Annotated in this window: 46 protein-coding genes; 29 read left to right on the top strand and 17 right to left on the bottom strand. The window is 72.3% G+C overall.

The window, feature by feature from the left end:
• Positions 1–143: 143 nt before the first annotated feature.
• Positions 144–788: a bifunctional DNA primase/polymerase gene (locus tag ACPA54_RS11630; protein WP_345677034.1), complete on the bottom strand. Its 645-nt coding sequence runs from the start codon at positions 786–788 to the stop codon at positions 144–146.
• Between the two features lie 317 nt (positions 789–1105).
• On the opposite strand from ACPA54_RS11630, the gene ACPA54_RS11625 reads away from it, so the two are divergent.
• A complete protein-coding gene (locus ACPA54_RS11625; protein ID WP_423528677.1) occupies positions 1106–2512 on the top strand; it encodes an NsdA family TPR-like regulatory protein in 1407 nt (468 codons plus the stop codon).
• A gap of 618 nt (positions 2513–3130) precedes the next feature.
• Positions 3131–4321, top strand: coding sequence for a hypothetical protein (locus tag ACPA54_RS11620; RefSeq protein WP_423528676.1), 1191 nt, complete (start codon positions 3131–3133; stop codon positions 4319–4321).
• 58 nt (positions 4322–4379) lie between these two features.
• On the opposite strand, the gene nirD is transcribed toward ACPA54_RS11620, so the two are convergent.
• From nirD to ACPA54_RS11600, 4 genes are read right to left on the bottom strand one after another with little or no spacing between them, the layout of a single operon-like run.
• Positions 4380–4769 (bottom strand): nitrite reductase small subunit NirD, encoded by a 390-nt coding sequence (nirD, locus tag ACPA54_RS11615; RefSeq protein ID WP_423528675.1) that lies wholly within the window; start codon positions 4767–4769, stop codon positions 4380–4382.
• The gene (gene nirB, locus ACPA54_RS11610) at positions 4766–7366 is read right to left on the bottom strand and encodes a nitrite reductase large subunit NirB (protein WP_423528673.1); all 2601 of its coding nucleotides are present in this window, start codon (positions 7364–7366) and stop codon (positions 4766–4768) included. Before nirB ends, nirD begins: the two co-directional genes overlap by 4 nt.
• 17 nt (positions 7367–7383) lie before the next feature.
• Positions 7384–8568: an NAD(P)/FAD-dependent oxidoreductase gene (locus tag ACPA54_RS11605; protein ID WP_423529001.1), complete on the bottom strand. Its 1185-nt coding sequence runs from the start codon at positions 8566–8568 to the stop codon at positions 7384–7386.
• Positions 8569–8600: 32 nt separating this feature from the next.
• Positions 8601–10751: a molybdopterin oxidoreductase family protein gene (locus ACPA54_RS11600; protein WP_423528671.1), complete on the bottom strand. Its 2151-nt coding sequence runs from the start codon at positions 10749–10751 to the stop codon at positions 8601–8603.
• 191 nt (positions 10752–10942) lie between these two features.
• On the opposite strand from ACPA54_RS11600, the gene ACPA54_RS11595 reads away from it, so the two are divergent.
• The 5 genes from ACPA54_RS11595 to purU all read left to right on the top strand — a co-directional run bounded on the left by ACPA54_RS11595 (position 10943) and on the right by purU (position 14887).
• Positions 10943–12070, top strand: a complete 1128-nt coding sequence (locus ACPA54_RS11595) for a uroporphyrinogen-III synthase (protein WP_423528669.1) — start codon at positions 10943–10945, stop codon at positions 12068–12070.
• Positions 12067–12858: a sirohydrochlorin chelatase gene (locus tag ACPA54_RS11590; RefSeq protein ID WP_423528667.1), complete on the top strand. Its 792-nt coding sequence runs from the start codon at positions 12067–12069 to the stop codon at positions 12856–12858. Before ACPA54_RS11595 ends, ACPA54_RS11590 begins: the two co-directional genes overlap by 4 nt.
• Before the next feature lie 12 nt (positions 12859–12870).
• Complete coding sequence (locus tag ACPA54_RS11585; protein ID WP_423528666.1) at positions 12871–13266, top strand: PIN domain-containing protein; 396 nt, start codon at positions 12871–12873, stop codon at positions 13264–13266.
• A gap of 120 nt (positions 13267–13386) precedes the next feature.
• Positions 13387–13833: an SCO4402 family protein gene (locus tag ACPA54_RS11580; protein WP_423528664.1), complete on the top strand. Its 447-nt coding sequence runs from the start codon at positions 13387–13389 to the stop codon at positions 13831–13833.
• A 139-nt stretch (positions 13834–13972) separates the two neighbouring features.
• A complete protein-coding gene (gene purU, locus ACPA54_RS11575) occupies positions 13973–14887 on the top strand; it encodes a formyltetrahydrofolate deformylase (RefSeq protein WP_345677024.1) in 915 nt (304 codons plus the stop codon).
• Positions 14888–14951: 64 nt separating this feature from the next.
• On the opposite strand, the gene ACPA54_RS11570 is transcribed toward purU, so the two are convergent.
• On the bottom strand, positions 14952–15770 hold the full coding sequence (locus tag ACPA54_RS11570) for a hypothetical protein (RefSeq protein ID WP_423528662.1): 819 nt from the start codon (positions 15768–15770) through the stop codon (positions 14952–14954).
• A gap of 564 nt (positions 15771–16334) precedes the next feature.
• Between ACPA54_RS11570 and ACPA54_RS11565 the strand changes: the two genes are divergently transcribed.
• The gene (locus ACPA54_RS11565; RefSeq protein ID WP_423528660.1) at positions 16335–17531 is read left to right on the top strand and encodes an RtcB family protein; all 1197 of its coding nucleotides are present in this window, start codon (positions 16335–16337) and stop codon (positions 17529–17531) included.
• Positions 17532–17576: 45 nt separating this feature from the next.
• On the opposite strand, the gene ACPA54_RS11560 is transcribed toward ACPA54_RS11565, so the two are convergent.
• The 4 genes from ACPA54_RS11560 to ACPA54_RS11545 all read right to left on the bottom strand — a co-directional run bounded on the left by ACPA54_RS11560 (position 17577) and on the right by ACPA54_RS11545 (position 22519).
• Positions 17577–18383 (bottom strand): hypothetical protein, encoded by an 807-nt coding sequence (locus ACPA54_RS11560; RefSeq protein WP_423528658.1) that lies wholly within the window; start codon positions 18381–18383, stop codon positions 17577–17579.
• Between the two features lie 83 nt (positions 18384–18466).
• On the bottom strand, positions 18467–20197 hold the full coding sequence (locus ACPA54_RS11555; protein WP_423528656.1) for a serine/threonine-protein kinase: 1731 nt from the start codon (positions 20195–20197) through the stop codon (positions 18467–18469).
• Positions 20198–20645: 448 nt separating this feature from the next.
• A complete protein-coding gene (locus tag ACPA54_RS11550; protein WP_423528654.1) occupies positions 20646–21821 on the bottom strand; it encodes a cytochrome P450 in 1176 nt (391 codons plus the stop codon).
• A 98-nt stretch (positions 21822–21919) separates the two neighbouring features.
• A complete protein-coding gene (locus tag ACPA54_RS11545; RefSeq protein WP_423528652.1) occupies positions 21920–22519 on the bottom strand; it encodes a TetR/AcrR family transcriptional regulator in 600 nt (199 codons plus the stop codon).
• 117 nt (positions 22520–22636) lie between these two features.
• On the opposite strand from ACPA54_RS11545, the gene ACPA54_RS11540 reads away from it, so the two are divergent.
• The 4 genes from ACPA54_RS11540 to ACPA54_RS11525 all read left to right on the top strand — a co-directional run bounded on the left by ACPA54_RS11540 (position 22637) and on the right by ACPA54_RS11525 (position 27104).
• Entirely contained in the window at positions 22637–23854 is a 1218-nt protein-coding gene (locus ACPA54_RS11540) for a CaiB/BaiF CoA transferase family protein (RefSeq protein WP_423528650.1), read from the top strand.
• 129 nt (positions 23855–23983) lie between these two features.
• Entirely contained in the window at positions 23984–24673 is a 690-nt protein-coding gene (locus ACPA54_RS11535; RefSeq protein WP_423528648.1) for a nitroreductase family protein, read from the top strand.
• Positions 24670–25518: an SDR family oxidoreductase gene (locus tag ACPA54_RS11530; RefSeq protein WP_423528646.1), complete on the top strand. Its 849-nt coding sequence runs from the start codon at positions 24670–24672 to the stop codon at positions 25516–25518. The genes ACPA54_RS11535 and ACPA54_RS11530 overlap by 4 nt, the downstream gene beginning before the upstream one ends.
• Positions 25519–25520: 2 nt before the next feature.
• On the top strand, positions 25521–27104 hold the full coding sequence (locus tag ACPA54_RS11525; protein WP_423528644.1) for an acyl-CoA synthetase: 1584 nt from the start codon (positions 25521–25523) through the stop codon (positions 27102–27104).
• Positions 27105–27271: 167 nt separating this feature from the next.
• Here the strand turns inward: ACPA54_RS11525 and ACPA54_RS11520 are convergent, their stop codons facing one another.
• The 5 genes from ACPA54_RS11520 to ACPA54_RS11500 all read right to left on the bottom strand — a co-directional run bounded on the left by ACPA54_RS11520 (position 27272) and on the right by ACPA54_RS11500 (position 32038).
• Positions 27272–28417, bottom strand: coding sequence for a low temperature requirement protein A (locus ACPA54_RS11520; RefSeq protein WP_423528642.1), 1146 nt, complete (start codon positions 28415–28417; stop codon positions 27272–27274).
• Positions 28418–28549: 132 nt separating this feature from the next.
• On the bottom strand, positions 28550–29467 hold the full coding sequence (locus ACPA54_RS11515) for a TauD/TfdA dioxygenase family protein (RefSeq protein WP_423528640.1): 918 nt from the start codon (positions 29465–29467) through the stop codon (positions 28550–28552).
• Positions 29464–30204 (bottom strand): TetR/AcrR family transcriptional regulator, encoded by a 741-nt coding sequence (locus tag ACPA54_RS11510; protein WP_423528638.1) that lies wholly within the window; start codon positions 30202–30204, stop codon positions 29464–29466. The genes ACPA54_RS11515 and ACPA54_RS11510 overlap by 4 nt, the downstream gene beginning before the upstream one ends.
• A gap of 117 nt (positions 30205–30321) precedes the next feature.
• Positions 30322–30762, bottom strand: coding sequence for a hypothetical protein (locus ACPA54_RS11505; protein WP_345677010.1), 441 nt, complete (start codon positions 30760–30762; stop codon positions 30322–30324).
• Positions 30763–31015: 253 nt separating this feature from the next.
• Positions 31016–32038, bottom strand: coding sequence for a hypothetical protein (locus tag ACPA54_RS11500; protein ID WP_423528636.1), 1023 nt, complete (start codon positions 32036–32038; stop codon positions 31016–31018).
• A gap of 300 nt (positions 32039–32338) precedes the next feature.
• On the opposite strand from ACPA54_RS11500, the gene hemL reads away from it, so the two are divergent.
• From hemL to ccsB, 6 genes are all read left to right on the top strand, one after another.
• Positions 32339–33676, top strand: a complete 1338-nt coding sequence (gene hemL / locus ACPA54_RS11495) for a glutamate-1-semialdehyde 2,1-aminomutase (protein WP_423528634.1) — start codon at positions 32339–32341, stop codon at positions 33674–33676.
• A 2-nt stretch (positions 33677–33678) separates the two neighbouring features.
• Positions 33679–34347, top strand: coding sequence for a histidine phosphatase family protein (locus ACPA54_RS11490; protein ID WP_345677007.1), 669 nt, complete (start codon positions 33679–33681; stop codon positions 34345–34347).
• Between the two features lie 57 nt (positions 34348–34404).
• On the top strand, positions 34405–35004 hold the full coding sequence (locus ACPA54_RS11485) for a TlpA family protein disulfide reductase (protein WP_423528632.1): 600 nt from the start codon (positions 34405–34407) through the stop codon (positions 35002–35004).
• A gap of 37 nt (positions 35005–35041) precedes the next feature.
• Entirely contained in the window at positions 35042–35761 is a 720-nt protein-coding gene (locus ACPA54_RS11480) for a cytochrome c biogenesis CcdA family protein (RefSeq protein WP_423528999.1), read from the top strand.
• A 4-nt stretch (positions 35762–35765) separates the two neighbouring features.
• Positions 35766–37511 (top strand): cytochrome c biogenesis protein ResB, encoded by a 1746-nt coding sequence (gene resB / locus ACPA54_RS11475; RefSeq protein WP_423528630.1) that lies wholly within the window; start codon positions 35766–35768, stop codon positions 37509–37511.
• A gap of 71 nt (positions 37512–37582) precedes the next feature.
• On the top strand, positions 37583–38623 hold the full coding sequence (ccsB, locus tag ACPA54_RS11470; protein WP_423528997.1) for a c-type cytochrome biogenesis protein CcsB: 1041 nt from the start codon (positions 37583–37585) through the stop codon (positions 38621–38623).
• 55 nt (positions 38624–38678) lie between these two features.
• Here the strand turns inward: ccsB and ACPA54_RS11465 are convergent, their stop codons facing one another.
• A complete protein-coding gene (locus ACPA54_RS11465) occupies positions 38679–39206 on the bottom strand; it encodes a hypothetical protein (RefSeq protein ID WP_423528628.1) in 528 nt (175 codons plus the stop codon).
• 172 nt (positions 39207–39378) lie between these two features.
• On the opposite strand from ACPA54_RS11465, the gene ACPA54_RS11460 reads away from it, so the two are divergent.
• From ACPA54_RS11460 to ACPA54_RS11445, 4 genes are all read left to right on the top strand, one after another.
• Positions 39379–40650: a sensor histidine kinase gene (locus tag ACPA54_RS11460; RefSeq protein ID WP_423528626.1), complete on the top strand. Its 1272-nt coding sequence runs from the start codon at positions 39379–39381 to the stop codon at positions 40648–40650.
• Positions 40638–41288 (top strand): response regulator, encoded by a 651-nt coding sequence (locus ACPA54_RS11455; RefSeq protein ID WP_423528624.1) that lies wholly within the window; start codon positions 40638–40640, stop codon positions 41286–41288. Before ACPA54_RS11460 ends, ACPA54_RS11455 begins: the two co-directional genes overlap by 13 nt.
• 60 nt (positions 41289–41348) lie before the next feature.
• Positions 41349–42005, top strand: a complete 657-nt coding sequence (locus ACPA54_RS11450) for an HAD family hydrolase (RefSeq protein ID WP_423528622.1) — start codon at positions 41349–41351, stop codon at positions 42003–42005.
• Positions 42006–42084: 79 nt separating this feature from the next.
• Entirely contained in the window at positions 42085–42702 is a 618-nt protein-coding gene (locus ACPA54_RS11445; protein WP_423528620.1) for a hypothetical protein, read from the top strand.
• 224 nt (positions 42703–42926) lie between these two features.
• Here ACPA54_RS11445 and ACPA54_RS11440 read toward each other — a convergent pair whose 3' ends face one another.
• Positions 42927–44723 carry an N-acyl-D-amino-acid deacylase family protein gene (locus ACPA54_RS11440; RefSeq protein ID WP_423528618.1) on the bottom strand — a complete coding sequence of 599 codons (1797 nt, stop codon included), beginning with the start codon at positions 44721–44723 and terminating at the stop codon, positions 42927–42929.
• Positions 44724–44857: 134 nt separating this feature from the next.
• Here ACPA54_RS11440 and ACPA54_RS11435 point away from each other — a divergent pair, with 134 nt between their 5' ends.
• The 7 genes from ACPA54_RS11435 (at position 44858) to ACPA54_RS11405 (ending at position 52220) form a co-directional block, all read left to right on the top strand.
• Positions 44858–45751, top strand: a complete 894-nt coding sequence (locus ACPA54_RS11435; RefSeq protein ID WP_423528616.1) for an IclR family transcriptional regulator — start codon at positions 44858–44860, stop codon at positions 45749–45751.
• Positions 45752–45823: 72 nt separating this feature from the next.
• Entirely contained in the window at positions 45824–46411 is a 588-nt protein-coding gene (locus ACPA54_RS11430; protein ID WP_423528615.1) for a SigE family RNA polymerase sigma factor, read from the top strand.
• Positions 46408–47289, top strand: coding sequence for a hypothetical protein (locus tag ACPA54_RS11425; protein WP_423528613.1), 882 nt, complete (start codon positions 46408–46410; stop codon positions 47287–47289). Before ACPA54_RS11430 ends, ACPA54_RS11425 begins: the two co-directional genes overlap by 4 nt.
• A gap of 104 nt (positions 47290–47393) precedes the next feature.
• Positions 47394–48401, top strand: coding sequence for a hypothetical protein (locus ACPA54_RS11420; RefSeq protein ID WP_423528612.1), 1008 nt, complete (start codon positions 47394–47396; stop codon positions 48399–48401).
• Entirely contained in the window at positions 48398–49978 is a 1581-nt protein-coding gene (locus ACPA54_RS11415; protein ID WP_423528610.1) for a Tat pathway signal protein, read from the top strand. Before ACPA54_RS11420 ends, ACPA54_RS11415 begins: the two co-directional genes overlap by 4 nt.
• 359 nt (positions 49979–50337) lie before the next feature.
• Entirely contained in the window at positions 50338–50994 is a 657-nt protein-coding gene (locus tag ACPA54_RS11410) for an ABC transporter ATP-binding protein (RefSeq protein WP_423528608.1), read from the top strand.
• Entirely contained in the window at positions 50991–52220 is a 1230-nt protein-coding gene (locus tag ACPA54_RS11405; RefSeq protein WP_423528606.1) for an ABC transporter permease, read from the top strand. The genes ACPA54_RS11410 and ACPA54_RS11405 overlap by 4 nt, the downstream gene beginning before the upstream one ends.
• The last annotated feature ends 52 nt before the right edge of the window (positions 52221–52272 follow it).

Genomic DNA, 52272 nt, shown 5'->3' with positions numbered 1-52272 from the left:
CGCTTTGGGGGCCGGCGGGGGCGGCTGGCCGGGGGGGGCGGGGGGGGGGGCGGGGGGGGGGCCGGGGGGGGGGGGGGGCCCCCCCCACGGGCGTTTTCCGGTCGTGCCGACGGGGGTGGAAAACGCCGGTCGGGGGGCCGCCGTCAGGCGTCCGCCATCGCCCGTCCGCACGCGTACGCGATCGGGCTGAGCAGCTCGCGCGCCTCGGGCAGCCAGCGGTTCGCCTCGGTGGGCTCGCGCGCCCACGTCGCGGCGCCGCTCACGCCCATCGGGGACGGGGGCGCCACCACGAAGTCGCCGTCGCCGCGGCACACCAGGTCGATCGCGCTCGACCCCCAGCCGATCCGGTGGAGCATGTCCGCCATCTTGTCCCGGGCGCCCGGCAGCACGAAGAACTGCACGCGCCGGGTCGGCGTCGCGATCACCGGGCCGAGCGGCAGGCCCATGCGCTCCAGCCGGGCCAGCGCCAGGCAGCCCGCCTGCTCCGGGACGTCGATCACCTCGAACGACCGGCCGGTCGGCAGCAGGATCGACGCGTCCGGCGTCTCGCTCCACCAGCGGCGGATGAGCGCGGGCCCGCCGCCCGCCTGCTTGGCCCAGTCGCGGTGCAGCGGATGCGCGCCGGGGGCGCTGCACGCCGGCTGCCCGCAGCCGCAGCGGCGGCCCTGCGGGGTGCCGTGCACGGACGTGCCGGGGACGACGTCCCAGTGGCGGTCCTCCGCGTACCGCACAGCGGTGTCTACAAGCGTTTCGCGGGCGACGGTGCGGGCCGCGGGGATCTCTTCCACGTCTTCACAACTGCGGTGCCGCACGTTGGTTACTGCGCGGGGGGGCGTTATCCGGACACCGGTCGGAAAGTCACCCGAACGGGATGCAGGGAAGCCTGCGCCGACCGGCGCAACGGGGGCGCACGGGTGCAGCGGCGGGGGCGCATGCCGCCAAATGCCTATCCGGGAGCGCGATCGACTGGCTACCGTCCGTCACAAGTGGCGTGTGAGGCGTACCGGGCTTCCGTACCAAGGGAGTTCGCCGCCCACGCGGTGGGGGAGCCGGCACACCGGGACTCCGGGGCGCTCCAGTGGGACTCCTGTGGGAGGGGACGCAGATGGCCGCACGGTCGCTCGCGACGCGCCAGCCCAACGAACGCCTCGCGTCGCTCATACAGGAAGCGGGCTGTTCGAACGCGGGGCTGGCACGCCGGGTGAACATGTGCGGCGCGGAGCAGGGCATGGACCTGCGCTACGACAAGACGTCGGTGGCGCGCTGGCTGCGCGGCCAGCAGCCGCGCGGCTCGGTGCCGAACCTGATCGCCGAGGCGCTGGGCCGCAAGCTCGGCCGCCCGGTGACCGTCGAGGAAGCCGGCATGGCCGACGGGCGCAGCCTGGCGACCAACGTCGGCCTGCAGTTCGCCGCGACGCCGACCGCGACCGTGGAGATCGTCACCGAGCTGTGGCGCAGCGACGTCAACAAGCGGGATTTCCTGCTGAACTCGTCGGTGGCGGTGGCCGCGCTCGTGGCACCCAGCCGGGACTGGCTGATCACCCGGCCGGACGCCGCGGTGGCGCGGATCGGCGGGCCGAAGGTCGGCGCGTCGGACGTCGAAGCGGTGCTGTGCACCACCGAGATGCTGTCGGTGCTCGACCACCGGTTCGGCGCCGGGCACATCCGGCCGGTCGTCGTGCACTACCTCGGGTCGGTGGTGTCGGGACTGTTGAACGGGACCTACAGCGACGAGACCGGCCGGGCACTGTTCGCCGCGGTGGCGCGGCTGACCGAACTCGCCGGGTACATGGCCGTGGACACCGGGCAGCCCGGGCTCGCGCAGCGCTACTACATCCAGGCGCTGCGGCTCGCCCAGGCCGCGGACGACCGGCCGTACGGCGGCTACGTCCTCGCCGCGGGCATGAGCCACCTCGCCGGAAGCCTGGGAAACCCGCGCGAGATAACGCAGCTGGCGCGGGCCGCGCAGGAAGGGTCGAAGTCCGGCGCGACCGGGGAGGGGGCGACCGCGACGACGATGGCCATGTTCCACGCGGCGGAAGCACGCGGGCACGCGCAGCTGGGCGACGTGCGGGCGTGCGAGAGCGCGCTGGGGCGGGCCGAGACCGCGATGGAGCAGTCCCGGCCGGCTGCGGACCCGGTGTGGATCGCGCACTTCGACCGGGCGTACCTGGCCGACGAGTTCGCGCACTGCTACCGCGACCTGGGCTTGCCGCGGCAGGCCGAGGAAGCGGCGCGGGCGGCCCTGGCGGGCCACGCCGAGACGCGGGTGCGGCGGCGGGCGGTCGACACGCTGCTGCTGGCCACCGCGCAGCTCCAGCAGAACCGGCTCGACGAGGCCTGCGCGGTCGCGACCGACGCGCTGGGGCTCGTCAGCCGCCTGCACTCGGCGCGCGGCCAGGAGTACCTCCGCGACTTCCGCCGCCGCTTGGCGGCGTTCGACGGCGAACCGATCGCCCGCGAGTTCCTGGACGCGGCACGGTCGGCAGGGGAGGAGGACATTCCGGCTTAGGGGGCTGGGGGCCGGCCCGCGGCGCTCACCGCGGACCGGCTCCCCGGACCCCGACCGGGGCGGTTCGCGCCGCCCCCACCGGACGGCCCGCGCCGCGTCCCGTGACGCCGCAACCGGGGCGCAGGCCAGCCGGGCCATGCGATACCCCCGGCGTCCTCGGGGCCGACGCCGGGGGTATCCGCATGCTCGGGGGCGGGCGGGGTGGGGCCACGAGGCGTCGGGTGGCGAGCAGGACGGGGTGCCGACGGCGTGGAGGGTGCGGAACTGTGCGGGCCGGTGGCGGCGGTAGTGGTTCGGGCCCGCGCGTGCGCGATGTCGGCGCGTGTGGGTGTCGCGGCCGACTGGTCCCCGGCCCGCCCGGCCGTCTGACGTGGTGTCAGGCGCGCATTCGGGCCTGCCGGTTGGGCTCTCCGGCCGAAACTGTTCGTGGCGGGACCGAACCGCTGTTCGTGTGTCGAGCGTCTCGGCTAGCGTCAAGGGCGACTCAACGGCGAAGACGCGAGCCGGCACGTCCGGCCCGAGGCACAGGGAGAACGAGATCGTGAGCGAGCGCGGCGAGCGGACCCGGCGCACGGGTGCGCTTCGCGAATGCGGCGCGTGGCGCGTGCGGGGTGCGGCGTGAGCCGCCCCGGCGGGCGCGGGGCGGATCCCGGCGAGCCGAGGGAAGAAGGCCTGTCCATCTTCGGCCCGCTGGAGCTGCCGCGCGACGAGACGGACTACCGGCAGCCGGCGTACGACCCGGACGACTACGGCGACGCGGGCGGAACCCGCGTGGCGACGCCGTCGATGCTGCTGCCGCCCCCGGGTGCGGGCGCGCCCGTCTACCCGGCGGGCCCGCCGCCCGGTTACCCGCCGCCCGTCGGCCCGCCTCCGGTCTACGGCCCGCCTCCGGTCTACGGTCCGCCCGCCGGGGCGGCGCAGCCCGGACCGCCGCCGCCCGGTTCTCCGGCGGGGGCGCCGCCGGACGACGACCCGTTCGGGAGCCTCTTCCGGCCCGGGACGTCGACGGGGCCCGCGCCGGCTCCCTACGCGTCCGGTCCGCCGCTCTCCGTCCCGCCGCCGCCGATGGGCGGCCCCGGCGGCCAGCCGCAGTACGCGCCGCCCGCGATGCCGCCACGCCAGGACGACTACCCCGGTGCGCCGTCCGGCGGCGGCCGGTCCGTGCCGCGCGGGGCGCTGGTGGCGGGCGGGATCGGCGCCGCGGTGGTGCTGCTGTTCGCGGGCCTGTTCGCGGCGGGGGTGTTCGACGGCGGGGATGGCAAGGCCGATGCGGCGAAGAACGCCGGGGCCGGCTCCGGCGCGCCCACGGCCTCGGGATCCGCGGGGGCGGCGCCGCCCCCGTCCGCGCCGGCGCCCAAGACCCAGGCGCAGGAACTCGACGAGCTGATGGGGTTGAGTGCGGGCGCGCGGGTCAAGGTCAACGGGGCGGTGACCGAGATCCAGAAGTGCGGCGACGTGCAGAACGCGGTGCAGACGCTCAACGACGCGGCCGCGCAGCGCGACAAGCAGATCGCCCGGCTCGGGAAGCTGAAGACCGATCAGATCGCCAGTGGTCCGGAGCTGGTCGACTGGCTGCGCAAGGCGTGGACGGCGTCCGCGAAGTCGGACCGGTCGCTGGCCGCGTGGGGCACCGAGAACGCGCAGGGCGAGTGCCGGGACGGCAAGCGCGCGAAGGACGAGGGCAAGAACAAGCGCGCCGCGGACGACGCGGGCAAGGAAGCCACCCAGGCGAAGAACAAGGCCGTGGCGCTGTGGAACCCGGTGGCGACCCAGTCGGGCCTGCCGACCCGGGCGGCGACGGAGATCTAGGCCGTGCGCCACCCGGGTGGCCGGGGGCCTCGCCTGCCGCCCCGGCCCGTCGCGGTGCTCAGGCGACCTGCGCGCCCGCGGCCTGCCGGATCCGGACCCCGTACACCGGCAGCGCGGTCGGTTCGTCGTCCGCGTCCAGGCACAGGCCCGTGCGCAGGTCGAACGCCTGCTTGTACATCGGCGACGCGACCACCGGCACGTCGCCGCGCGAGCCGAGGATGCCGCGCGAGATGACGTGCGCGCCGCTGCACGGGTCGTAATTGCCGACCGCGTACACCTCGCCGGTGCGGTCCAGGAACACGGCGACCTGGGCGCCGTCGACGAGCGCGGCGACGCCGCGGCCGGGGATCAGGTCGGCGATCCGGCACACCGGCGTCCAGTCGGTGCCGGCGGCGATCTCGACGAGGGCGTCCACGGGGTGGGCCGTGGTGTCCGCGAGGATGCTCACGAGGTGCGTACCTCCAAGGTCGGGCCCGCGACCAAGGCGGGCGAAGCGAGGACGGTGCCGTCCTCGCCGGGCTTGGCAGGGCGGATCTGGGCGCGTTCGGGGACGAACGTGACGGTCGGGTCGGGCGTGCCGGGCGCGTTGACGAACGACACGAACCGGCGCAGTCGCTCCGGGTCTTCGAGGGTTTCGCGCCATTCGTCCGCATACGTGGCGACGTGACGCTGCATCAGCTCGTCGAGGTCGTCGCAGATGCCGAGCGCGTCGTCCATGATCACCGCGCGCAGGTGGTCGAGGCCGCCTTCGAGGCGTTCCAGCCACGGCGCCGTGCGTTCCAGGCGGTCCGCGGTGCGGATGTAGAACATCAGGAACCGGTCGATGGTGCGGATCAGCGTGTCCCGGTCCAGGTCGGCGGCGAGCAGGTCGGCGTGCCGGGGCGTCATGCCGCCGTTGCCGCCGACGTACAGGTTCCAGCCCGCCGACGTGGCGATGACCCCGAAGTCCTTGCTCTGCGCTTCGGCGCATTCGCGGGCGCACCCGGACACCGCCGACTTGAGCTTGTGCGGCGACCGCAAGCCCCGGTAGCGCAGCTCGAGTTCGATGGCCATGCCGACCGAGTCCTGGACGCCGTAGCGGCACCAGGTCTCGCCCACGCACGACTTCACGGTGCGCAGTGCCTTGCCGTACGCGTGCCCGGACTCGAACCCGGCCTCGACCAACCGCTGCCAGATGACCGGAAGCTGGTCGACCGAAGCGCCGAACATGTCGATCCGCTGCCCGCCGGTGATCTTCGTGTAGAGCCCGAAGTCCCGGGCGATCTCCCCGATGGTGATGAGCCCTTCCGGGGTGATCTCCCCGCCGGGAATCCGCGGCACGACCGAGTAGGAGCCGTTGCGCTGGAGGTTCGCGAGGAAGTGGTCGTTGGTGTCCTGCAGCGACGCCTGCTCGCCGTCGAGGATGTGCCCGTTGGACAGCGACGCGAGGATCGACGCGACGGCCGGCTTGCACACGTCGCAGCCCTCGCCCGTACCGTGCTCGTCGACCAGCCGCGCGAACGAGGTGATGCCGCGGACCTGCACGATCTCGAACAGCTCGGCGCGGGTGTAGCCGAAGTGCTCGCACAGCCCCTTCGCGACCTCGACGCCTTGCGCGGCGAGTTCGTCGTTGACGAGGGTCGTCAGCATCTTCACGCACGAACCGCAGCCGGTGCCCGCCCGCGTGCACTTCTTCACCGCGGGCACGTCGGCGCAGCCCTGCTCGGCGACCGCCGCCCGGATCGCGCCCTTGCCGACGTTGTGGCACGAGCACACCAGCGCCTCGTCGGGCAGCGCCGACGCGCCGATCGCCACCGGCGCGCCCGCCGACGCGGGCAGCACGAGCTGCTCGGGCGGAGCGGGCAACGCGGCACCGGACAGGCACAGCGGGCGCAACAGGTCGTACGAGTCCGCGTCGCCGACCAGCACGCCGCCGAGCAGCGCCCCGTCCGCGCCGACCACGAGCTTCTTGTACACGCCTTCGCGGGTGTTGGAATACAGCACCTCCAGACACCCTTCGGCGGTGCCGTGCGCGTCGCCGAAGCTGGCCACGTCCACACCCAGCAGCTTGAGCTTGGTCGAGGTGTCCGCGCCGGTGAACGAGCCCGATCCGCCGCTGAGTTCCCGCGCGACGGTCTCGGCCATCTGGTAGCCGGGCGCGACCAGGCCGTAGACCCGGCCGTCGGACGCGAGCGCGCATTCGCCGATCGCCCAGATGTGCGGGTCGGACGTGCGGCAGGTCACATCGACCGCGATTCCGCCGCGCTCGCCGACGTCCAGGCCGCACGCGCGGGCAAGTTGGTCGCGCGGCCGGACCCCGGCGGAGAACACCACCAGGTCGACGCCGAGCGTCTCGCCGTTCGACAGCGCCATGCTGCGCACCCGGCCGCCGTCGTCCACACCGACCTCCTGGGTCCCCGCGCCGGTGTGCACGGCCACGCCGAGGTCTTCGATCTTGCGGCGCAGCGCGTCGCCGCCGCCCGCATCGACCTGGATCGCCATCAGACGCGGCGCGAACTCGACGACGTGCGTCTCCAAGCCCATCGCCTTCAGCGCGCCCGCGGCCTCCAAGCCCAGCAAGCCGCCGCCGACCACCGCGCCGACCCGCGACCCCGCGGCCCACGACTCGATCGCCTGCAGATCCTCGATCGTGCGGTACACGAAACAGCCCTCGGCGTCGTGCCCGGGCACCGGCGGCACGAACGGGTAAGAGCCGGTGGCCAGGACGAGCGCGTCGTACCCGAACACCGCCCCGCTGCGCGCGGTCACCGTGCGCGCCTCGCGGTCCACGGACACCGCCGGGTCGCCGATACGCAGGTCGATGCCGTGCTCGTCGAGGAACCCGGCCGGGACCATCGACAGGTCCTCGGCGCTGCTGCCGGAGAAGTACGACGTCAGGTGCACCCGGTCGTACGCAGCGCGGGGTTCCTCGCACAGCACCGTCACCTGCCAGCCGCCGCCTTCCGCGGCCAGCGCTTCGAGGAACCGCTGGCCGACCATGCCGTGGCCGACCAGCACCAGCCGCCCGCCACCGGCGGAACGGGCGCGGACAGAGGAAGAGGTCATCGGGGAGGAAGACTCGATCACTGGGGGGCTCCTTGCGCGATGAGCAGGTGCAGGGGGTCCTCGGGAACCGCTTCGTCCCGTTCGTAGGCGTGGGTCAGCGCGCCGACGGTCGCCAGGTCGCCGACGAGGATGCCGCCGACGAGCCGGTCGCCGTGCAGCACGAGCTTCTTGTACGAGCCGCGCGTCGGATCCGCGAGCCGGATCACGTCGTGCAGCCCCGGCACCGCGTCGACGTCGCCGAACGCGGCCACCTCCACCGGGCCCGCGGTCAGCCGCGCGAACGTCCGCGACCCGGGGTAGACGGCACCGCCGCCGCACAGCCGGTCCGCCAGCACGTCCGCCTGCTCCCACGCGGCACCCGCCAATCCGTGCACGCTGCCGCGGTGTTCGATGCAATCGCCGATCGCGAACACATCCGGCGCACTCGTCGCCAGACAGTCGTCCACGACGATCCCGGTGCCGACCTCGACACCGGCCGCCCGCGCCAGGCCGACCCGGGGACGAACCCCGCAGGCCAACACCACCAGGTCGGCGTCCAACCGGTACCCGTTCGCGAGCGCGACGCCTTCGGCGCGGTCGGTGCCGAACAGCGACTTGGCGCGGTTCTCCGCATACACCTCGACGCCCAGCGCCCCGAGCGCGCGCCGCAGCGCGTCCCCGGCCGCCCCGTCGAGATGACGTTCCATCAAATACGGCGCCTGGTGCACGACCTCGACCGGCAAGCCGCGGGCCGCCAACGCCCGCGCCGCGCTCACCCCGAGGACTCCGCCGCCGACCACCACCGCCCGCCGCGCCTCCGGCACCGCGGCCGCCAGCCGCGAACCGTCCGCAAGAGTGCGGAACGCGTGCACGCCCTGCTTCAGTTCGCCGCCCTCGCCGGTGTTCGACGTGCAGTGCAGATTGCGGATCGGCGGCAGCACCGGATTCGAACCGGTCGCGAACACCAACGTGTCGTAGCCCGCCGCCGTCCCGTCGGCCAAGCGCAGCGTGCGCGCGGCCACGTCCACGCCGACAACCTCGCAGCCCGTGCGGACGTGCGCCCCGCCGGTCGGCAGCCGGACCGCGTCCGGCGCGAACCGCCCGGTCAGCACATCCGCCAGCAGCGCCCGGTTGTACGGCGCCTGCGGCTCGTCCCCGAACAACGTGATCTCCGCACCCGCATCCCGGGCAAGCACCTGCGACGCCAGCCGCGCCGCGGCCATACCCGCCCCGACCACGGCGATCCGGCGGGCCGTCACAACGCGCCCCCGGCCGCCCCGGCCGCCACCGGCGCCCCGGCCTCCGCCTCCGCACGCTCCACCCGCACCGCACACACCTTGAACTCCGGCATCCGCGACGTCGGATCCAGCGCCGGGTTCGTCAGCGAATTCGCCCGGCCCTCACCGCCCCAGTGGAACGGCATGAACACCGTGTCCGGCCGAATCGCCTCCGTCACCCGCGCCGGCGCCACCGCCCGACCCCGCCGACTCGTCACCGCCAACGCATCCCCCTCCGCGACCCCCAGCCGCCGCGCCAGCAGCGGATGCACCTCCACGAACGGACCCGGCGCCGCCCGGTTCAGCTCCGCCACCCGCCGCGTCTGCGCACCCGACTGGTACTGCGCCGACACCCGGCCCGTCGTCAGATACAGCGGATACTCCGCATCCGGCAGCTCCGCCGCCGGACGGTGCGCCACCTCGGCGAACCGGGCCCGCCCGTCCGGCGTCGCGAACCGGTCCAGGAACAACCGCGGCGTCCCCGCGTGATCCTCCGCCGGACACGGCCAAAACACGCCGTCCTCAAGCCGGATCCGCTCGTACGAAATCCCCGCGTAGTCCGCCTGCGCCCCCGCCGTCGCCACCCGCAGCTCCGCGAACACCGCCTCCGGCTCCACCGGGAACCCCGCCGACCACCCCAGCCGGGCCGCCAAACCGTGCAGCACCTCCAGATCGGTGCGCACCCCCGGCGGCGGCGGCACCGCGGCCTGCCGCAGGATCACCCGCCCCTCCAGGTTCGTCGTCGTCCCGGTCTCCTCCGCCCACTGCGCACTCGGCAGCACCACATCGGCCAGCAACGCCGTCTCCGACAACACGACATCGCACACCGCCAGGAAATCCAGCGACTCCAGCCGCTCCGTCACATGCGCGGCACGCGGCGCCGACACCACCGGGTTCGACCCCACCACCAGCAGCCCCCGCACCTCCGAACCCAGCGCGTCCAACAACTCGTACGCACTCAGCCCCGGCCCCGGCAACTCCTCCGGATCGACACCCCACACCCCCGCCACATGCGCCCGGTCCGCCGGATCGACGAGCGAGCGGTAGCCCGGCAGCTGGTCGGCTTTCTGCCCGTGCTCCCGCCCGCCCTGCCCATTGCCCTGCCCCGTCAGGCAGCCGTACCCCGAAAACCGGCGCCCCGCCTTGCCCGTCGCCAGACACAGATTGATCCACGCCCCGACCGTGTCGGTGCCCTTGCTCTGCTGCTCCGGACCCCGCGCCGTCAGCACCATCCCCGACGCCGCACCCGCGAACAGCTCCACCGCACGCCGCATCAGCGGCACCGGCACCCCGGTGATCCGCTCCACCAGCTCCGGCCAGTGCGCCATCGCCGCCGCCCGCGCCGCCTCGAAACCCGACGTGCGCGCCGCGACGAACTCCTCGTCCACATAGCCGCCCGCGATCACCAAGTGCAGCAGCCCCAGCGCCAACGCCAGATCCGTGCCCGGCACCGGCTGCAAGTGCAGCGTCGCCTGCTCCGCCGTCCGCGTCCGCCGCGGATCGACCACCACCAGCGAACCGCCGTTGTCCACCAACTCCGTCAGATACCGCAGCGCCGGCGGCATCGTGTCCGCGAGATTGCTCCCCACCACAATCGCGCAACCCGTCCCGGCGACATCCGCCAACGGAAACGGCAGACCCCGATCGATCCCGAACGCCTTCCGATGCGCCGCCGCAGCCGACGACATACAAAAACGCCCGTTGTAGTCGATGTTCTTCGTCCGCAACGCAATCCGCGCCAACTTCCCCAGCAGATACACCTTCTCGTTCGTCAGCCCCCCGCCGCCGAACACCCCCGCCGCATCCCGACCGAACCGCGCCTGCACCCCGGACAACCCCGCGGCCACCCGATCCAGCGCCTCGTCCCACCCCGCCTCACGCAACACCCCGTCCGCACCCCGCACCAGCGGAGCCGACAACCGCACCCCCGCCCGCAGCACCTCCGCCGCCGTCCGGCCCTTGCCGCACAACGCCCCCCGGTTCACCGGAAACTCCGGACGCTCCACCACCCGCAGCCCCGCACCACCCGACGCCAACCCCATCCCGCACTGCAAAGCGCAGTACGGGCAATGCGTCTCGGTGACGGCTGCGCGCTGCTCCTGCGGCGCTGCCTCGACGGTCCGTGTCATGCACAAGAGCGTCTCCGCACGCCGTTACACGGCAACGACACCGGTGTTGCGGCCGAGGGACAGGCACCTCACACACCCCCCACCGACCCGTGAGCGCACCGACACCCCCCACCCCACCAGGCACGACACCCCTAACCGCGGCGTGACCGCCACGCAACAGCACCGAAACACACGTCCGTCAGCCTCACGGCATGGGTACAGCCACGGACGCGGCCGAGCCGCTGGTCGGATTCACCATCGGGGTGACGGCCGCCCGACGCCGCGACGAACTCGTCGCCCTCCTGCAACGCCGCGGCGCCAAAGTCGTCGAAGCACCGACCATGCGCATCGTCCCCATCGGCGACGACACCGTCCTGCGCCACGCCACCGAGACCTGCCTCGCCCAACCCCTCGACTACGTCGTCGCCACCACCGGCGTCGGCTGGCGCGGCTGGATCAGCGCCGCCGAAGGCTGGGGACACGGCACCGCCCTCGTCGCCGCCTGCCGCGCCGCCGTCGTCGTCAGCCGCGGCCCCAAAGCCACCGGCGCCATCCGCGCCGCCGGCCTCCGCGAGGTCTACTCGCCCGGCTCCGAAGCCAGCGACGAACTCCTCACCTGGCTCCTCGCCCGCGACCTCCGCGGCCGCCGCATCGCCGTCCAGGAACACGGCGCACCCCTCGAAGACTTCACCACCGCCCTCCGCGAACGCGGCGCCCACGTCATCCCCGTCCCCGTCTACCGCTGGGGCCCCCCGGAAGACCCCGCCGCCGTCCGCAAACTCGTCGACGCCACCGTGCGCCGCGAAATCCACGCCCTCACCTTCACCAGCTCACCCGCCATCGAGGCCTTCCTCGACACCGCCGACCACCTCGGCCGCCGCACCGAACTCCTCGACGCCCTCCGCGGCGACGTCCTCCCGATCTGCATCGGACCGGTGTGCGCCCGGCCCCTCCTCGACGAAGGCGTCGACACCGTCTGGCCGGAACGCGGCCGACTCGGCTCCCTCGTCCGCACCATCGCCGAAGAACTCCCGCGCCGCGCCCGCCGCGAACTCGACACCGGCACCGACCGGCTCGTCCTGCAAGGCAACGCCGTCCTCGTCGGCGGCCGCACCATCTGGCTCCCCCCGGTCCCCGGCGCCGTCCTGCGCGCCCTCGCCGAAAAACCCGGCTGGGTACTCAGCCGCGCCGAGCTGCTCAAGAAGGTCTGGTCCGGCGCCCGCGCCGACGAACACGCCGTCGAAGCCGCCGTCGCCCGCCTCCGCACCGCACTCGGCCCGCACTCCGGCCTCGTCCGCACCGTCACCAAACGCGGCTACCGGCTGGCGGTCGACCCGTGATCCCGCTCGTCGCCGCCGCACACGGCACCCGCGACCGCGCCGGACTCGCCGCCACCGCCGACCTGGTCGACCTGGTCCGCGGACTGCGGCCCGGGCTCCGCGTCGAGGTCGGCTATGTGGACGTCGCGGAACCGCTGCTCTCCGACACCCTCAACCGGCTGTCCGGGGACGTCGTCGTGGTGCCGCTGCTGCTCGGCGCCGGCTACCACGTCCGCCACGACATACCCGCGGCCCTCGCCGCCGCGCCACAGGTCAGCGCCCGGGTGGCCGCCGCACTCGGGCCCGACCCGAGGCTTGCGGACATCCTGCTCGACCGGCTGGCGGAAGTGGGAGCACTCCGTCCACAGCCTGTGGATAAAAAGGTGGAAATCGGAGGAAGTGTGGATAACCCGGTGTGCGACGCCATCGTGCTCGCCGCCGCCGGGTCCACGGACGCCTCCGCCAACGCGGACACCGCACGGATGGCCGAGCTGCTGGCCGAGCTGACCGGGCGGACGGTCGTGCCGTCCTACCTGTGCGCCGGAACGCCCACCCCGCGGGACGCGGTCGACGCGCTGCGCGCATCAGGCGCCGACCACATCGCGCTCGCCGGCTACCTCCTCGGCCCCGGCCACTTCGCCCGCAAGGCCGCGGCGGCCGGAGCCACGACCGCCGCCGAGCCGCTCGGCGCCCACCCGGCCCTCGCCGACCTCGTGCTCGCCCGCTACGACGAGGCGGTGGCCCTGCCCGCTCCGTACGGCACCCCGACTCGGGCAAATGGGGCAAATGAGGCAAAAGCACTGTCGTAGGGGCGGCACCTCGTGATCATCCTGGACACCGGCGCCGTCACCGCTCTGGCCCGCGGCCACAAGACCCTCAACCTGCTCGCCGCCATGGCACGAACCCCCGCCGACCGCTTGACGATTCCGGCCCCGTGCCTCATGCAGGCCGAAGCGCGGGAACAAGGCCTCTACCCCCGCATGCTCGCCTACTCGGCCGTCACCGTCGACGACCTCGGCAGCACCGCCGCCGCCACCGTCGGCACCATGATCCGCGACGGGCACGGCGCACCGGACACCTGCCACGCCCTCTACTGCGCCCTCCCGCACGCCGAGTTCGCCGGCATGTCCATCCTGCTCACCGACAACGAAGACGCGTACCCACCCGGCATCAACGCCGTCGACATCGACTCGCCCGGAATGCTCGGCTTTTCCTGACCTCCACTCGGCCCGCCGCGCCCGACTGCGGCATGATCCAGGGGTCGAACCCGAACCGCACATCACGGTCACGGGACAATCCGGTGAACCGGCAGCGGAAACAAGGAGGGGAACGCCACCATGGCACGCATGCGGCAGAACACCGTTCCGTGGTGGCGATGGCGGGCCCAGGTCCGCTCGGCACTCCACATGTTCGGCGACCCCGCCTTCCAGCAGGAATGCTGGCTCGCCGGTCGCGACGAATACGGCACCGTCACCGACGCCGTCTACCGCCTCGTCGGCGACACCTGGCTCGACCGCTGGTCGGCCGCCACCTACATCGGCCGGATCTTCGTCGACGGCGACGAAGCCGACGCCGTCGACCGCGCCGTCCTGGCCATCCTCGGCGTCCTCCACGAGATAGGCGAAGACGCCCCCGCCACCGCTTACCTCGGCCACCCCGCCTGGCCCGCCCTCGTGGACGCCGCCGGCGACGCCCACCGGCGCCTCGCCACCGCCGACGCCGACGACCCCGCCCGACGACCCGACACCCTCGAAGTCCTCCGCATCCGCACCGGCGGACGCTGACCACCCACATCCGCACCAGCGGGCACCCACCACCCGCATCCGCACCGGCGGGCGCCGACCACGCCCGACGGCATGCGATCCTGGAGGACTCCACCCCCGGGTGGAGCCCCCTGCCCCCAACCCGAGGAAAGGCGCGCGCATGTCCGACCAGCCCCTGCAGTCCGTACCGAAGACGGTCGACGCCGGAACGGTCGGCACGGGCGGAAACGGCGGCTACGTCCTCACCCTGTCCTGCCCGGACAAGCGCGGCATCGTGCACGCCGTCGCCAGCTTCCTCATGATGACCGGCTGCAACATCGTCGACAGCCAGCAATTCGGCGACCGCGACACCGGCCTCTTCTTCATGCGCGTGCACTTCACCGCCGAAGACAACGTCACCGTCGACGCCCTCCGCGCCGGATTCGCCGCCGTCGGCGCGTCCTTCCACATGGACTGGCAGATGCACGACGCCGACGCCAAGATGCGCATCGTCGTCATGGTCAGCAAGTTCGGCCACTGCCTCAACGACCTGCTCTTCCGCGCCAGCATCGGCGCCCTGCCCGTCGACATCGCGGCCGTCGTATCCAACCACCGCGACTTCGAGGAACTCTCCCGCACCTACGGCGTGCCGTTCCACCACATCCCGGTCACCCGCGACACCAAGCCCGAGGCCGAAGCCAAACTCCTCGACCTCGTCCGCGACCTCGACGTCGAACTCGTCGTCCTCGCCCGCTACATGCAGGTCCTCTCCGACAACCTGTGCAAGCAGCTCGAAGGCCGCGCCATCAACATCCACCACTCCTTCCTCCCGAGCTTCAAGGGCGCCAAGCCCTACCACCAAGCCCACGCGCGCGGCGTCAAACTCATCGGCGCCACCGCCCACTACGTCACCGCCGACCTCGACGAAGGCCCGATCATCGAGCAGGAAGTCGAACGCGTCGACCACGCCGTCACCCCCGAACAACTGGTCGCCGTCGGCCGCGACGTGGAATGCCAGGCCCTCGCCCGCGCCGTGAAGTGGCACTCGGAACACCGCGTCCTGCGGAACGGAAGCCGGACGGTCGTCTTCGCCTGACGGCTTTCGTGATCGGCGCTGCCTGATCGGTGCCGCACTGCCGGCGCTGCCCGGTCGGCGCCGCTCAGTGCCGCGTGCTCGCCAGCAGCGCAGCCACACCCGTCACCGCGGACAACACCCCGACCAACCACCCCACACGCAACCCGCGGCGCCCGCGGTCGCCCGTCGCGGCCCGTTCCGCCCCCCGCGACACCCGCCGCGCCGCCAACACCGGCGTGCCATCACGCTCGTGCCGGACCCGGCCGCTGATCACCACATGCTGCCCCGGCACCAGCACCGTCTCCGACCGCTCGTACCGCGACGACCGCCGCACCCGGTCCGCACCCGCACCGAAATCCACCGCGACCGCACCCGGCACCACCGTCCGCGCCACCGATTCCCGCACCGACACCGGCAGCCCCTCGGCGCGCAGCACCCGCGGATCCACCACCACCGACCCCGTCGCGTCCCGCATCACGAACCGGCGCTCCGACGAAGCCGCCTCGGTCCGCTTCCTCCCCCGCCGCGCCCGCCGCAACTCCCCGTGATGCAAAGGCCCGTCGCCGTCGAAATCCCGCACCCGCGGGCGCTCCGCCTCGACCCAGTGCTCCACCACCGTGCAGTGGAACCAGACGCAGGAACGACCCGACACAGGGGCAGTCACCAGACCTTTCGCAGCCGTGGCCGCCCGGCCTGTCCCGCCCGCCTCGCCTGCCTCTCGCGCCTCGCGCGGGAGCGGCTCCACAACCCCCGCCACCACCATCCGGCGCCCGCCGCGCACCGCGGCCTCCGCACACGTCGAAAACCCGCCCCGGAACGGCGTCTTGGCGCGTTGCGCGACCGCGACGACCGCAAGGGCGACCACCGCGGCGGCTGCCAGCGCGACGATCCCGAGCACGACCATGTGCTCCCAACATACGCGGCGCCCTGAGCGGTGTCACGGAGATCACCAGCCGGTCGAGGCACTCTCTCCGCTGGTCGCGGCACTGGTCGGGCGCTGGTCGGCCACTGGTCGGAGCCTTGCGGAAAACCCTTTGCGGGCAAGGCCGTCCGCATGGCTACATGGACCACGTCACCCCACGACGCGCGGCTCCGGACCACCTCCGTGGCAGCCGCGCCCAGGAGAGGAGCAGTCCGGTGCGGTTCCGCGAACAAGGCCGACCCGTTGCGCTTCGACGCGCCGCGGCGGCCCGTCGCAGGTAACCCCGAACCGCTCTTCTCCGGCGGCCGCGCCTTCCCGGGCGCAGCCGCCCCGAGGGGCCGCCCCGGCAGTAGCGCCGGGTGCACGGCCCGGCAGCACGCCGGGGACGGCCCTTCGGCGGGGGTGCCCGCCTTCTTTCCCTGCCTTGCATTTTTGCCGCCCTGCGCCGCGTTCGGCCGCGGGGTGCCGATCTTCGGGACGGCCACGGCCCTACCGCGCTTCCGCGGACGTGGCACACACTGGACTTACCGACGGAGTTGACTCTGTATGACGTACACCGAAGTAGCCGGCGCACGCGACGTGCCCATCCGCATGTGGACCGATCCCTCGCAGGTCGAGGGCCAGGCCATGCAGCAGCTGCGCAACATCACCACCCTTCCGTGGCTCCACGGCCTCGCGGTCATGCCCGACGTGCACTTCGGCCGCGGCGCGACGGTGGGCTCGGTCATCGCCATGAAGGACGCGGTGTGCCCGGCGGCGGTCGGGGTCGACATCGGCTGCGGCGTCTCCGCTGTGCGGACCTCGCTGACGGCGGCCGACCTGCCCGACGACCTTGGGCCGCTGCGGTCGAAGATGGAAGCCGCGGTGCCGGTGGGGCATCTGGGGCACCCGGACCGAGTCGACGTACGCAAGCTGCACGGCTTCGAAGTCGGTGCCTGGGATGCGCTGTGGGGGCAGTTCGATGAGCTGGCGCCGGAGGTGCATTTCCGGCGGGAGCGGGCGCAGTCGCAATTGGGGACACTTGGAGCCGGAAATCATTTTATCAGCTTGGATGAAGATGAATCTGGACATTTGTGGATCCAGCTTCACTCGGGTTCGCGGAACATCGGCAAGGAGCTTGCCGACCACCACATCGGGGTCGCGCAACTGCTGACGCACAACCGAGGTTTGGTGGACCGTGACTTGGCGGTGTTCCTGGCGAAGACATCGGAGATGGACGCGTACCGGCGTGACCTCTACTGGGCGCAGGAATACGCACGGTTGAATCGCGAGGTCATGCTCTCGCTGTTCGAGAACGTCTTCCGGGCGTACTTTGGCAAAAAGAAGGTGACCTTCGACGAGCGGATTTCCTGCCACCACAACTACGTCTCCGAGGAGACTTACGGGGGCGTGGACGTGCTGGTGACCCGCAAGGGCGCGATCCGTGCGGGTCGTGGGGACCTCGGCATCATTCCCGGGTCGATGGCCGCCGGCTCGTACATCGTGCGGGGGCTCGGGAACGCGGACGCGTTCAACTCGGCATCGCACGGCGCGGGGCGGAAGATGAGCCGCAATGCGGCGAAGAAGCACTTCACGGTGCGGGATCTGGTCATGCAGACCGAGGGCGTCGAGTGCCGCAAGGACGCCGGTGTCCTTGACGAGATCCCGGGTGCGTACAAGAACCTCAATCAAGTCATGCGGCAGCAGGACGACTTGGTGGAGATCGTGACGCATCTGAAGCCGCTGATCACGATCAAGGGGTGAATGCGGAGCGGGGGGCGACGGGCGAGTCCGTCGTCCCCCGCTTTGTCATGCGCCGGATGCGTGGGATTTTGCGGGACCGATGAGCCTCCATCGGCGAATCGTGCAGCTCTTCTCGGTGCGGCCCAGGAGCTCGGCCGCCTGGGCATTCGTGTTGGCCAGCAGAGCGGCGTCGTCCTCGGGGGTCCACCGCGTCGGTGTAGCCCGCGCGCGCATGGTGGGCGGGCGTTCCCACGCCTTGACGGCCAGGGCTTTCGTCGCCTTGCGTTCGAGTGCCAGTGCGCCCTCGTAGTAGATGTCCCGAACGATCGCCACCGCGGGATCGCTCGTATAGAGGATGTTGAAGACGTTGTCGCGTGCGTTCTTGCCCGGGTTTCGGGCCGTGCCGCCGACCGTCTTGCCGAACTCGCAGAAGTGCTGGGCGATGGCGTCGCTCGACGTCGTCAGGCTGATGAACGGGTATGACTTGGCGGTGAATCCGACTCCGCCGTCGGCGTCCACCAAGCCCCGGATGTAGTCGCGGGTGCTGAACTCGACTGTGGGCGGCCTGATCAGTGTGGACTTCTTCCCGTAGGGAAGCCCCAGTGCGCAGATGGTGGTGCGGCCCTCCAGCGAGCACATCGTCCACGTACTCGACGTGTGATTTGCCTTGAAGTTCGTGCTGCGCGTCCGATCGCTCACGGAACTGGGGTAGGGGCACAGCTTCTGGAATTTCAGGAGGAGTTCGCGGTCGACGCTGGACACCTCCAGCGACAGGCGCCCCTTGCGGCCGGGGCCGGCCGCCAAGTGTCCATCCGCCTGCAAGAAGCCGAACATGTAGGCGTATTCGGGCTGGGTGAGGTCCATGAATCTCATGGACCCGACGCTGCCTGTCGCACACCAGTTCGGTCAGGTGAACGTCGGATGATCACCCGATCGGCCCAGCGGCTGATGCGTGCTCAGGGGCCCGTGCGGCGGAGGACGCCCTTCGGGTTTCCGGAGCCGGTGGCCTGGAGTTCGCAGGTGAGGGTGCCGTCGGGGTTGAGGGTGAGGTGGGTTTGGCCGCCGGTGACGCAGATGGCGAGGCCGCCCGCGAGGGTGGGGGGCGGGGTGGGGATGTCCTGGAGGAGGATGCCGGCGTCGGTGGGGGCGAGTTTGGCGTCGCCGGAGCAGTCGATCGGGATGATGTCGACGGTGTGGGCCTGGGTGTGGGCGACGATGCCGTTGGCGTCGGGGGTGGCGCGGAGGATGACGGTGTAAGTGGACTTCTGGCCGCGGGCGCTGGTGAGTTCGCCGGTCCAGGTGCCGGGGTAGCCGGCCGGAATCGTTCCTGCCTTGGCGGTGCTGCCGGAGGATGCCGGCTTGGACGTCGGGGCGGACGCCGTGGTGGTGGGTGTCGCGGAGTCCTTCGGCGGGGTGGCCGGGGGAGCCTCGGAGGGCCCGGCGGGGCCGTTCGTCGGTCCCGTGCGGATGGTGGGGGACTTCGGGGTGCCGGAGGGGGTGGAGTCGGCGCGGGCGATGAGGACCGAGGTGCAGACGATGGCGACGGCCGCGCTGAAGGCGGACACGTAGAGCCATGGGGTGGTGCGGCGTCGGGGTTTCGGCGCGGAGGGCGCGGATGACGCACCCGGCGACGACGCGGCCTCGAACGGGGCGTATGAGCCGGGCGGGGTGAAGGCGCCGGAGGGGTTGATGAAGCCGGAGTGGCCGGACGGGTTTGCCGGTGCGCCGGAAGGCGACGGCGTGGGCGGGTTGCTTGTGGGCCGGGGCGGGAGGCTTCCCGTTTCCGGGGCGTGGCTGTCGAGTTCGAGGAGTTCCACCGCGCGGCGGCCGAGGTCGGCGGTCAGGGGTCCGGGGAGCCAGCCGGGGGCGATGAGGGCTTCGGTGCTGCCGCCGGGGGCGAGTTGGTCGAGGATCTCCTGCGGGGTGGGGCGGTTGCCGGCGTATTTGGCGAGGCACGCGGAGATCAGGTTGCGCAGGCCGGGTGGGACGCCGCCGAGTTCGGGGGTCTTGGCGACGATGCGGAACATGAGGGCTTGGCCGTTGCCGGAGCCGAAGGGGCCTTCGCCGGTGGCGGCGAAGACGAGGACGGAGCCGAGGGAGAAGACGTCGGTGGCGGGTCCGATGTCGCGGCCGTCGACTTGTTCGGGGGACATGAAGCCGGGGGAGCCGACGGTGGCGCCGGTGCGGGTGTGGGCGCTGGCGTCGAGGGCGCGGGATATGCCGAAGTCGATGACGCGGGGGCCGTCGAGGGAGAGCAGGACGTTGGTCGGCTTGAGGTCGCGGTGGATGAGTCCGGTGCCGTGGATGGTGAGGAGCGCTTCGGCGAGGCCGGCGCCGAGGGTGCGGACGGAGTCCTCGGGGAGGGGGCCGAAGCGGTCGACGGCGGTGTAGACGGACGGGCCGGCGACGTAGCCGGTGACGAGCCAGGGTCGGGCGGCTTCGGTGTCGGCGTCGAGGACGGGTGCGGTCCAGGTGCCGGCGACGCGGCGGGCGGCGGCGACTTCGCGGCGGAAGAGTTGGCGGAAGCCGGCGTCGTCGGCGAGTTCGGGGCGGATGACTTTGACGGCGACGGTGCGGCCGCCGGGGCTGCGGCCGAGGTATACGCGACCCATGCCGCCGGCACCGAGGACCCGCAGGATGCGGTAGCCCGCGATGTCGCGCGGATCGTCCGGTTCGAGCGGCTTCACGCGGCCTGCCCCCTTGCTCCCCCGACGCGTCTGCGGATGCGTTCCCGCATCCGGGCCGGTCGTCCGGCCAGGCCCGAGGATACGTCGCGGGGGGAGGTGGCGGGCATACCTGCGGCTTGGCGGCAATCCAGCCACGCTGGTCGGATGATCGCACCGGCTGTGGGGGGTGCCCCGAAACACCACGCTTCCACGCGTCAGGCACGGGCTGCAAGCGGCTGTCCACAGGCCGGCTCACCCGCCCCACCGTCTTGTCCACAGGCCGTCAAGACGGCATAGAACGCGCCATCCGTGGTGCCGGGCGGCGGCAAGGCGGGTGCTCCCGTCCCCTGTCTTGCCGCCGCCCGGGGTTCGCGTCCCGGGAGTGAGCCCGGCGCGGTGGGCCTGGTACGGCGGGCTCGGGGCGGCGGGCTCGGCGCTGATCGCCGAGTTCCGGCCGCCTCCGGCTCCGTCAGTACGTGACCGGCATCTCCGCGATTCCGCGAATGAACGAGCTGGGGTGGTGCCGCAGTTCGGCGCCTTCTTCCAGCGAGAGGTCGGGCAGCCGCTTGAGGATCTCCTCGAAGGCGACGCGGATCTCCAGTCGGGCCAGCGACGAGCCGAGGCAGAAGTGCGGTCCGCTGCCGAACGCGATGTGGTTGTTCGGGGTGCGGAACGCGTCGAAGGTCTCCGGTTCGGTGAACAGCTCGGTGTCGCGGTTGGCGGCGCCGTAGAGCAGCAGGACGGTTTCGCCGGCCGGGATGGTCACGCCGTGCAGTTCGACGTCGCGGGTCGTCGTGCGGGCCATGTTGACGACGGGCGACACCCAGCGCAGGCACTCTTCGACGGCGGTCGGGATGAGCGACGGGTCTTCGCGGAGCCGCGTCATCTGGTCGGGGTGCTTCATGAGTTGGGCGAGGCCGCCGGAGATGACGTTGCGGGTCGTCTCGTTGCCGCCGACGAGGAGCAGCAGGGATTCGCCGATGAGTTCGCTGAAGTCGAGCTTTTCGCCGTCGATTTCGGCGTGTACGAGGATGCCGATGAGGTCGGTGGCGTCGGGGTTGGCGCGGCGGTTCTCGATGACTTTGGTGGTGTATTCGACGTATTCGGTGAAGGCTTCGCCGGCTTTGTAGCTGAGTTCGCCGCCGTCGGAGAGCATGACCATGACGTCGGCCCAGTGTTGGAGCTGGTCGAGGTGGTCGTGGTCGACGCCGAGCATTTCGCCGATCATGGTCATCGGCAGTGGTGCGGCGAACTGGCGGACGAGGTCGGCTTTGCGTTCGGGCTGGGCGAGCATGCGGGCGATGAGGGTCTTCACGATTTCCCGGACGTGGTCTTCCATGGCGTTGACCTGGCGGGGTGTGAAGCCTTTGGAGACCAGTTTGCGGCGGCGGTAGTGCTGCGGGTCGTCGGAGTCGATCATGGACGGCTGGGGGCGGCCGACGGGGCGGGAGCCGTTCGCGGAGGAGAAGATCTCGGGGTTGCGTTCGGCGAAGGAGACGTCGGCGTGGCGGGTGAGGCCCCAGGCGCCGGCTTCTTCGCTGTAGTAGACGGGGGCGTTTTCGCGGAGCCAGGTGTAGTCGGCGGAGGGGTCGCCCGCGTACCAGTCGCGGTCGAGCAGGTTTATGCGGCGCTCGGGCTCTGTCATGGTCGGGTCTCCCGTGGGCAGGTCGTGGGCGTGGTGTCACGTGTCGGCCGGGCGTCCGGCGGAGGCGGATGCCGAGGGGCAGGTGGAGCCGGCGCGGCTCACATCACGAGGCGGACCGCGGTGCGCATGAGGTCTTGGACTTCTTCGGCGCTGCGGCCGCGGTGTGAGAGGCCGAGGAGGCCGGAGAGCAGGACGTGGCCGAGGACGTGCTGGAGGTCGGCCATGCGGGCCTGGGCTTCGGGGGTGTCGGGGGTGCCGAGGGCGGTGTCGAGGATGCGTCCGAGGGAGCCTTGGAAGTTCTCGTGGGAGGCCTCGGCGGAGGGGTCGGGCGAGGTGGCGGCCTGCAGGATCGCCTCGGTGAGGAGGCGGTGTTCGGCGCTGACCTGGACGAGCCGGCAGAGCATGGTGGTGAGGCTCTCGGCGGGTTCGGCGGGGAGGGAGCGGCTGGTCAGTTCGTCGATGACTTGGCCGATCCACAGCGCGGACACCTCGCTGAGGAGGTGGTCTTTGGAGGTGAAGTAGCGGTACACCGTCGCTCGGGCCACGCCGGCGCGGTCCGCGACGTCGTGCATGGTCACGGAGGCGTATCCGCCCTCGGCGGCGAGGTCGAGGGCGGCCCTGACCAGGCGTTCGCGCCGGGCCTGCTGGTCGCGGGTGAGGGCGCGGGTCAGGGTGATCGTGGTGTTGGACGGTGCCATGGTGTGATCTTGCCTCCGCGTGAGACTGAAGTCTAGTCTGACGTCTCGTCAGATCCCGTGCATGTGTCTCACACCCCAGCGCCGGCCGACCGCGGCCCGCCGCCGACACCAGGAGGCATGGTGAGCCAGGCGTCCCCGTCCGTTACGCCCGCTTCATCCCCTGACGACGCCCCGGTCCGCTCGGGCCCGCTCGCGGGGATCCGCGTGGTGGAGTTCGTGGGCCTCGGCCCGGGACCGTTCTGCGGCATGCTGCTCGCCGACCTCGGCGCGGACGTGCTGCGGCTGGATCGGGCGGACACCGCCCGGAAGGGCTTCAACGGTCCGTCCCGCAACCCGATGAACCGCGGCAAGCGCTCCGCCGCGCTCGACCTGAAGTCGCCCGACGGCATCGCCGTGGCGCTGCGGCTGATCGGGGAAGCGGACGCGCTGATCGAGCCGTTCCGCCCCGGCGTCATGGAACGCCTGGGCCTGGGCCCGGACGTGTGCCTGGAGCGCAACCCGAAGCTGGTCTACGGCCGCCTGACCGGCTGGGGACAGGAGGGCCCGCTCGCCAAGGCCGCGGGCCACGACATCGACTACATCGCGCTCGCCGGCATGCTCGAGCCGATCGGCCGCGAAGGCCAGCCGCCGAGCATCCCGCTCAACCTCGTCGGGGACTTCGGCGGCGGCGGCCTGCTGCTCGCGTACGGCCTGGTCAGCGCCCTGCTGTCGGCCGCCCGTACGGGCCGCGGCCAGGTCGTGGACGCCGCCATGATCGACGGCGCGGCGGCGCTCGGCGCCACCTGGTTCACCATGGCGGCGAGCGGCGGCCTGGGCCCGCGCGGCACGAACCTGCTGGACGGCGGTGCGCCGTTCTACGACGTGTACGAGACCGCCGACGCGAAGTTCGTCGCGGTCGGCTCGATCGAGCCGCACTTCTGGGCCGAACTCCTGCGCCGTATCGGCCTGGCCGACGACCCGGCGTTCGAGAAGCAGTACGACCGCACCGCGTGGCCCGCGATGAAGGCGCGCCTCGCCGAGGTGTTCGCGACCCGGACCCGCGACGCGTGGTGCGAGCTGCTGGAAGGCACCGACTCGTGTTTTGCGCCGGTGCTCGCTCCGCTGGAAGCACCCGGGCATCCGCACCACGTCGCGCGCGGGACGTTCCACGACGTCGACGGCCTGCCCGAGCCGGCCCCGGCACCGCGGTTCGGCGGCACGCCCGCCGGGATCCCGGCCCGCCCGGTCAACCCGGGCCCGGCGGCGGACGGCGGCGACACCGACGCGGCGCTTGCCGCGTGGGGCCTGGACACCGACGAGATCGGCGGACTCCGCGCGTCCGGCGCGGTGGTCTGACGCGGCCCGTACCCCGGGCATCCCGCGCCGTGCGGCGCGGCCACGACGACTCGACGGGGGAAGCGGCGGCACGGCATACCCGAATGCCGGGCCGCCGCGCGCTCGACGGCCATCCACGCAAGGAGATCCATGGACATCCACGAGGCGCTGTACACGACCCGGGCGATGCGCCGGGTCAAGCCCGACCCCGTCCCGCACGACGTGCAGGCCCGCATCCTGGACGCCGCGGTGCGCGCGCCGAGCGGCGGCAACTCGCAGGGCTGGCGGTTCCTGCTGGTCGACTCGCCCGAGGTGAAGGCGCAGATCGGTCCGCTGTACCGGGAGGCGATGGCCGCCCTGTGGGAGACCCTGTACGCGCCGAAGATCGCCGCGGCGCACGCCGATCCGGATGCGGCCGAGTCGAAGCAGTTCCTGCGCGTGCAGCGTTCGTCGCAGTGGCTGGCGGACAACTTCGAGCAGGTGCCGTTGTTCCTGTTCGGCTTCGTGCAGCACGACCCGACGGGCGGCTCGATCTTCCCGGCGGTGTGGAGCGCGCAGCTCGCCGCGCGTGCGGAGGGCGTCGGTTCGGCGCTGACCGCGGTGCTGGGCATCGCGCACCGGCAGCAGGTGATGGACATCCTCGGTGTGCCGGCCGACCAGGGCTGGCACATGTCGTGCTGCGTGTCGTTCGGCTACCCGACGGGCCGGTGGGCGGTCGCGCCGCGTACGGCCGCGCACGAGGTGGCGTTCCGCAACGGCTGGGGTGCCCCGGTCGGCTTCGAGATCCCCGAACCCCTGTGGCCGGCGAAGGCCGAGACCTCCGAAGGAGACCCCCGATGAGCACTTCCCTTCCCCTTTCCGGTTCGGCGGCGTTCGTCTCGGGCGGCGGCAGCGGCATCGGCCTGGGCTGCGCGGTGCGGTTCGCCGCGGACGGCGCGCACGTGCTCATCGCGGGCCGCAGCGAGGACCGCCTGAAGAACGCGGTGGCGGAGATCGCCAAGACCGCCGCGCCCGGCGTGCAGGTCGGGTACGCGGTCGCGGACGTGACCGACGAGGAGCAGGTCAAGGCGGCGGTGGCGAAGACCGCCGAACTCGGTCCGATCAAGGCCGTGGTGGCGTCTGCGGGCGGCAACTCGACGATGGGCCCGGTTACCCAGATCGACACGCAGCGGTGGCGGGACACCGTCGAGCTGAATCTCACCGGCACGATGCTGGTGCTCAAGCACACCGCGCCGCACATGGTGCGGGCGGGCGGCGGTTCGTTCGTGGCGATCTCGTCGGTGGCGTCGTCGAACACGCACCGCTGGTTCGGGGCGTACGGCGTTTCGAAGGCCGGCATCGACCACTTCGTGCAGCTGGCCGCGGACGAGCTGGGTCCGAGCGGGGTGCGCGTGAACAGCATCCGGCCGGGTCTGGTGCGCACCGACATGGTGCAGATGATCACCGACGGCGGGCCGCTGCTGGAGGACTACCTGGCGTGTACGCCGCTGGGCCGGTTCGGCGAGACCGAGGAGATCGCGGCGCTGGCCGCGTTCCTGGTCGGCCCGGAGTCGGCGTGGCTGACCGGTAACGCGATCAACGTGGACGGCGGGCACCACCTGCGCCGCGGCCCGGACTTCCGCAGCGTGCTGGAGCCGGTGTTCGGCGCGGACGGGCTGCGCGGCGTGGTCGGCGAGGGGAGCTGAGCGTGGCGGAGCGGACGTTCAACCTGGCCGACCTTTACGAAGTCCTTGCCGACACGTGTCCGGAGCGGCTCGCGCTGGTCGCGGGCGAGGTGCGGCTGACGTATCGGGAGCTGGACGAGCGCGGTACCCGGGTGGCGCATGCGTTCCTCGCGGCGGGCCTGGAGCCCGGCGACCACGTGGGCGTGTACGCGCGCAACCGGGCGGAGTGGCTGGAGTCGATGCTCGGCGCGTTCAAGGCACGCGTCGTCCCGATCAACATCAACTTCCGCTATGTCGAGGACGAGCTGCGGTACATCGTCGACAACGCGGACCTGAAGGCGCTCGTCGTCGAACGCACCTACCTGCCGAAGGTCGCCGCGGTGCGCGCCGACGCGCCGCTGCTGACGACGGTGTTCTGGCTGGACGACGAGAGCCGCGTCCCGGTCGATCCGGCGACGCCGGGCCTGCGGTCCTACGCGGACGCGGTCGCCGAGGCGTCCGTGGAGCGGGACTTCGGGCCGCGTTCCGCCGACGACCGGTACATGGTCTACACGGGCGGCACCACGGGCTTCCCGAAGGGCGTCGAGTGGCGGGCCGAGGACATCTTCTTCGGTGCGCTCAGCTACGGCAGCGACCCGCTGAACGTGCCCGAGGACATCGCGGTGCACGCCGAGCGCCCGCCGCTGGTGCAGATGCTGACCACGCCGCTGATGCACGGCAACGGCCAATGGGTCACCTGGATCACGCTGTTCCGCGCCGGGACCGCGGTCATGTGGACGGGGCACCGCTACGACCCGGCGGAGATCCTCCGCTCGGTCGAACGCGAGGGCGCCACCACGATGATGCTGGTGGGCGACGCGATGGCCCGGCCGATCGCCGACGAGATCGCGCGCGGCGGCTACGACGTGTCCGCGCTCAAGGTCGTCGGTTCGGGCGGTGCGCTGCTGTCGCCCGCGGTCAAGGACCAACTGCGGGAGCTGGTGCCGGGCTTGTTCATCTCGGACGGGTTCGGTGCGTCCGAGTTCGGCGCGGGCAGCGCGCAGAACGCGGAGGGCCGGTTCCCGCTCAAGCCGCAGACCGCGGTGCTCGGCGACGACCTGAAGCCGGTCGCGCCGGGGGAGACCGGGCGGCTCGCCCGTACCGGCTACATCCCGGTCGGCTACTACAAGGACGCCGTCAAGACCGCCGCCACGTTCCCCGTCGACGCCGACGGGGTGCGCTGGGTGGTGCCGGGCGACTACGCCCGGGTCGAGGACGACGGCACGGTGACGCTGCTCGGCCGCGGTTCGGTGTGCATCAACACCGGCGGCGAGAAGGTGTACCCGGAGGAGGTCGAAGGCGTCCTCAAGTCGCATCCGGCGGTGTACGACGTGGTCGTGGTCGGCGTCCCGGACACCCGGTTCGGCGAACGGGTCGCCGCGGTCGCGTCGCTGCGCGACGGCCACCACGTGAGCGTCGACGAGCTCGCCGCGCACAGCAGGGCGCACATCGCCGGCTACAAGGTGCCGCGCGACCTCGTGGTCGTCGACGCCGTCCCGCGGTCGCCCGCGGGCAAGCCGGATTACCGGTGGGCCAAGCGGGTGGCGACCGAGGCCGCCGCGAACTGAGCCGTCCCGGAGGCAGGTTCGGCCACGGACTGGGCAGCGGTTTCGGCCACAGGGTCGGAAGGGATCCCGGGTCGGGAGCGGTCGGCGGGCCGCTCCCGACCCGGGATGCCGCCGGAAGCCACGGGGCAGTTCGCGGCCCCGAGCCGCACGTCACCCGCCGCCGCACGTCACCCGGCGGTGTCCGGGTCCGGATAGCGCTGGGCTTCCATCGCGCCCGCGACGGTCAGCACGGCCACGATCGCGGCGGTCTCCGCGAGCGCGGACGCGAACATGCCCAGCGGAATCGTCGCGGCGAGCGACACGACCGCGGCGACCCGGTAGCCGTTCGGGCCGATGCCGAACGTCCAGCGGGTGACCACGTTCGTGGCCAGAAACAGTGCCAGGCCGCCCGCGAGCGTCACCGCCTGCGCGGCGTCGAGCCGGTCGGCGGGGTGCGCGACGGCGCTCTTGACGCCCGCGGCGAACAGCAGGATGCCGAGCAGCAGCGCATAGTGGCCGACGCCGAACACGGTCAGGCCGCGCAGGTTGCGCGACCGGGTCGGCAGCGCGTCCAGCACGGCGGTGGCGCGGGCGTCTTCGTCGTCGCCGAAATTCGCCCACCACAAGGCGAAGCCCAGTGCGAGGGTGAGCACGGCCGTCGCGATGACTTTGAGGTCGAGGTCGAGTGCCTGCGCGCCCGCGCCGATCGCGATCACCGATTCGCCGAGCGCGATCATCACGACCAGGCCGTGGCGCTCCACGAAGTGCCCGGCGGTCAGCGGGAAGTCGAGCGCGCCGGTGAGGTGCGGCGCGGCCAGTTGGACGCCCACGGCACCCGCCCACAGCGCGAGCTGCAGGGTGCCTTCGAGGTAGGCGCCGGTGACGACGAGCGCCGCCGACACGGCGTCGAACGGCAGTACGCGCAGCACCGCCGCCCGGCTCGCACCCGACGCCGGGAAGAGTGCGACGTGCACGATCGCCACTGTCAGATAGCCCCAGCCGAACGCGGTGGAGCTGCTGTCGTCGTCGAACGCGTGGGGAACGGCGAGGGACACGACGAGGAATCCGGCCATCGCGATGCCCAGCAGGCCGCGGCGCAGCGGGGTGCTCGGCGGGGCGGCGTTGGTGATCCGTACGAAGCCGCTGTAGAGCGTCCACAGGGCGGCGAGCATGATCACCACGCGGGTGATGCCGGTCAGGTTGAGGTCGTGGGAGACCGCGGCGGACAACTGTGTGACGCTGAAGACGAAGACCAGGTCGAAGAACAGCTCCAGCGTGGAGACGCGTTCCGAGGACTGCACGGCTTGGGCCGTACCGGACTTGGAGAGGGCCACGGCGTCATTATCCGGCGGGAATCGTGCTGCGGTGCGGGGTACGCGCTTCCCGCGCGTACCCCGCTCCCCTGTTCGCGGGCCCGGCCCGGCCCGCGACGGGCCGGTTGCCGGCCGTTCGCCGGCCGGTTCCGGTCAGCTGTCGAGCGCGTGGGACTCGAACCCGTCGGGGCCCTTGGGGAGGTCGCCGGCGATGGTGATGCGCTGCATCGAGCGGTGCATGCCCGCCGGGATGTCGGTGGGCACCAGGTGCGCGGTGGCGCGGTTGTCCCAGAACGCGATGCTGCCCGGCTGCCAGCGGAAGCGCACGGTGAACTCGGCGTCCGTCAGGTGCTCGTAGAGCATCGCGAGGAGGTGGCGGCTCTCGTTGCGGGAGAGTTCGACGATGTGGCTGGTGAAGTTCGGGTTGACGAACAGGATCTTCTCGCCGGTCTCGGGGTGCACGCGGACCACGGGGTGGACCGAGCGGAGGCCGTCGCCGAGGAACTGCTTGGCGAGCTTGCTGGGCAGGTCGCCGCGCTTGATGGGCAGCGCGTTGTGGTGGACGGCGTGGAGGCCGTCGATCATCGCCTTGACCGGCTCGGACAGGCGGTCGTAGGCGACGACGAGGTTGGTCCACTGGGTGTCGCCGCCGTAGGGCGGTACGACCACGCCGCGCAGGATCGACCCCATGGGCGGGGCGGGGATGAAGGTGACGTCGGTGTGCCAGCGGCTTTCCACCGTGCCGCCGCCGCCCATGCCTCCGCCGCCGCCCATCTGCTGGTTGTCCAGCAGGAGGATCTGCGGGTAGTCGGGGAACTGCGACGGCAGCGTCGGGTGCGCCTTGGTCGGTTCGCCGAACGCCTGGGCGAAGGCGAGGTGCTGGGCCTGGGTGAGGTCCTGGTCGCGGAAGAACACGACCTTCCAGGCGAGCAGCGTGGCGCGGATTTCCGCGACGAGTTCGGGGGTGAGCGGCTGCGACAGGTCGACGCCGAGGATTTCGGCGCCGATGTGGCCGGCCATGGGGCGTATGTCGAGCCCGAGTTCGGATGCGGTGGTGGGGGCTGTGGTCACGAGGCGGTCCTCCGGTGTCGGTGCAGGGCCGCACGGGTCTCCGCGGAGGAGGGCGCGGCGGCGAGGGCGACGGCGGTGTCGGTCAGGTCGGACAGGAAGACCTGACGGTCGGTCAAGGTCGTGGCGCGGCCGTACTGGATGAGCGTTTCGCGGTTGGCGAGCGCGTGCGCCACGTAGCCGGCCAGCCGCGACCAGCGGTCGTCGACCAGTTCGGCGGGCAGCGGGTCGGGGCCGGCGGTGAAGAGCGCGGCGAGGCGGGTGCGGACGACGTGCACGCCGCGCGTCCACGCCTCGCGGCCCAAGTCGGTGGCGGCAATGCCTTCGAGCAGGCCGGCGTTCATGGAGAACCGCAGGTACCAGGTCGGCCTGCCGGGATCGCCGACGGCTTCCGCGAGCGGGTAGATGTAGGCCTCGACGAGGGCGCGCAGGTCGTGGCCGCGGCCGTCCCGGTCGAGTTCGTCGAGGAAGGCGAGCCGGCGGTTGTTGATGGGTTCCATGCGGTAGCGGAAGATCGCGTCCACCAGGGCTTCCTTGGAGCCGAAGTGGTAGCGCGCGGCGGCGGTGTTGCGCTGGCCGGCCTGGGTGCCGATCTCGCGCAGCGACACGCCGTTGACGCCGCGTTCCGCGAAGAGCCGTTCGGCGACCTCGATCATGCCGAGGCGTGCGGCGGCGCCGCGGCCGGATCCCACCGCATCGAGGCTGTCGAGGGTGGTGTCGAGGTTCGTCGGCTCGCTCATGGCCAGACGTTAAAGCGGGCGGTTTAATAACTCAAGTGGGTTAGCCAAGTTTTTTGACGGTACGTCAAAGGGCGCCTTCCCGGTGGGGAAGGCGCCCTGGGCGGCGTCAGCCGTGTGTCACGAATGCATCAGGCAGTACAACTGGTCGCCCGCGCGGTGGAGTTCGTGGGCGAACGCGGTCCAGTCGTGCAGCATGCGGTACAGCAGGTAGGCGTCCCGCGGGATCCGCCGGTCCGGCACCGTCGACCATATGAACGCCGCGGCGCCCAACTCCTCGTCCGTCGCGTTCCGCAGCACTTCCAGCAGGATCGGCGGCAACTGCATGACCGCGTGCGCCGGGTGCAGCACCACCAGTTCGAGCGGCGGCGTGGCCTCGCGCGGGGTGTCGCCGAGCAGCGACAGCACCATCGCGCTGACCGTCTCCGGCTTCACGTTGCTGATGTAGGAGTTGCTGGGGCGTTCGCGCGGTTCGTACGGGTCGAGGGGATCGATGAGCGGAGGGACTCGAGCGGCGGCGGCGCGGTCCGGCGCGCCGAAGTACTCGTACGTCACTCCCACCGGCCGCCTCCTTTCGAACTTCCGCCGTGCTGCCGTGCCTGCATGCCGTGCACTGTGCTGCCGTGTCCTGTGCCGCCGTGTCCGCTACCGCGGTGAACCGTGCTGCCGTGAGCTGGGGGGTGGGGGCGCCCGGACGTGCCGGGAGGGCGTCCCACGGATGATCGTCCCAGGTCGGAGGGGTGTCGGGCACGAAGGTTAGGTAACAGGTGTGCACCACTCCTCACCGCCGGGAACCGGCATTCCCGATGGGGCGTCAGGGACCTCCCGCGGCCGCGGCCAGCTCGGCGAACTCGCCTTGCTGCAAAGCCTGGTCGAAGATGCGGAAGCGATCGTTCCGGCCCACTGCGGTCACCCGCACCGCACCGCCGGCCGCTGCCACCTCGATGTCCGACACCGCCTCGCCCCACGGCATTCCGTTCTTCAAGCGGTGCTCCGGTGCGAAGAATTCCCGCACCCGGTCCAGGTCCTGCGCCGAACTGCCGGGCAGGCACAGCACCTGCGTGACCGGCCGGCCCTTCGCGCCGCGGAAGCCGACCGCGATCGGCGCCGTGCCGCCGCCGTCCGGCCGCGGTCCGGCGATCTCCGCGGCCAGCACGTCGCCGAGGCAGGCCGCCAACGACTTGTACGGTTCCGCGTCGCCCAGTGTCCTGCCCTTCCCGGTGTCCGCCGCGGCGACCTCCGCCGCGCCGCCGCCGTGCACGAGCGTCGCGCCGTCCACCCGCACCACGTTGAACACGGCGAGCGCCTCCGGCACCGCGGCGGTCTCCAGGCTTATTTGGTAGTCGGGCGCGGTGCGCCACTGCGTGCCGGCCGAGGCGGTGTGCTCCCGCGCGGCCTTCGCGGCGGCGAGCCGCTCCTCCACCACGGAGAGCCTGAGTCCGCCGGACAGCACGGTGGCCTGCTTCGGCGCGGCGCCCGCCGTCCACGTGCGGTCGGCGTCGCGCGGGTCGAAGCCGTACACGGGCGGCAGCAGGTCGGCGAACTTCCCGTCCTCGGCCAGGCCGGCGATCTGCGCGTACGGGCCGAGGCGCCCCGCGTCGCCGTTGGCGGCGCGCAGCCCGGCGAGGTCGGCGTAGGTGAACCACGTGCGGGTGTCGGGGGTGTCGGCGACCCGGTCGAGTGCGCCGCGGACCCCGCCTGCGGCGGAGTCCTTCGCGCCCTTGCCGTCGCCGCCGCAGGCCGTCGCGGCCACCATCAGCAGCGCGGCCAGCGCCGCACCCGTCGCGAGACGTCGTCGACCACCGGACCAAACGCCCGTCCGCGTCCTGCCCGCCACGCGCACCCCGCATGCCCTGTAACTGCCCTGAAACCCGCGCCGCCCATGCCCGACCGCCCGGCCGCCGGGGAGTGTGGGACTCACGTGACGGCAGATGACGGATCGTCTGATAATACCGACCTGTTCCGGGCTGTAGTCGTCGCCCGGCGGGTTGATTTTGCCGACATCGACGGAGACATCCGGCTGGGGCGCGCCGGAGGCGTGCGCGGGGAGGCGGGTTCGGGTGCGGCGTGCCGACACGTGTGACCGGCACCGGGAGCGGCGGTCCGGGCTCCGCGCGCGCAGTGAGACCATGGCGGGGTGAGCCCAGTCAGCGACCTCCCGTCCTACCCGTCCGACGCACCCGCCTCGCAGGCGCTCTTCGACCGCGCCCGCGCGGTCACGCCCGGCGGCGTCAACTCCCCGGTCCGGGCCTTCCGCGCGGTCGGCGGGACGCCCCGCTTCATGGCGTCCGGCCGCGGCCCCTACCTCACCGACGCCGACGGCCGCGAGTACGTCGACCTGGTGTGCTCGTGGGGCCCGATGATCCTCGGCCACGCCCACCCCGCGGTGGTCGACGCGGTCACCGCCGCCGTCGCCCGCGGGACCTCCTTCGGCACCCCCGGCGAAGGCGAGGTGGAACTCGCCGAGGAGATCGTCGCCCGCATCGCGCCGGTCGAGCAGGTGCGGCTGGTCACCTCCGGCACCGAGGCGACGATGTCCGCGATCCGCCTCGCCCGCGGCTTCACCGGCCGCGCCAAGGTGGTCAAGTTCGCCGGCTGCTACCACGGCCACGTCGACGCGCTCCTCGCCTCGGCCGGGTCCGGCCTGGTCACCTTCGGCCTCCCGGACACCCCCGGGGTGACCGGTGCGCAGGCGGGCGACACGCTGGTCCTCCCCTACAACGACCTCGACGCGGCCAAGGCCGCCTTCGCCGCGCACGGCGGCGAGATCGCCTGTGTCATCACCGAGGCCGCCCCCGGCAACATGGGCGTCGTCACCCCCGCGCCCGGCTTCAACGCCGGCCTCGCGGAACTGTGCCGGGCGCACGGCGCGCTGTTCGTGTCCGACGAGGTCATGACCGGATTCCGGGTGTCCAAGGCGGGCTGGTTCGGCATCGAGGGCGTCACCCCCGACCTGCTGACCTTCGGCAAGGTCATGGGCGGCGGCTTCCCCGCGGCGGCGTTCGGCGGCCGCGCCGACGTCATGGCGCACCTCGCCCCGGCCGGGCCGGTCTACCAGGCCGGCACGCTCTCCGGGAACCCGGTCGCCACCGCGGCCGGCGTCACCACGCTGCGGAACTGCACCGACGCCGTCTACGCACACCTCGACCGGGCCTCCGCGACGCTGCGCGACGCGGTGTCCGCGGCGCTCGCCAAGGAAGGCGTCGCGCACACCGTCTCGAACGCCGGGAACATGTTCTCGGTCTTCTTCACCGGCACGCCGGTGTGGGACTACGACGACGCGCGCGGCCAGGAAGCGTTCCGCTACTCGGCGTTCTTCCACGCGATGCTCGACGCCGGGGTCTACCTCCCGCCGAGCGCTTTCGAAGCGTGGTTCCTGTCCGCGGCGCACGACGACGCCGCTCTCGACCGTATCCTCGACGCGCTGCCGCAGGCCGCCCGCGCCGCGGCCCAGGCGACCCCGGAGGGCAACTGAGCATGGCCGGCCGTTCCTCGCACGACGTCACGATCGTCCACCTGATGCGCCACGGTGAGGTGCACAACCCGGAAGGCGTGCTGTACGGGCGCCTGCCCGGCTACCGCCTGTCCGAACTCGGCGTGAAGATGGCCGAGCGCGTCGCCGACCACCTCGCCGGGCGCGACATCACGCACGTCGTCGCCTCGCCCCTGGAGCGCGCCCAGGAGACCGCCGCGCCGATCGCCGCCCGGCACGGCCTGGAGGTCGCCGAGGACGAGCGGCTCATCGAGGCCGCGAACATCTTCGAAGGCAAGACCTTCGGCGTGGGCGACGGCTCGCTGCGCAAGCCGGAGTACTGGAAGTACCTGCGCAACCCCCTCAAGCCGTCCTGGGGCGAGCCCTACATCGAGCAGGTCGTCCGCGTCATGGGCGCCCTCGGCCGGGCCCGCGACCTGGCCCGCGGCCACGAGGCGGTCTGCGTGAGCCACCAGCTGCCGATCTGGGTGACCCGCTCCTTCGTCGAACGCCGCCGCCTGTGGCACGACCCGCGCAAGCGCCAGTGCTCCCTCGCGTCGCTGACCACGTTCACCTACGAAGGCGACAAGATCGTCTCGGTCGGCTACAGCGAACCCGCCCGCGACCTCCTCCCCCCGAAACTGGCCGCCCAGGCCAAGCAGTTCGGGGCCTGACCGCAGCCCGACCGGACCCCGTGCAGGGGCCGGAACACCCCATGCGAAACTTTTCACATGCTCACACGTAGCCCGCGTCGCCGCGCCGCCGTCGCCGTCGCCGCCGTTCTGACCGCCGCCACCGCGCTCGCCGGATGCTCGTCCGGCGGCGGCGGGAAGAACACCGGCGGCGACCAGCAGGGCTACGTGTCCGGGGACGGGATCAAGCGGGTCTCCGCGGACAAGCGCGAGAACGCGCCCGGGGTGTCCGGCAAGACCCTGGACGGCAAGGACGTCGCCCTCGCGGACTTCAAGGGCAAGATCGTCGTCCTCAACGTGTGGGGCTCGTGGTGCTCGCCCTGCCGGGGCGAGGCACCGAACCTGCAGAAGGTGTACGACGCCACCAAGGACTCCGGCGTGGTGTTCCTCGGCATCAACACGCGCGACTCGACGCAGGAGAACGCCAAGTCGTTCGAGGAGCGCTACGGCATCACCTATCCGAGCATCTGGGATCCGGAAGGGCGCCAGATCCTCAAGTTCAAGGGCAACCTCAACCCGCAGGCCATCCCCAGCACGCTGGTGATCGACCAGGACGGGAAGATCGCCGCGCGCGCACTGAGCGCGGTGACCGAGGCCGACCTGCGTTCGATGATCGACCCGCTGCTGAACGGGAACTGACGTCGTGCTGGTCGCCGCGGCGCAGAACTCCACGATCATGAGCGGGTCGCTCCTGCTCGCCATACCGCTGGCGCTGTTCGCCGGGCTGGTCTCGTTCTTCTCGCCGTGCGTGCTGCCGCTGGTGCCCGGCTACCTCTCGTACGTCACGGGCGTGTCCGGCGCCGACCTGAAAGACGCCGCCCGCGGCCGGCTGGTCGCCGGCGTGCTGCTGTTCATGCTCGGCTTCACCGCCGTGTTCGTGTCCATGGGCGCCGCGTTCGGGTTCTTCGGCAACACCCTGCTCGACCACCAGAAGCTGCTCACCCGCATATTCGGTGGTGTCACGATCGTGCTGGGCCTGTCCTTCATGGGCGTCCTCCCCGGCATGCAACGCGAGTTCCGCATCCACAAGAGGCCGACGCTCGGCCTGATCGGCGCGCCCGTCCTCGGCGTGCTGTTCGGGCTCGGGTGGACGCCCTGCATCGGGCCGACGCTCGGCTCGGTGCTCTTCCTGTCGTACAACGAGGCCAGTGCGAACCGCGGCGCCGTGCTGACGGTGGCGTACTGTCTTGGTCTCGGCGTGCCGTTCCTCGTGGCGGCGCTCGCCTTTCGCAAGGCGCTCGGCGCGTTCGCCTGGGTCAAGCGGCACTACGTCTGGGTGATGCGGCTCGGCGGCGGACTCCTGGTCTCTCTTGGCCTGCTCATGGTCACCGGGGTGTGGGACCACATCATCCGCCAGATGCAGACCTGGGTCAGTGATTATCAGATCGGAATCTGACGCCGTGACAATCGAGACACACTCCGGCAAACCGCACAGCGAACCACCCCCCGGGACGGGAGAGTCCGCGGAGCGGGTGCCCCCTGCCGCGGACGCGGTGGACGTGCAGCACGCGGACGCCGGCATGTCCACGGCGCCGCGCGCGGACCACGACGACATCGTCCAGCCGAAGCTCGGCCCGGGCGGCTGGGCGCGCTGGGCGTGGCGGCAGCTGACCTCGATGCGGGTCGCGCTGATCCTGCTGCTGTTCCTGTCGCTCGCGGCGATCCCCGGATCGCTGATCCCGCAGCGGCCGGTCAGTCCGATCAAGGTCAACCAGATGTTCCGCGACCATCCGACGCGGGCGAAGATCTACGACAAGCTCGACTTGTTCAACGTCTTCGGCTCGTGGTGGTTCGCGGCGATCTACCTGCTGCTGTTCGTCTCGCTCGTCGGCTGCATCGTGCCGCGCGCGTGGGCGCACGCCAAGGTGCTGCGCGGCCGCCCGCCGAAGGCGCCGCGCAACATGGACCGGCTGCCCGCGTATGCGAGCTGGGAGACCGACGCCGCGCCGGACGCGGTGCTGGAGGCGGCCCGCGCCACGCTCAAGGGGCGCCGCTTCCGGCTTTCCCCGTCGGCCGATTCGGTCGCCGCGGAGAAGGGCTATCTGCGCGAGACCGGCAACCTGATCTTCCACGTCGCGCTGGTCTTCGTGCTGCTCGCGTTCCTGCTCGGCACCGTCTACAAGGGCTCCGGCAACAAGATCCTCGTCGAAGGCGGCAACGAGGGCTTCGCGAACAGCCTCACCCAGTACGACGACTTCCAGTCCGGCCCCTGGTTCGACACCAAGAACATGGAGCCGTTCGGTTTCAAGCTGACCAAGCTCGACCAGACCTTCGAGCGCCTGGGCACGCAGCGCGGCGCCGCCCGCGGCTTCGAGGCCACCATCTCGTACTGGCAGGGCGACCCGGACAGCGCGACGAAGTCCGGCAAGATCAAGGTCAACGAGCCGCTCACCATCGGCGGCACCCGGGTGTACCTGCTGGCCACCGGCTACGCGCCGGACGTGACGGTCACCGACGCCAAGGGCAAGGTCGCGTTCAGCGGCCCCGTGGTGTTCCTCCCCCAGGACGGCAACCGCACCTCGACCGGCGTCATCAAGGTCCCGGACGTGAGCAAGGATCTCCAGCAGATCGGCTTCGACGGCATCTTCACGCCGACCACGGCCGTCGACGCGGTGCGCGGCTGGCACTCGATCTTCCCGGCGCTGGACGACCCGTCGCTGATCATCACCGCGTTCCACGGCAGCCTCGGCGTCGACGCGGGCGTGCCGCAGTCGATCTACCGGCTCGACACCGACCGCATGGAGCAGTACAAGAAGGCGGACGGGCAGCCCTGGGCGGTCGGCATGCGCCCCGGCGACGTGCAGACGCTGCCGGACGGCACCCAGATCCGCTTCAACGGCGTGAAGCCGTGGGCGAACTTCCAGGTCAGCAAGGAGCCCGGCAAGGAACTCGCGCTGTACAGCGTGGGCGCCGCCATCGTGGGCCTGGTGCTGTCGCTGTTCATCCGCCGCCGCCGCATGTGGGTGCGTGCGGTCGCCGGACCCGACGGGCGTACCGTCGTGGAGGTCGCCGGACTGACCCGTACCGAAGGGGGCGGTCTGGGACAAGAGGTGCAGGCTCTCGTGGACGATCTGCGGGCTTCGGCACCTGTCGCGGAAACTGCCGACGCCGCGGGCGCCGACACGACGAAGAAGGACGAGGAATAGGCGTGCCCCCGAACGGTACTGGCGCGGTAGACGCCGTCAACGAGAATCTGGCGCACCTCAGCAACTGGTTCATGTACTCGGCGATCGCCGTGTACGTGCTGGCGTTCTTCGCCTTCTGCGCCGAGTGGGTCTTCGGCGGCCGCAGCCGCGTCGCCCGGCAGTCCGCCGCGCTCACCGCGGCGCGGACCGCCGTGGCCGCACCCGCTCCGGCGGTCGTCGAGGCGGCCGCGGAAGGCGGCGGCGGTGTGGCCCTCGCCACCCGCCCGGTGGTCGTGGTGCGCGGCGGCGGGCACGACAGCGACGCCGCGGACGACCGGGGCGATGTGACGGGCGGCGACGAACGCTCGGACCGGTTCGGCCGGATCGCCGTCGCGCTCACCGTCGTGGCGTTCCTCATGCACTTCGGCACGATCCTCACCCGCGGCCTCGCGGTGAAGCGGGCGCCGTGGGGCAACATGTACGAGTTCTCCACCGCGGTCGCGCTGATGGCCGTGGCGGCGTTCCTCGTCACGCTGATGCTGCGCCCGGTGCGGTGGCTCGGCCTGTTCGTGGTGCTGCCGGTCATGTGCACGCTGGGCCTGGCGGTCGGCGTGCTCTACACCGACAGCCAGCAACTGGTGCCGGCGCTGCACTCGTACTGGCTGTGGATCCATGTGTCGACGGCGATCGTGTCGTTCGGGGCGCTGCACATCGGTGCGCTCGCGTCGCTGCTGTTCCTGTTCAAGGACGGCTACGAGACCCGGATGAAGGCGGCGCAGCCGGTGCGCCGCAAGTGGGACACCATGATGGAGCGGCTGCCGGCGTCGGTGTCGCTGGACAAGACCGCGTACCGGGTCAATGCGCTGATCTTCCCGCTGTGGACGTTCGCGGTGGTCGCGGGGGCGATCTGGGCCGAGGTCGCGTGGGGCCGCTACTGGGGCTGGGACCCCAAGGAGACCTGGTCGTTCATCACCTGGGTCGCGTACGCGGCGTACCTGCACGCGCGGGCGACCGGCGGGTGGAAGGGACGCAACGCGGCGTACCTGTCGCTGGTGGCGTTCTCGTGCTTCCTGGTGAACTACTACGTGGTGAACATCTTCGTGAACGGGTTGCACTCCTACTCGGGCGTGTAAGCGACTGAAGGGGGTGCGCGAAGGCCGGGTCCCGACGGGGGCCCGGCCTTCGTGTCTAGGGCTTCGGAGTGTTCGGGGTGTGGGCCCGCAGGGCGAGCCGTGCGCACAGTGCGGCCAGGGGGAGTTCGACGAGGACGGCCATGGCGACGGCGGCGGCGAGTTCGCCGCCCGCGGGTGCGGTGGTGGTGTCGAACCAGGCGTCCGCGACGAGCAGGGCGGCGGTCGCGGCGGCGGCCGGGGCGTGGCGTGCGTCGCCGCGGGCCGCGAGCGTTCCGGTGGTGAGCAGGCAGGCGGCTTCGAGTGCGTCGAGGCCGACCCAGGCGGCCCTCCAGTGCGCTGCTTCGGCGGTGGGCGGCAGCGTGGTCGCGAGGACGACCAGCCAGGGCAGCAGGGCGAGACCGGACGCGACGAGCAGCCGCGCGGTGCGGGGACTGCCGCGGACCTTCTTGCGGGCGGAACGGGGCAGGTGTTGCGCTTCGGGCCGCGGTGCGACGCGGGCCGTCCACGTGCGGGCGGTGCGGCAGACCGGCTCGAAGGTGCTCGCCTTCGTGGGGGCCGGCCGCTCGGTCAGGTAGTGCGTCATGGTCGTGCTCCGTTCTCCGCGTCGGTGTTCGTGGGTGGGCCTCCACGATCCGCCGCGGACCCGGGCCGGGTCAGTCACGCAGGTATCCGAACCGGGGGTGCAGAAAAGTGCACCCCCGGCCGGGGGCAGGCGTCCTGTTCGTGGGGCCGGAATCCGGCTCTAGCGTGGGGACATGCGCATCTGGAGGTGGTTGCGGCCGTTTCTGCGGAGGCACTTTCGGGGGGCTTCCCGGGCCACGGCCTTCCATGCTCTGGGGGTGGGGATCCAGAGCGGGCTGCTGCTCGTGGCCGCCCTGCCCTGGCTGTGGTTCGTGCCGGTCTCCACGCCCGCGGTGGTCACGTGCGTGCTGTACTCGGCGGGCGTGCTGGTACTGAGCGGTCCGCTGCTGAGCCGGGCGCAGCGGGCCCGGTTCCGGGCCCGGCTCGGCGTGGACGTCCCCGCCCCGACGGGGTTGGCGGAACGGCCCGGAACGCGCGGCATCGCGGGGTGGCTGCGCTCCGCGGCGGGCCGCCGGCAGTTGCGCTACCACCTGCTGGTCGGCCCGCTGTCCGGGGTCGGCAGCCTTGCGGTACTCGCGTTGTGGGTCGCGGGCGGTGCGGCGGCAGGTGTCTACCTGTGGTTCTGGACGCTGCCGCTGGGGTGGCGGGTGGACCACCGGGGCTACTCGACGCTGTCCGCGTACACCACCGTCGTCGGCGTTGCGCTGCTGTGCTTGACCGCGTGGCTGGCCAAGGCACTTGCGCAGCTCGACACGCGTGCCGCGCGGGCGTTGCTCGGACCGAGCCGCGAGGAGGAGTTGGCCCGCCGGGTGGCGGACCTCGCGGAGAGCCGGGCCGGCGTCGTGGATGCGGCGGACGCGGAACGGCGGCGTATCGAAAGGGACTTGCACGACGGTGCGCAGCAGCGGCTGGTGGCGTTGGCGGTCAACCTCGGGATCGCCAAGGCCACGCTCGGTGACATGCCGGACGACGTCCGCAAAGTGATCGACGAGGCGCACCGCGAGGCGAAGGAAGCGATCGCCGAACTGCACAGCCTGGTCCGGGGGTTGCATCCGGCGGTGCTGGAGGACCGCGGACTCGACGCGGCGTTGTCCGGTATCGCGGCGCGCCTGCCGATACCGGTGCGGGTCGCCGTGGATCTGCCGGAACGTCCGGCGCCGACGCTGGAAGCGGTTGCGTACTTCGTGGTCTCGGAGGCGCTGACGAACGTGGTCAAGCACGCGCGGGCGACCCGGGCGGAGGTGGAGGTCGGGCGGATCGGGAAGACTCTGCGTGTGGTCGTCTCGGACGACGGCGTGGGCGGCGCCGACTTGGCGGCCGTCACGGTCGGTACGGGTCTTGCCGGGCTGGCCAAGCGCGTGGCGTCCGTGGACGGCACGCTGTCCTGCCGAAGCCCGGTCGGGGGCCCGACCGTCGTCACCGTGGAGCTGCCGTGCGCGCCGTGATCGCCGAAGACTCCGTCCTGCTGCGGATCGGCGTGGTCAAGGTCCTGGAGATGGCGGGCTTTCAGGTCCGTGCGGAACTGGCGGACGCCGAGGGACTGCTGGCGGCGGTGGAGGAGCACCGTCCGGAGCTGGCGGTGGTCGACGTCCGCATGCCGCCGGGATTCACCGACGAGGGTGTGCGGGCCGCGCTGGTGATCCGGCAGCAGTTCCCGGACACCGCCGTCCTGCTGCTGTCGCAGTACGTGGAGGAGCGGTACGCGGCCGACCTGCTCGCCGCCCACACCACGGGTGTCGGCTACCTGCTCAAACAACGGGTGGCCGATGTGGAGGAGTTCGCCGCGGCGGCCCGCCGGGTGGCGGCCGGCGGCACGGCCCTCGACCCGCAGGTCGTCGCGCAACTCCTCGTCCGCCGCCACAGCGACCCCCTCGACCGGCTGACGCCGCGGGAACGCGAGGTCCTGGAACTGATGGCCGGCGGCCGTTCGAACTCCGGCATCGCCACCGAACTCGTCTTGAGCGAAAGCGCGGTCGCCAAGCACATCAACAGCATCTTCACCAAGCTGGATCTTCCGCGGGCGGACGCGGACCACCGCCGGGTGCTCGCGGTGCTGCGGTTCTTGGGGGTGGCCGGGGCGTAGGAGGGCTCTCCACCAACTAATCGGAGGCGGAGCCGCGTTGCTCCGGTCCATGCTGGGCGCATGCTGCTGCTGGTGGATCTCGACAACACCCTCGTCGACCGCGACCGGGCTTTCCGCGACGCGGTTGCCGCGTTCCTCGCCGAGCATGCGTTGCCGGTCGGCGATCTCGCGTGGGCGTTGGGCGTCGACGCGGGCGGCTCGACGTCGCGTCCGGACGTGGCCGCGGCGCTGACGGGGCGGTACGGCGCGAGGGTTCCCGAGGCCGCGATCCGCGGGCTGGTCGACGGCGGTGCCGCCCGCCGTGTCGTGCTGGCGGACGCCGCCCGCGATGCTCTGTCGGCGGCGCGCGAGCAGGGTTGGGCGTGTGTGATCGTCACCAACGGCCGTACTGTGCAGCAGGAAACGAAGATTCGTCGGACGGGTCTCGATCGCCTGGTGGACGGCTGGGTGGTGTCGGAGGCCGTAGGCGCGGCCAAGCCGGACCCGGAGATCTTCCGGGCCGCCGCAGCCCTGGTCGGGGCTTCTCCGTACGAGCACACCTGGGTCGTGGGTGACTCGCCGCAGGCCGATATCGCGGGCGCGTACGCCTTCGGCGCCCTGAGCGTCTGGATCGCGAACGGCCGTGCCTGGACGGAAGCTTCGTACCGTCCTACCCACACCGCGCCCGACGTGGCCGCGGCGATCCGCCACGTCCTCCGGTCCGGTACGCAAGGGTAGCGCCGGAAGAGGGAATTCCCCGTCGCGATCTGTCCGATTTGCCGGTGTACTGGGGGTTCGGCTGATCGGGGGTGATGTCATGGGGAATCCGGGATTGCGGCGGGCTCGGCGGCGGCGGATGGCCTTGGCGGTGCTGCCGGTTCCGGTTGCGGTGGCGATGGCCGGGGGCGGGGCGTGGTTGCGGGCGGAGACGAGCGTCGGCGGGTGGGCGCTGCTGTCCTGGGTGCCGGTCCTGGGGATCCTGCTGTGGACGAGCACGGTGCCGCGGCGCACGGCCGTGGCATTCGTGACGTTCTTCTCGGCCTTCGTCGCCGTCGCGGCCGCCGACCGGGCGGTGGAGCACCACGCGTTTCGTGGACGCGCAGAGGCGGCGTCCTGCCTGGTCCGCGATGTCGACCGGCGTGAGGTGTATTCGACGTCCACGGACGCCAACGGCAATACGACCTCGCACTGGGACGTCTCTTACGTCTACGACTTGGCGTGTGACGGCGGCCGTCCGGCGTCGATGACACTCGGCCACCGGCCGGCCGACAAGGGGGAGCGGTTGGAAGTTGCCTACGACCCCAAGGGGCGGTTGGACCCGCGACCTGTGGACGACGTCTCCGACGGCGGGACCGCGCTGTGGGTGTGCATCGCCTGCACCGGCGCGACGGTGTTGCTCCGCGGCATCGACGTGTTCGCGGACCGGCGGCGCTGAAAGCCGCAAGGACGCCTACGCCGGCCCGCCCGGCCGGGTACGCACCGAAGTGCCGGTTGCCCGATCAGGCTTCGGGCGGCGCGGCTGCCGCCGGGAACGTGGACGGCGGTGCGGCACCGTCGTGACGATGCCGCACCGCCGAATGCGCTGTTCGGAAAGCTATTCCGCGAAGCGGCTGCTCCCGTGGCCTGGCCGGAAGCGCAGGCCGGTCGGTGCCTGGGCCATCAGCGGGCGCCGCGGACCAGGCGGCCCGGGCGGGCGCCGGTGTCCTGGCCGTTGCGGCGGGTGACCTCACCGGCCACGACGGTGGCGGTGTAGCCCGTCGCGTCCTGCAGCATGCGGCCGCCGCCGGCCGGCAGGTCGCGGACCATGCGGGGGCGGTGCAGGGTCAGGTTGTCGAGGTCGATGACGTTGAGGTCGGCGCGCTTGCCGACTTCGAGCGTCCCGCGGTCGCCGAGGCCGTAGAGGGCCGCGGTGTCGGCGGTCTGCTTCTTGACGACGAACTCCAGCGGGAGCTGCTCGCCGCGGTGGCGGTCGCGGGCCCAGTGGGTGAGCAGGTAGGTCGGCTGGGAGGCGTCGCAGATCATCGCGCAGTGCGCGCCGCCGTCGGCGAGGCCGAAGACGCTGGCCGGGTGGGTCAGCATCTCGCGGATCGCCTCGTGGTCGCCGCCCGCGTAGTTGAACAGCGGGACGGTGAGCATGGCCTTCCCGCCGTCCTCCAGCATCAGGTCGTACACGGTCTCCAGGACGTCCTGGCCGCGGTCCGCCGCGATCGCCGTCACCGTGCGGTCGGGCGTCGGCTCGTAGTCCGGCACCGCCGCCATCGGGTAGGTCATGCCGACCAGGCGCTGCAGGGCCATGTTGACCGAGTCGCCGGGGATCGTCGCGTCGGACGGCTCGTCGGTCTCGGCGAGGATCGCCGCGCGGACGTCCGGCTTGGCGAGTTCCGCGGCGAACGCGGCGTCGGTCAGCTCGCCGGCCGCGCGGCGGGCCTCCAGGGCGAGGAACGTCGGCCGCTTGCTGAAGTGGTTGCGGGTGGTGAAGCCCGTGAGCATGCCGAACGGCCGGCCCGCGACCTGCGGGTACAGCGGAATCCCGGCCTCCAGTGCCTTCTTCGACTCCTCCATCAGCTCGCGCCACAGCTCGGGCGCGGACATGACCTGGAGGAGCGCGAACGACACCGGCATACCGATCTCCTCGGCGAGGCGCTTCATCCACGCGACCTCGGCCGGCGGCGCGACGATGTCCTCGCCCGACGAGCCGGTCGGTGCGAGTTCGAAGACGGCGCGGCCGCCCGCGGCCATCGCGCGGCCCAGGCCGAAGAGTTCGTCCTCCGCGGCGAAGGTGCCCGGCACGGGCTCGCCGCCCATCGCGCGGTGCGCGACGGTGCGGGAGGTCGAGAAGCCGAGCGCGCCCGCCTCGACGGCCTCCTTGACGATCACCGCCATGGCCTCGATGTCCTCGGCCGTGGCGGGCTCGTTGCGGGCCCCGCGCTCGCCCATCGCGTAGGCGCGGACCGGGCCGTGCGCGACCTGCACGCCGATGTCGGCCGAGAAGTGGCGCTGTTCGAGGACGTCCAGGTACTCGGGGAAGGTCTCCCACCCCCAGGTCATGCCCTCGGCGAGTGCCGTGCCGGGGATGTCTTCGACGCCTTCCATGAGGCGGATCAGCCACGCCTCGCTGCCGGGGCGGACCGGGGCGAAGCCGACGCCGCAGTTGCCGGCCACGATGGTGGTGACGCCGTGCGACGTCGACGGGTCGAGCAGCTCGTCCCACGTCGCCTGGCCGTCGTAGTGGGCGTGGATGTCGACGAAGCCGGGCGTGACGATCTGCCCTGCCGCGTCGATGGTCTCCGCCGCCGTGCCGGGCAGCCCGGGCTCGCCCGGCTCGTGCCGGTGCAGCGCCGCGATGAGGCCGTCCTTGATGCCGATGTCGCCGGTGAACCGGTCGGCACCCGTGCCGTCCACGATCACCGCATCGACGATCTTGAGGTCGTAGTCCTGGCCGCCCGTGCTTCCCATGTGCAAACCCCTTCCCGCGCGCGGGATATGAGCAGGCATCAGGCCGTGCTCGCTGCCCGGAAGGTACGTCTTCGCATTGTGCGAGTCAATATTCGCACTATGCAAAAAGATCGTCCCGGGGTACCGTCGCGGTCGTGACCCGACCCTCTCCGCAGACCGAACGCCTGGTCGCCATCGTGGACGCCATCGCCGAGCGCCCCGAGGACGGGCTGACGCTGTCCGAAGTGGCCCGACACCTCGCGGTCACGCCCGCGACCTGCCATCCCATGCTGGTCAGCCTCACCGGCCTCGGCTGGCTGGTGCGCCACCCGGTGCGGCGCACCTACCGGCTCGGCCCGGCGCTGGTCACCGTCGGACGCGCCGCGTCCCGCGGCCTGGGCGTCGTCGACCTCGTCCGCCCCGGCATGGAACGCCTGCGCGACGACCTCGGCCTCGGCTGCATCGCGCTGACCCCCGGCGAAGCGCACGTGACGGTCGCCGAAGTGGTGCGCGGCGAGTCCGCCAGCGAACCGCGGGTCCGGGTCGGCGACCAGATCCCCATCGCCCCGCCGCTCGGCGTCGGCTACGTCGGCTGGGCCGACCCGCCCACCCTGCGGCGCTGGCTCGACGCGGTCACCGGCGACCCCGCGCAGCGCGCCCGCCACGAAGCCGCCGTGCAGGCCTCCCGGGCGCGCGGCTACGCCGTCGAACTCGCCACCGCCGTCGACACCGAACTCGGCCGCACGCTCGCCGCGTTGGACGAGCAGCTCGACGTCGGCGGCCCGGCCGCCGCACGACTGCGCACGCTCATGGAGGAGATCGCCGCCGAACTCGGCGAGACCGGCCAGGACCCGGTCGTCGACCTGGACCCCGCCCACGAATACCGCCTCGGCCGTATCGGTGCGGGCGTCCTCGACCCGGCCGGCGACGTTGCCCTGGTGCTCGTGCTGCACGGCTTCCCGCCGCGCGTCCCGGGCGCGCGCGTCGCGGAGATCGGGGAACGGCTGGCGGCGGTCGCCCGCGAGGTATCGGCCAAGCTCGCCCCCTGACCGAACCCATGTGGCGCAAGTCACAGGGGTGTTGCCGACAACCGCAGACGGCTCCGATTCCGTTCAAGAGGCGTGCGGTACTGGAGACGATCTCGGCAAGCGGAACTCGACGAGGATTTCCGCGAGTGGGCCACGGCCCGGCAGGCGCATCTGCGCCGGTCGGCCTATCTGCTCTGCCGCGACTGGCACTTGGCCGAAGACCTGACGCAGACCACGCTGGCGAAGCTGTACGCGGTCTGGCACCGGGTCCGCGACAGCGAGAAGCGTGAGGCGTACGCGCGCCGCACGCTGTACCGCAGCTTCATCGACGAGACCCGGCGCGGCTACCGGCGCGAATACGTGGCCGACCAGATACCCGAGGTCGCCGCACCGGCACCCGACAGCGATCTGCGCATGGCGCTGCTCGACGCCGTCGGGCACCTGCCGCCGCGGGCCCGTGCGGTGATCGTGCTGCGCTTCTGGGAGGACCAGAGCGTCGAAGCGACCGCCGCCGCGCTCGGCTGCACGGCGGGCACGGTCAAAAGCCAGACCTCGCGCGGCCTCGCGACGCTGCGTCAACGACTCGGCGCCGACGACGCATTCGCGGACCGGCTGGCGGCTTACAGCGGACCCGGCCGACGGACCGGGAGCACCACGACACGGACGGGAGGCGCTCGGTGACGGGCCACGGGAACGGCGACCGGGCGCAGGAAGACCTGCTGCGCCGGGCGCTCACGGACGCGATGGACGGGACCGCCGGGCCGGAACCCGGCATGCCCGACCTGCTGGGACCGGCGATGGCCGAGGGAACCCGGATCCGCCGACGGCGGCGCGCCACGCTGCTTGTCGCGCTGTCCACGGCAGCGGTGCTGATCGGGGGCGGGGTCGCCGGGGGGTTGGTGTATGCCGGGCGGGATTCCGGGAAGACGGATCGGGTGCCCGTTGCGGGGCAGCCCCCCGGGCGACCGTCCGGCGCGGCACTGGCCGACCTGCTCGACGGCTATTTCGCCCCCAAGGGATGGTCGGTGAACCCCACGCCGATCGAGGTGCGGACCGACGCCCAAGGCGGCAAGACCGTCAAGGTCCTGGTGCGGGACGCCGAACGGCGCACCGGCGTCCTGGAGGTTTCGGTGGCACGGATGAAGCAGCCACTGGACCCCGGCCAGACCCTCGCAACGGAATGCGGGATGCTCCGGAAGCTGGACCCGACAGGGCCGGAGTCGGGCGCGCACGTGCCTACGTTCTGCGAGTTCGTCGCAGGAAAAGACGAACGGACGCCGGCGTGGGACATGCTGATGAAACGGGTCTCGGATGCGATTCCGGCACGCTACGGCACCGTCCGGGTCGGGCCGAATGCGGAGATCGCCCGGGTCTGGATGCTCGCCGACCGCCAGCCCGCATCCCCGTCTCCGAACGCGCTGTACGCCGAAAGCGCGACGCTGACCCGGATCAGCGCCGACAAGAACCTCGCCGACGTCGTCAACGCCATCCCGGACACCCCGGTGATCCCCGTGCACGGCGACAAACCTTCGGCGGACTCGTCCGCCTCGACGACCTGAGCTGATCCGCGGCCGCTCCCGGCCCGCCCCTCCGCTTTCCTCTCCGCGCCCGGCCGGCCATGCCGCCGCCGGGTGATCCCCCCATGCCTACGACAGCAAGGTTGATGATGATTCGTCCATATTCGGCATACGGTGTTTCCGCCGCGGCGCTGGCCGCGCTCCTGGTGCTCGCCGGGTGCTCTTCGGGCTCCGACGACAAGAAATCCACCGATCCGGCCGCGTCGGTGGACTCCGCGTCCGGCGGCGGATCCGGCCCGGCGGGCGCCGAAAAGCCCGGCGCCGACGGCAGCCTGGCAATCCCCGCCGACGCCGACGACGAGACCAAGAAGCAGTACATGGTCACCAACGCCGTGGCCGAGTGCATGAAGAAAGCCGGGTTCACGTACGTCCCGTTCGTGCTCACGCCGACTCCGGCGAACCGCGACGACAACGACCGCGACTACGCCTCCGCCCGCAAGATCCGCGAGAAGTACGGCTTCGGAGCCTTCGCCCCCGACGTCTACCCCAACGACCCTCAGGTCCCCGGCTCGAAGACCGCGGTGGCCGAGGACCCGAACACGGCGACCTTCCAGGCCCTGCCGCAGGATCGCAAGGACGCCTGGAACGCGGCGATGATGGGCAGCACCGATCCGGCGAAGATGAAGCAGGCGATGGCGGACGGCGGAGGCTGCCTGGGTACGGCGCAGACCAAGGTCTACGGCGACAAGGGCAAGTCCAAAGCCGACGCCGAAGCGGCGTCGGAAGCCGCCCGGCGCAACCGGCTCAACCTCAACGGCGACCCGGAACTCGCCCGACTCGCCCAAGGGTTCGCGTCATGCCTGCGCGGCAAGGGCTACCCGGTGGAGACCACGGCGGTGACCGAGATCCGCAACGCCGAGCGGTTCGTGTGGATGGGCAAGGCCGCGCAGCTGAACCAGAACCGGCCGCAGCCCGCGGATGTGGACCAACCGGCGAGGCCGCAGAGCGGTCCGACGCTCGACCCCGCCACCGCCCGCACCATGCTCACCCAGGAAATCCAGGCGGCCTTGGCCGACTTGGACTGCGGCCGCGACTTCCGCGCCGCCTACTACCCGAAGTTCGACAAGGCGCCCGGTGCCGAGGGGGCCGGGTGAACAAGCCGCGCCGTACGCTCGCGCTGATCCTCGGCGCCGTCGTCCTGGTGGGCGCCGGGGGCTGGTACGCGGGACAGCAGGTGCAGTCCCCGGCCGAGGCCGCCGCCGCCCACCAGGCGCCGCCCGCTTCGCTGATCACCGTCCAGGTCGAGTCCCGCGTCCTGACGAACAGCGTGGTCACGCACGGCACGGTCTCCTTCGAATCCCCGATGCCCGTCAGCCTGTCCGGCGCGGTCGGCACGGCCTCGCCCGGCGGCAGTACGGGCGACGCCGGGGGCGGCCCGCAGCGCGTCACCCGGGCGCCCGGCGCGGGCGCGTCGGTCGCCGAAGGCACGGTGTTCATGGAGGTGTCCGGGCGCCCGGTGTTCGTGCTGCGCGGTGCCGTGCCGATGTACCGGACGCTCGGCCCCGGCACCAAGGGCGCCGACGTCAAGCAACTCAACGAGGCCCTCAAGCGCGTCGGCTTCGACCCGGGCACCAGCGGGGAGTCGTTCACGAACGGCACCGCGACGGCGCTCAAGAACTGGTACCGGGCGCGGGGTTACGACGCCAAGGAGCCGGGGGCGGAGGACCGGCACCGGCTCGCGACGCTGGAACAGGCGGTGCAGGCCGCCACGGATGCGCTGACGCAGGCGCGGAGCGCGCAGCGGACGCCGTCCGCCGGCTCGCCGGGATCGACACCGAGCGGCGGCACCGGAAGCAGCACCGGAAGTACCGGCGGTTCCGGCGGTTCCGGCGGTTCGGGCGGTGACGGCGGAAAGAGCGGGGGCGCCGCGGGAAGTACCGGAGGCGCGGGGGGATCGCCGCCGGTGGATCCGGCGTCGCTGCGCCGGCAAATCGCCAACGCCGAGAAGGCGTTGCAGCTGGCCCAGCAGGATCTGACGGACTTCAAGGCCACCTACGGGACTTCGCTGCCCGTCGGCGAACTGGTGTTCGTCGCCTCGTTGCCGGTGCGGGTCGACCAAGTCGACGTCCGTCCCGGCGACACCCCGTCGGGCCCGGTCGCGACCGTGACCGGGACGGGCGTGCGCATCCAGACGACCGTGCCGGGGGTGGACGCACAACTGCTCAAGCCGGGCATGGCCGTCGTCCTGGAGGACGAAGCGGGCGGCTCGCGGCAGACCGGCAAAGTCGAGGCGCTCGGCGCGGGAGCGGAGACCCCGGCACCCGGGGCCGGGCAGAACGGCCAGAGCGGTCGGAACGGCGGCTCCGCGAGCGGTTCCGGCGGCGCCGGGCCGACGCCGGGCGGCGGAGGAGACGCGGCGGGAGCACCCGGCGCGCCCGTGCCGGTGCGGATCGTGCCGGACGACACCTCGGCGCTGAGCACGCGGGCCGGGACGTCGCTGCGCGTGACCGTCGAAGTCGGCTCGACGGGCACCCCGGTGCTCGCCGTTCCGGTGGCCGCCGTCTACACCGGCGCCGACGGCCAAGCCCGCGTCAAAGTGCAGCGCGGCAACGGCAAGGTCGACACCGTCGCGGTGGCGCTCGGTCTTGCGGCGGGCGGCTTCGTCGCGGTGAACCCGGCGGCGGGGCAGCAGTTGGCGGCGGGGGACCGCGTTGTGGTGGGGGAGAAGTGAGGGACGGAACCGGAACGGCCAGGCACGGCGGACCCGGGGACGGGCCGGGGCACGGGGACGACGCGGCGACGCGGGCGGGCCGAGACCCCGGACACGACCGCGGGGATCGCGCGACCCGCGGACTCGACGCAGGCCGCGCCACCGCAAGTTCCGCCACGGGGGCGGAAGTCGACCCCCCTGTGCCGCCCTTGCTGCCGGCCGAAACGCCTTCCGCGGTGCGGCACCCGGCGAGCGACGTCACCGTCCCTGCTCCGCCGACGGCCGGTGACCCGGATCGCCTGGCCCGGCCGTCGCCCCGGAGCCTGCCGGACGAAGCCGCCGCTCGTCCTCCACTCATCGAATTCGCCGCCGTCAGCCGCGTGTTCGACGCCGATCCGCCCGTGTACGCGCTACGGGACGTGTCGTTGACCGTGCCGCGCGGCGCCTACACCGCGGTGACCGGGCCGTCCGGGTCCGGCAAGTCGACGCTGCTCGGGCTGCTCGGGCTGCTCGACCGGCCGACGTCCGGCTCGTACCGGCTCGACGGTCGCGAGACCGCCGCCCTCCCGGAGCGCGAACGCGCCGCGCTGCGGGCCGGAGCGATCGGGTTCGTGTTCCAGGCGTTCCACCTGCTGCCGTACCGCACCACCGAGGAGAACGTCATGCTCGCCGAGGTCTACCGCCCCCGCGGCGCCCCCGCGCTGCCGCGCCGCGGACGGCGGGACCGCGCCCGCGAGGCGCTGGACCGCGTCGGGCTCGGCCACCGCACCGGATTCCGGCCCGACCGGCTCTCCGGCGGCGAACGGCAGCGCGTCGCCATCGCCCGCGCGCTGCTCGGCGGCCCGGACCTGCTGCTGTGCGACGAACCGACCGGAAACCTGGACGGCGAGAACACCGGCGTCGTCCTCGACCTGCTCGACGACCTCCACCGGCAAGGCCTCACCCTGATGGTGATCACCCACGAGGAGACCGTCGCGGCCCGCGCGGAACGCCGGATCCGGATCGCCGACGGCCGCGTCGACGGGACCGCCCGGTGAAGCGGACCGCGGGCGGAACACGGATCGGCCGCGGCGACCTCGTCGACGAATCCCTCGCCGCGGTACTCGCCCGGCCGTGGCGCGCCGCCCTCACCACCCTCGGCACCGTCCTGGGCATCGCCACGCTGGTCGTCACCCTCGGCATCGCGGCCACCGCCGGAAACCGCATCGTCGGCCGGTTCGACCAACTCACCGCCACCACCGTCACCATCACCCCCGCCGAGGCCGCCGACCAGGTCCCCGGCCTCGGGCCGCTCATCGGCTGGGACGCCCCCGAGCGGCTCGCCCGCCTCAACGGCACCGTCGCCGCGGTCGCGCTCGCCGAGGCGGCACCCGGCAACGTGCCGCAGGTCCGCGCAAACGCGATCCAGGACCCGTCCACGGTCTCCGCCCGCGCGCTCGGCGTGGCCGCCGCCACCGTCGGCCTCCCCGAAGCCCTGCGCGGCCGCGTCATCGCGGGACGGTTCTACGACGCGGGCAACATCGCCCGGCACGACCGGGTCGCCGTCCTCGGCGAAGAAGCCGCCCGCCAACTCGGCATCACCCGCCTCGACGACGCCCCCGCCGTCTTCGTCGGCAGCGAACCCTTCACGGTCATCGGCATCGTCGGCGACTTCCGCCGCGAACAGGCCTTCGCCGCCGCCGTGATCGTCCCGCCCACGACGGCCGCCGACCGGCTCGGCCTGACCGGCGTCGGCCGCGTCGTCGTCGACACCGAACTCGGCGCCGCCGGGCTGATCGCCCGCCAGGCACCGACCGCCCTCAACCCCGGCCGCACCGCCGAATTCCGCGTCGCGGCGCCACCCGGCCTGGAACGCGCCCGCGGCGCCGTCCAGGACGACGTCAACGGCATGTTCCTGGTCCTCGGCCTGCTGTGCCTCGTCGTGGGCGCGGTCGGGATCGCCAACGTCACCCTCGTCGGCGTCATGCAGCGCATCGGCGAAATCGGCCTGCGCCGCGCCCTCGGCGCCGCCCGCCGCCACATCGCCGCCCAGTTCCTCGTCGAATCCGCCGTCCTCGGCCTCATCGGCGGCATCGTCGGCGCCGCGGCCGGGGTGGTCACCGTGATCGGGGTGTGCGTGGCGAAGGACTGGACCCCGGTCCTCGACCTGGGCCTGGTCGTCGCTGCCCCGGCCGCGGGCGTGGCGGTGGGACTGCTGGCGGGGGCGTACCCGGCCTGGCGCGCGGCCCGCCTGGAACCGTTGGAGGCGCTGCGCGGGGCGTGAGGGACACGGGGGGCGCGAGGTCGGATTGTGGACAGGACCCGCGCGGCAGGGC

It is taken from the genome of Uniformispora flossi (assembly GCF_049534875.1).
In the GTDB taxonomy this organism is placed as follows: Bacteria; Actinomycetota; Actinomycetes; order Streptomycetales; family Streptomycetaceae; genus Yinghuangia; species Yinghuangia aomiensis.
The sequence above is the reverse complement of the archived record's forward strand: the minus strand, read 5'-3'. Positions and strand labels throughout refer to the sequence as shown.

Bases quoted from the DNA above. Each gene is read 5' to 3' on its own strand.
- ACPA54_RS11625 (WP_423528677.1), top strand. From the start codon at position 1,106: ATGGCCGCACGGTCGCTCGCGACGCGCCAGCCCAACGAACGCCTCGCG.
- nirB (WP_423528673.1), bottom strand. From the start codon at position 7,366: ATGACCTCTTCCTCTGTCCGCGCCCGTTCCGCCGGTGGCGGGCGGCTG.
- ACPA54_RS11605 (WP_423529001.1), bottom strand. From the start codon at position 8,568: ATGGCCGCGGCGCGGCTGGCGTCGCAGGTGCTTGCCCGGGATGCGGGT.
- ACPA54_RS11600 (WP_423528671.1), bottom strand. From the start codon at position 10,751: ATGACACGGACCGTCGAGGCAGCGCCGCAGGAGCAGCGCGCAGCCGTC.
- ACPA54_RS11595 (WP_423528669.1), top strand. From the start codon at position 10,943: ATGGGTACAGCCACGGACGCGGCCGAGCCGCTGGTCGGATTCACCATC.
- ACPA54_RS11580 (WP_423528664.1), top strand. From the start codon at position 13,387: ATGGCACGCATGCGGCAGAACACCGTTCCGTGGTGGCGATGGCGGGCC.
- purU (WP_345677024.1), top strand. From the start codon at position 13,973: ATGTCCGACCAGCCCCTGCAGTCCGTACCGAAGACGGTCGACGCCGGA.
- ACPA54_RS11570 (WP_423528662.1), bottom strand. From the start codon at position 15,770: ATGGTCGTGCTCGGGATCGTCGCGCTGGCAGCCGCCGCGGTGGTCGCC.
- ACPA54_RS11565 (WP_423528660.1), top strand. From the start codon at position 16,335: ATGACGTACACCGAAGTAGCCGGCGCACGCGACGTGCCCATCCGCATG.
- ACPA54_RS11560 (WP_423528658.1), bottom strand. From the start codon at position 18,383: ATGAGATTCATGGACCTCACCCAGCCCGAATACGCCTACATGTTCGGC.
- ACPA54_RS11550 (WP_423528654.1), bottom strand. From the start codon at position 21,821: ATGACAGAGCCCGAGCGCCGCATAAACCTGCTCGACCGCGACTGGTAC.
- ACPA54_RS11545 (WP_423528652.1), bottom strand. From the start codon at position 22,519: ATGGCACCGTCCAACACCACGATCACCCTGACCCGCGCCCTCACCCGC.
- ACPA54_RS11540 (WP_423528650.1), top strand. From the start codon at position 22,637: ATGGTGAGCCAGGCGTCCCCGTCCGTTACGCCCGCTTCATCCCCTGAC.
- ACPA54_RS11535 (WP_423528648.1), top strand. From the start codon at position 23,984: ATGGACATCCACGAGGCGCTGTACACGACCCGGGCGATGCGCCGGGTC.
- ACPA54_RS11530 (WP_423528646.1), top strand. From the start codon at position 24,670: ATGAGCACTTCCCTTCCCCTTTCCGGTTCGGCGGCGTTCGTCTCGGGC.
- ACPA54_RS11510 (WP_423528638.1), bottom strand. From the start codon at position 30,204: ATGAGCGAGCCGACGAACCTCGACACCACCCTCGACAGCCTCGATGCG.
- ACPA54_RS11490 (WP_345677007.1), top strand. From the start codon at position 33,679: ATGGCCGGCCGTTCCTCGCACGACGTCACGATCGTCCACCTGATGCGC.
- ACPA54_RS11485 (WP_423528632.1), top strand. From the start codon at position 34,405: ATGCTCACACGTAGCCCGCGTCGCCGCGCCGCCGTCGCCGTCGCCGCC.
- ACPA54_RS11480 (WP_423528999.1), top strand. From the start codon at position 35,042: ATGAGCGGGTCGCTCCTGCTCGCCATACCGCTGGCGCTGTTCGCCGGG.
- ccsB (WP_423528997.1), top strand. From the start codon at position 37,583: ATGTACTCGGCGATCGCCGTGTACGTGCTGGCGTTCTTCGCCTTCTGC.
- ACPA54_RS11465 (WP_423528628.1), bottom strand. From the start codon at position 39,206: ATGACGCACTACCTGACCGAGCGGCCGGCCCCCACGAAGGCGAGCACC.
- ACPA54_RS11460 (WP_423528626.1), top strand. From the start codon at position 39,379: ATGCGCATCTGGAGGTGGTTGCGGCCGTTTCTGCGGAGGCACTTTCGG.
- ACPA54_RS11450 (WP_423528622.1), top strand. From the start codon at position 41,349: ATGCTGCTGCTGGTGGATCTCGACAACACCCTCGTCGACCGCGACCGG.
- ACPA54_RS11445 (WP_423528620.1), top strand. From the start codon at position 42,085: ATGGGGAATCCGGGATTGCGGCGGGCTCGGCGGCGGCGGATGGCCTTG.
- ACPA54_RS11440 (WP_423528618.1), bottom strand. From the start codon at position 44,723: ATGGGAAGCACGGGCGGCCAGGACTACGACCTCAAGATCGTCGATGCG.
- ACPA54_RS11420 (WP_423528612.1), top strand. From the start codon at position 47,394: ATGATGATTCGTCCATATTCGGCATACGGTGTTTCCGCCGCGGCGCTG.